The following is a 56,937-nucleotide window of genomic DNA, read 5'->3' as shown; positions in this document are numbered from 1 at the left end:
CATACCACAAATCTTAGCACAGGGCCAAATGACCTTAGCAACAACAAAGCGTAATTCCAACTGGAATTACGCTCGTCATTTTCAAGGGTTTAGTCAGGTAACCACCCGTGATTTTGCAGGTCAAAGTCTCGTTTCGGGAGCTTAGAAACATACGGATTCCCGGCCACGTAAAAACGATACGGCTTATCCGTCCAACTACCCCGGTCACTGACGCCGATTCGACCACTCGCCATGATTTGTTGCGGCGTCTTTCCGTGTTCTAAATCAATGTCTAAGTCCGTCTCCCCAAACTCGCGCTCGTTGAGTTGCTTATCCGTGATCCCGAGGGCTTCCATCAGTTTGCCCGGTCCGTTGGTTAGGTCATAACCATGCTTAGCGCGGTGCTGTTCCATTAACGCCCGTCCTGCGACTGGTTCTAACCCTCGGATCAAGATTCCCTCTGGGACCCCCTCCGCCTGCGCGGCGACGTCCAGACAGAGGCGGGAGTGGATCGAATAAATGTAAATGGTCCCCGGAACTCCATAGAGCGCCTCGTTTGCCGGCGTTCGTTTGCCTTGATAGGCATGGGCGGCTGAGTCCCGTTGACCCAAGTAGGCTTCTGCTTCCGTGATGTAGCCACTCATCAACCCGTGGGGCGAGTGGTACACCAATAGCTTGCCTAACAAGCGTTGCGTAATCTCATCCGTTGTTCCCGTTGCAAAAAACCGTCGCAGTCGTTCTGTCACCGTGTTTACCTACCTTCAAACTCCCCCTGTGGTCTTAATTACCGGACCACAATCACCGAAATCTTGGCCTTCTTCGCTAACTTAACACTGATGCTGTAAAAATGGTGTTCGCCATCCTTATCGGCCCCACACACTAACAAATCCGGTTTAAAGTTCGGAATGATCGTGTCGAGGATTTCATCATCAATGTCGCCACCTTCACTGGCAATCGCTGTCACATCGCTAACCCCAAAGTCCTCGGCCATGGTGACGTAGTGATCAATCACCTGGTTCAAGGCGGCCCGCTTCTCGTCTAATTTCTTCGGTGTCAGAGAATCATAAATGTTGATGTCATCACCCTCTAATACCGAACAAATCCCGAGTTCAGCGTGAAACGTCTTGGCCTGGGTCACTGCGTACCGTAACGCCGCTTCGTTCGCACTCGGATCGTCAGCGTCAATCGTCAGCAAGATCCGTTTAAACGTCAATGGTTCTACTTCAGTCATTTTCTTCACCTCCCTTCGCTAATATCATAGCATGAAACCACCGATTCGGCGTGTCAAATTGGAACCCCACGTAACCTGCCCATTATTCAGCATCGTCGTTATGAGCGTTTAGCTTCGCAATCATGTGCTGAGCCCGCACCCGGCGCATTTTTTCCTTCTTCTTTTCGACCCGCATGTCTTCCATTCCCTTCGCCTTAAGCACGATCCCTTCGTCAGTTTTGACCATGTGATAAATCGAAACCAGGATCATGATGCAGACAAACATCAGCGGGAATCCGGCAATGGCACAGAAGGTTTGAATGGTAGTAAAGCCACCCACAACCACGATTCCCACCGCAAAGAGGACAAAGACGACGACCCACGTCATCCGGTTGACCTGACTGGGATCCTGATTGTCCTTTAACTGCAAGCTCGTAAACGACGAAACGATGTAGGCTGACGAGGAGATTGTAGTTGCCAGAAAGATAAAGCACGACAAGCAGTAGACGGTAAACACAATTCCCTTTACGGGTAACGTCCCGAGGACCGCGGTAATTACCGCCGCCTGCCCATGGACATTCAAGATGTGCACCAGGTTCAAGGTCCCGGTTTTTTGCAACCACAGAGAGTAACCCCCGAGGATGGCGTAGAAACTCAAACAACCGGCCGAGCCATACATGAGCATCCCAAGTAAGACCTGGCGAATCGTCCGTCCTTTAGAAATGCGGGCGATAAACAGCCCCATCACCGGCATGTACGATAACCACCACCCCCAGTAAAAAATCGTTTCGGAGTTCGCAATGTCCGGAGTTCCATTGGGCACCGTGTTGGTACTCAACCGCACAAAATTACTGGTTAAGAGGCCCAGGCTGTTCGTTTCTGAACTTAAAATGTAAATCGTTGGTCCAACCAACAGGACGAACGCTAAGAAGATGATGGCCGTCCAGATGTGCATGTCACTTAAGCGATCAATCCCCCCGTTTAACCCGTGCCAGACGGTCCAGGCAAAGATGACAAACAGAATGGCAAACAGTCCTAGTTTAAGAGCCATGCTATCCGGCCAGCCGGTAAGCCCACTTAAAACGTTTGAGATGATTGGAATCTCCATCCCGACGGAGGACCCCACGCCCCCCATAATCCCAAAGACGACTAAAAAATCGACCAGTTGCCGTCCGACATACTGCCACTTAGCGTCACCCTGCAAAAAATTAATGGCCGTACTCAACCGTTGGACCTTGGTTTGCTTCACGAACAAAATATAGCCAATTGCAATGGCTGCCGGGGCAAACATCATCCAGGCCATCGGCCCCCAGTCAAACTGCCCTAGCATGTGGGCATAGTTATACGCCTCTTCTGAAAAGGGATGAATGCCAAAGGCGGGATGGGAGACGTAGCGAATCGGATCCACCATACTCAACATTAAAATACTGGCGTCAATTGCGGTGGCGAACACCATGCTTCCCCACTGCAAGCTACTGTACTGGGGTTTGGTGGTGGCTTCGCCCAGTTTAATCGAACCGTACTTACTAAAAATCAACCACAAAAAGAACACAAAGTTAATGATGTAGACCATCATGTAGGCCCACCCCATCTGCTTGGTAATCCAGGTCAATGCGGTGGCTAAATCGCCCTGCAGTGGATGCCCACCGGAAATTAAAATGACTGCCACCGCCACAAAAATGACCATGGTGGGAATAAATACGAACTTATCAATGTTGAAATGTTTAAAAATGGTGTTCCTCCAGAAAGCGTCCCGGCTTTTACTTCACAAAAAATACCGCTAGCGCGATCGAAAAGCGAACCCCATAGCGGTATCCATCATCTGAATGATTTTATTTGATTATAACACTTTTAACATTCAGTTAAATCATGATTATCGATTGTTTTGATCACCCGCGCTGGATTACCCGCGAGGACTACGTCATCACCAAACGATTTGGTGACTACGGCACCGGCGCCCACCACGACGTTTTGGCCGAGCGTGACGCCCGGAAGAATCGTGACGCCACCCCCTAGCCAGGCGTTGTCCCCGACGGTAATCGGCGCCCCAAGCTCCACATCGTGAATCCGGTCACGGGCGTTCAGGGGATGAATGTTTGTATACAAGCCGCAGTTCGGCCCGATGTAACAGTTTTTCCCCAATCGAATGGGACACGAATCTAGGAGGGTAAGGTGATAGTTCCCAAAAAAGTTATTCCCAATGTAGATATTAAATCCGTAGTCAAACTGGAGGTCGGTTTCCACAAAAAATTCCGGTCCCGTCGCTGCCAGTAACTCCTTTACCAGCGCATTCCGCTTTTCGTTATCCGGGGTATTGTTAATGGTTTGTAACTGCTTGCGGACCAGAATCCGCCGTTTAATTAGTTCCGGGTCAAACTGATTAAAGGCTGCTCCCGCCGTCATCTTAGCTCGTTCAGTTGTCATGTGCCCGCTCCCTTTCCATTTGGTCCATCGTTTGGTTCAAGCGCTCGTCAACGTACACGTTTCCCTGGTTCGTCGCATGGCCCTTGGTCCACGCCAGTTGCAGGTGCGTAAACTCCGTGAGTAAAGCGGCCAGTTGTTGCCACAACTCCTTGTTTTTCAGTTCTCCGGCTGCTCGCTTCCAACCACGTCGTTGCCAGCCCGCTAACCAGCCCTTTTGAATCGCATTCAAAACGTACCGGGAGTCCGAAACCACGCCCACCTGTTCGTGTTGAAAATCATGCGCTCGCAACCATTGTAACGCTTTTACTAGGGCGGTGATTTCCATCTTGTTGTTAGTCACTCCCCACTCACCGGCGGAGTCGGCGTGTTGCCGCCCCGCATAGTCAATTAGATAGGCCCAGGCCGCTGGATCGCTAGCCTGCACGTGCCCGCCGGCGACGTTGCCGTGATTCCGCGAACCGCCGTCCGTAAAGACAACGATGGTCGGGCGGGTGGAACTGGTTGTTGCTGCTGTCGTAGGATGGGAGGCCTCAGCATCATTTAGATACTGGTGTGCCGCTGCTTGGTCCGCAAAACCCCGGTACTGGGCCCCCGAAAATCCCTCAACTTGGGCTTTAGCGGTGGCCCAGGTGGAATAAATCCCCGGTTTGCGCCCTCGTTTTACGGCGTAATATTTTTTAGCGTTAGTCATCACGGGACTCCTTTGTGGTAATCTATAATTAATCAGTCTAAATCCTTTGCAGGACGTGCTTTTTATGTAAAAATAATAGTATAAGTAGGAGGAGAATAATAATGTCTGAGCTTAATATTGAACTAATCACGGCTGATCAAGCCATGAAAATGTTGCGCGATCGACACGCCAAACGCAATGAACGTTTTCCTCAATTAATTTCCGCCGGAAGCTTTATTTTACCTGATTACTATTTAACCAGAAAAAGAGAAGCTTTTAAAATTAGACGGCACACGTTTCTGAAAAAGAAATCCCGCTCCTACGTTGCCTTTGATTCTGAAAACGGGCAAACGCTCTGGTTACGGAATTTTAATAGCCTCTCAGAAGCAATGTTTTGGTTAAATACCGGGTTAAAACCGGCGGATACGGACTCAAATAATTCCTTTGCAAAGTGGAAGGAGAGTCACGCCGCAGAGATTAACGAGTTGAAAGACCAACTGCGGGCCATGTCAAAATTGAAGAAAAAAGAAATTGTGAAGGCTACGAAAGCCAAAAAAGAAAAGGGAGCTACGCGTTAGTGCGTAACTCCCTTTTTACTTACTTTTCAGCAGGTTTTTGTTTCAAGAACTTTTGTAAATCTGCTACTCTTTTTTGTTCTTTTTTGCGTTTTTTCTGGTCAATTGGTCGCCGACCTTGGACACCATTTGGATGACAAATTCTCATGATGAACACTCCTTTACTTTAGACTTACAAATAACAGCTCCTTGTATTATAATACACCCAACGTTAAAAAATCAAATTTCTTCAAGGAGGCGGAGCCTTTATGCTCAACGATTATCCCCAGGTCGTTACCATTGCCGGGAGTGATAGTGATGGTAGTGCCGGCATGCAAGCTGACCTGTTAACCTTTTTTGCCAAGCGCGTGTACGGAGCAACCGTCATCACGGCCTGTGTTGCCGGGAATTCCTTTGGGATTCACGCTGGAGTTAACATGAGCGCCGACTTCATTAGTCAGGAGTTCCACGACCTCGCGACTGATTTCCACATTCGGGCCGCTAAAACCGGAATGCTAGCGGACGCCACCATCATTAACACGGTGGCCGATAACTACGAAAAGTACGACTTTGGTCCCCTCGTGGTTGATCCGGTCATCATCACCAAGCACGGTGACCAATTGTTAGAGCAAGTTGCCTTTGAAACGCTGGTCAACCGCCTCTTACCGCTGGCCGAAGTGCTCACGCCCAATTTTTTTGAGGCCGTGAAATTAACTGGGCTCGATCCAGAGACCCCGGACTTTCAAGCCCAAGCAGCCCACCAGCTCCAACAGATGGGCGCTCGCAACGTAATGGTGAAGGGTCGTCATGATCAAGCTGACCAGACAACCGTTACCGACTACGTCCTTCTTGAAAATGGGACCAATTTTGAACTCACAGAGCCGTACTACGAAACTACCCATAAAAACGGGACGGGAGATACCCTCTCGGCCGCCATCACGGCTGAACTCGGGCTCGGGCACTCCGTTGAAACTGCCATTCGGAACGCGAAAACCTACGTGGACGCCTGCATTAAGAACGGGATTAACGTGGGGCACCAATTTGGTCCCATTAATCACTGGGCGACTCCTTAACCAGCCTAAAAATCCCACGCACGTGGAGCTACACTGCTCCCTTGCGTGGGATTTTTTATTTACCACTTCGCTGGACTCCAGATGCGTCCATCCAGTTCCGCTTCTGCTTGGTCAATTCGTTGGGCCTGTTCCGTCACGGCCGCCCTGGTCGCGGCCAGTAAAGCACTGGTCGTCACGGGTAGTGGTCCCGCGTCCTTTTCTAACTCAGTTAGGGTTTCTAATAACCATTGTTCGGTTTCCATTGCTACCCCTCCTCTGCTTGGCGAATCAATTTAATCTGGTCCTTAAGGTCGTCTAAATGCTCTTGATTGGCGCTTAGTTGGTCAATTACCAACGCTAAGCGTTGCTGTCGTTCTACTGGTTGCGTCGTCTGCCACCGTTTGAGTTGCTGAATTAACCAGTCTACACGTTGCTCAAAGGACAATGGTTGGGGGGCAGTTAGGTACTGCTGGTACTTGATCAATAATTCTGCCTGTTCCGCCTCTGACTGGTAGCCAAACTGGTCAATCACCAGCGGCTTTAAAAACTGCATCCCAGCCCGATGCGCAAGGGCACGGTAGGGCGTCAGAATCTCCGACAGGCTAAAGCCTTCGGTACCGCCCGCCTGGAACTCCTGGGCAGCCGAACCCAGCGAAGTGACGATTCCAAGCTGTTTGTCGGCTAAACAGCCCCGTTCACTGGCAAAGGTAAAGGCGCGGGTTAACACGTCGTCCTCCCACTGTTTCAGTAACGCCGGCGCGCTATACCAGTACAGGGGAAATTGAAAAATCACCCGCTCCGCCGCAATCAGCGCCTGTTGTTCCGTGGAAACGTCTAACGGCCACTGACTAGAGTCTAACCGCTTCCACGTTACGGTTTCAAACTCCGCCTGCGCCCGCTTTAAAAAGGCTTGAGTGCTCGAATCTTCGTATTCGGGATGGGCCACAATTACTAAGGTTTTCACTTTGCTTCCCTCCGTTTCGCTAGCCTTTATTGTACTTTTTTCACGTAAGCCGGTAAAGCACCCTGCTCGGCTCCCAAAAAAATGTGGAATAGTGGTTGACATTCCTGGTTGCCATGTTATACTTGTACCAATGTGTGATAGGTTTCGAGTTTTTAAGGTTTCTTGTTTTGTTTTATATAGAATGACTTCCTTATTAGATTCAAACTAGAGCAACATTAAATATATTTTTTTATGGAGGTTTCATATTATGAAGCAAGGTACTGTTAAATGGTTTAACGCTGACAAGGGTTACGGTTTTATTACAACTGACGATGGTGACGTATTCGTTCACTTCTCAGCTATCAACAAGGACGGTTTCAAAACCCTTGACGAAGGCGAAAAAGTTACTTTAGACGTTGAAGATGGCGACCGTGGCCCACAAGCTGCTAACGTTACTCCCGTTGAAGGCTAATTAACTTTTAAAAGCACTCACAATTGTGAGTGCTTTTTTTGTGGCTTCTTTTTCTCAGACCCAATTAAAAAAGCACCCGATTACGGGGTGCTTTTTTAATTAGTCTTTAAATGCATGTACTTCGATGCAAACAGAACCAGCTCTTCTACCGATTCCTGCATCCCATTCTTCGTCCACACCACGATCACTTCGGTTAATCCTCCAGAAATCATGGCCACTAAAAACTGAGAGGACTGTTCCCGGGTGATCAAAATTTGCTGCTCAATCAACGTTTTTACGTAGTTAGTCAGAGCATCTAAGAGGAGGTTGGTCAGGTTATTGTGCACCAGGGCCTCCATCATCAGTTGGTTTTCCTTAATGAGGGTAAAGAAGGTCGTCGCCACGTCGTAAAAGGCAAACCGTTTTTGGGCTACTAGCCGTTGGATGAAGTTTGCGTAAACCATCGCAAACTGCCCCTCAATCACCTCTTCCTTCGTATGGAAATTCCGGTAAAAGGTCATCCGGGAGACCTTAGCCTGCTTACAAAGTTCCTTCACGGTGATTTCCGCATAGGGTTTTTCGAGCATTAACTCTAACAGTCCCAAAATAATTTGCTGGCGGGTTTGTTCCCGCTTTTTTTCTCGTTTTGGATGCAAATTCCCTTCCTCCTCCGGCGATTACCGAACTGGACGTAAGTGGGTCGCGGCCTCAGCCGTGAGCTGGTGCAAGTGCCCATCTTGATCAACTAATTCTAACCCTAGTTGCTGGTCGAGACCCTGAATTAACCCCTGATACAGGTGGTGGTTCACGGTCACCTGGACCACTTGATTTCGCCACAACAAGTGTTGGTTATACAGGGCTTGTACCGTCTGAACCTTGGGCTGGCGCAGAAACGCCACGACTTGACGGTAGACCTCTGCAATCAACTGATCACGAGCGTGCAGGTCGGTCGTTAACGCCGTGGCTTGCACCGCCGCTAACGACCGGTGGGGCGCCAAATTCAATCCAATTCCAATCAGATAGTTTTCGGGCTGATTGCGTGAATTGTTTTTCACCTCGACCAAAATGCCCCCTACCTTGTGATCATGATAGTACAAATCATTAACCCACTTTAACTGGGTGGTCACGTGTAAGACCCGGGCAATGGCCTGGTGGGTAGCCGCCGCCACCCCCATGGTCAGTAATCCTGGTTGCGTTAAAAACGGGGGTAGTACGGGCGTGACAATGGTGACGTACATCCCCGTCTGGGGGGCCGTAAACGAATGGCCTCGTTGCCCGCGGCCCGCCGTCATCCGCTCCGCCACGATTAAATGAAACCCAGTCAGTTCGGTTTGTTCCGCGACGGTCATCGTTGAATCGACCTGGCTAAACAGGTGTAAGTGACTGACCGGTAACCCGGTTGTCGCTGCTAACAGTTGCTTGTCTAGTGTCATGATTTAAGTGTTAAACAGATGAACTCCCTTATCAACGTAAATCACGTCACCGGTGATTCCAGTTGCTAGGTCACTAACCAAGAAGGCTACCGTATTTCCGATTTCAGCCTTTGAGACACTCTTTCCGTCCGTGGTGAGGGCTTCTGATTCCTTCAAAAGTTCTCCGTGTCCTTTCACTCCCGTTACGGCTAAGGTCCGAACGGCCCCGGCCGAAACAGCGTTCACCCGAATCCCCTGGTCGCCCAGTTCAACGGCTAAGTAACGCATGGCTGACTCCAAGGAAGCCTTCGCGATCCCCATCATGTTGTAGTTCCGGATGGCGTAAGTGGAACCCATGTAAGTCATCGTCACGATACTCCCCGGATTGTTCATAATCTTTGAGGCGTAGCGGGTTACCGAGATTAAGGAGTAGGCACTCACATCCTGGGCGAGGTTGAAACCAGCTTCTTTGGTGTTGATCACGCCGTTTTGAAGCGTTTCTTTGTCAGCGTAAGCAATCGCGTGGATCACGCCGTCAATGTTGCCAAACTGATCGTGAATGGCAGAAAAAGTTTGTTCCACGTTCTGGTCTTCTGCGACATCACACTCAAACATCGGCGTCTCTGGATCCACAAAGCGGGCTAAGCTCTGCTTCATCCGTTCGTTTTGGTAGGTCAAGATTACTTGACCGCCGAGAGCAGCGACCGCTTGGGCACAACCCCATGCGATACTTTTTTTGTTTGCCACTCCCATGATGACAATCTTTTTACCTTCTAATAAGTTAGCAGCCATGGTTCTTGGTCATCCTTTCAATTTCTAATTTAAAAAACACAAAACTAACTAACAGGTACATCCCATTAGTTAGCCCCTAAATTAAAAGTTACGATACCGAGCGAACCGCTTTTGGAGCATTTCGGTCGTCGACATTGCACTAATCTCTTCTATTTTACCAAATAATTCGGTTTTTAACTGCTCGATTTGCGAATCAGTCCGAACTTCTGGAATAATCCGGTCGATAATCCCCTGTTGCAATAAGTCCTCTGGAGTGAGTTTCATAACTTCGGCGGCTTCTTGCACCCGGCTCGAATCTTTCCAAAGAATCGTGGCGTACCCTTCCGGTGATAAGACCGAATAAATACTTTCTTCAAACGCCCACACGGTATCTCCCACGGCAAGGGCGAGGGCGCCACCACTGCCCCCTTCGCCGACAATGATCGAAACGTAGGGAACCCGCAACTGCATCCCCTGCAGGATTAGCTGCGAAATCAGATATCCCTGGCCGTGGTATTCAGCTTCCACATCGGGATAGGCTCCAGGGGTATTTACCAACGTGATGATCGGACGGTGGAACTTTTCCGCCTGCTTCATTAGGCGGAGCGCCTTCCGATAGCCATCCGGTTCCGCGGACCCAAAGTGGACGTCAGCGGCACTCTTTTGGTCATCACCCTTGCGAATCCCCACAATTGTGACTGGGCGCCCCTGCATTTGACCAATCCCACCGTAAACGGCCGGATCATCACCGTAGGCACGATCGCCGTGTAACTCCAAAAAGTTATCCGTGAGGCCGGCGACGAGGTCCCGGATACTAATTTTATCCTGTGACCGAGCCTGTAACACCCGGTCAAAGGCCGTTGTCTTAGCCATGCCAACCACCACCTTCGTGAATCGCTAAAATTTGTCCAAGCGTTGTTACCATTTCGCGACGGGGCACGATTGCATCCAAGAAACCGTGTTTTAGTAACGTTTCTGCGCGTTGAAAGTCCTTCGGGGGAACCTGTTGAATCGTTCGTTCAATGACCCGCCGGCCCGCAAATCCAATTAAGGCATGCGGTTCTGACAGGAGGAGATCCCCTTCCATGGCAAAACTAGCGGTTACGCCCCCAGTCGTCGGATCACAGAGGTAACTAATGTAGACCAAGCCGGCCCGACTGTGTTCGGCGACTGCTTCTGAAACCTTCGCCATCTGCATCAAGGATTCAATTCCCTCCTGCATTCGGGCACCCCCCGAGGCGGTAAAAATCACCACTGGGAGGTGGTCCTTCGTTGCTAGTTCAAAGAGCCGGGCAAGCAACTCCCCGGTCGTGGTGCCGAGGCTTCCCATGATGAACCGCCAGTCCATCACTCCGATTGCCGCACGCTGCCCTGCAATCGTCCCCGTTCCGGTTAAGACCGCTTCGTTCAGCTTCGTCGTGGCGCGGGCTTGCTGTAACTTTTGTTGGTACTTTGGATCTTGAAACTTACTGGGCGCCTGCAACTGGTCGTTATACGGTTGAAAATCATCACACAGTAACGCGATTCGCGCTTGCGCCCCGAGGCGGAACCCGTAATGACAATTAGGACACTCCTTGAACCGATCCAAGTGTTTCTTATAAATCATTTCCCCACAAATGGGACACTTCGTCCACACGTCTGGAATTTGCTCCATGCGTTTTTGCAACTCCGCGGGACTTGGCTGCTTTGCGTTATTTTGCTCCATGTTGTTTCATCCAATCTTTCAAAAAGACATTTTCAATGTAGAGGTTGTTAAAGTCCCCCGTTTGAAAGTGCTGATCGTGCAGCAAATCAAGTAAAAACTGCCGGTTCGTCTCAACTCCGTCGATGCGAAATTCTTCTAACACACGAATTAATTTGCGCACCGCCTGGGCCTTCGTCGGCATGTGCACGATGATTTTTGCAATCATCGAATCGTAAAACGGGGAAATCACACTCCCAGCTTCGACGCCCGCGTCAATGCGCACTCCGTACGTCCCTACGGGGAAGTGAAGCGCCGTAATCTTTCCGGCACAGGGTTGAAAATTGCGTTCGGGCGCCTCGGCATTAATCCGACATTCAAGGGCATAGCCATGCACCCCACAGTCGGCCTGTTGAAACGGTAAATTCTCTCCGTCAGCGACTTGAATCATCGCTTTAATCAATTCTACGCCGGCCACTTCTTCGGTAATGGTATGTTCGACCTGCAGCCGGGTGTTCATTTCCATGAAGTAAAACTGGTGGTCACGATCCATCAGGAACTCAAAGGTACCCGTGTTTTCGTAATTAATCCCCTTCATGGCCTTCGTTACCACGGCCCCCATTGTTGCTCGTTCCTGTTCGCTGAGTTTTAAACAGGGCGATTCTTCAATGATTTTTTGGTGGTTGCGTTGCAAGGAACAATCCCGTTCGGGGAAATAGACCACATGCCCATGTTGATCGGCAATGGCCTGCATTTCGATGTGTTTGGCATCGGATAAATCTTTTTCTAAGTATAAGCGATCATCGCCATATGAAAGCTGACTTTCCCGCTTGGTTTCCGTAAAGGCTCGCTTCATTTCGTCCTGATTGTTCACCTGGCGAATCCCCTTGCCGCCACCACCAGCGGCGGCTTTGAGCATCACCGGATACCCAATGCGGTCCGCCACTTGTTGTGCCTGGTCCAGCGAATCCACAAAGCCATCGGAGCCCGGAATCGTCGGTACCCCGAGGTGTTGCATGGTTTCCTTAGCGTTCGCCTTGTTCCCCATCAACTCAATCACGTGGGCACTTGGTCCGATGAACTTGATCCCATAATCCTGGCACAACTCGGCAAACTCACTATTTTCAGCTAAAAATCCATATCCGGGAAAAATGGCATCTGATCCGGTTAACACGGCGGCATCAAGAACCGCTCCCATGTTCAAATAAGAATCCTGGGGAAGTCCGCTCCCAATGCAAACCGCTTGGTCCGCGAGTTCGACAAATAAACTGTCGCGGTCCGCGGTGGAATAGACCGCCACGGCCTGTAAATCAAGCTCATGGAGGGAGCGAATCGTCTGGACGGCAATCTCACCCCGGTTGGCAATTAAAACCTTTTTTATCATCTCGTCACCCTACGCTTCAATGGCAAACATCAAATCGGCCGCCACAATCACTTCGCCATCCCGCAGGACTTTGCCATGACCAACTCCCACGTTGCGTTTTAGCTTTGTGAGGTGCACCTTGAGCTGTAAAACGTCGCCTGGTCGCATTTCAGCATAAAATTCAGCCTGTTTAATGCCCCCAAAAAAGACGTTGTGACCACGATGCTCGGGCATCGACAAAATGGCCACGACGCCAGTTTGAGCTAGTGATTCAATGATGATGGGGTGCGGAAGGGTTAACGGATTCCCGTTTGAGAAGTACCACTCGTTAGTCGTGAGATTCTTTTGGGCTTCCGCTTTTTCCCCGGGCGTAACCGCCACGATTTTATCAATCATTTCAAAGGGATAACGTTGGGGGATAAAATCATTTACATTCAATTCCATCTTAATCCTCCTCAATCTCAAACAGCGGTTGGTCATATTCCACCATTTCACCATCCGTGAATAAACACTTCTTAATCGTTCCGGCTACGGGACTTTTCACTTCATTAATTAACTTCATGGCTTCAATGGCACAAATCGTTTCGCCCTTTTTGACGTGATCACCAACCGCTTTATACGGCAGTTTATCCGGACTCGGACCGACGTAAACAATTCCCACCATCGGCGCTTTGAGCCGGTACGGAGCATTAGCTGTCTGCGCATGCGGCGCCTGTTCCGGTGCAGCTGCTGGTTTTGTTGTGGGTGCCACTGGCTGCTGCGGAGTGGCTTGCTTACTAAAATAGACGTTCAGGCCGTCCCCATCAATTTTCAGTTCTTGAAGGCTTGATTGATCAAATTTGGCTAATAACCGTTCAATATCAGCTTCATTCATTAATCTTCTTCCCACTTTCTCATTGCAATTACGGCGTTATGACCCCCAAAACCAAACGAATTACTAATGGCCGTTTTAATGGGCGCTTGTTTGTTATCGTCGTTCACCAGGTCAATGTGAATTTCTGGATCTTGTTCGTACAGTCCTACGTTCACAGGCATTTGACCGCGTTGCAAGGCGCCCACTAGGATTGCTGCCTCTAGACCACCAGCAGCTCCCAGCGAGTGCCCAACCATTCCCTTGATGGAACTCGTTTTAACGTGATCGTTATCCTTAAATAACTTTTCAATGTCAGAACCTTCGGCCACATCATTCGCATGGGTTGCCGTTCCGTGGGCGTTAACGTAATCCAGTTCTTCTGGGGCAATCCCACCTTCGTTCAGGGCCTGTTTCATCGCCAGGATGGCACCTTTTCCGTCCGGATCTGGAGCGGTCAGGTGGTAAGCATCACTGGTAGTTCCGTAACCCACGATTTCGGCTAAAATGTGGGCGCCCCGTTGTTTAGCATGTTCGTAATCTTCTAGCACGAGGGAAGCAGCTCCTTCACCAAGCACAAACCCGTTCCGGTTCACGTCAAATGGCAGCGACGCCTTATCCGGATCCGTGGACGTTGAGAGGGCTGTAAGGGCGGCGAACCCGGCGATTCCCATCATACTTACCGCCGCTTCGGTTCCTCCGGCGATCATGATTTTGGCCTTCCCGTTTTTAACGTATTCAAACGCATCCCCCACGGCGTTGGTTCCTGATGCACAGGCCGTTACCACCGTTTGCGAGGTGTTTTGCGCATCAAAATACATGGAGACGTTTCCCGCCGCCATGTTGGAAATGGCCTTCGGCACGAACAGTGGTGATACCCGGCGTGGTCCTTTTTTAAAGGCTTTTTGGAGTTGTTCTTCAATGGTTTGAATCCCACCGATTCCAGTTCCATAGATTACGCCAAGGTCTTCTGGTTGGTAGTTTTCGTTTAACACCAACCCAGCTTGATCCATGGCTTCCTTCGCTGTATACAAGGCATACTGCGCGTAAGGATCCAACCGTTTGTAGTCTCTTTTACTCAAGCGGTTGCCTGGATCAAAGTCCTTAACCTCAGCGGCAACGGAGATCCCCGTTTCACTGGCATCAAACTTCGTGATGGGGCCAATTCCATTTTTAGACGCTAAAATGTTGTCCACAAATTCCGTGGCGGTATTTCCAACGGGGGAAACAACCCCCATCCCTGTTACTACTACTCGATTACTCACAAGTTTCCTCCTTTTAAAAATGCAGAACTACATCGTTAGCCCACCGTCAACGGTGATTACTTGACCAGTAATGTAGTCATTTTCAACCAAAAAGGCAACCGTTTCGGCAATGCTCTGCACTTCTCCAAACCGCTTGAGCGGAATTTCATTTTCAAACTGTTTTACAATTTTATCACTTAACTTGGCCGTCATGTCCGTGTTAATCATCCCGGGGGCCACCGCGTTACACCGAATTCCCCGTAACGCGCCTTCACGGGCCGTCGTCTTAGTCAAACCGACAATCCCAGCCTTACTAGCAGAATAGTTTGCTTGTCCCAAGTTCCCGTGGAGTCCGGCAATGCTTGACATGTTAATGATTACGCCAGCTCGTTGCTTTTGCATCACTTTCAACGCAAATTTGGACATGTTGAACGTTCCCACGAGATTCGTGCCTAAGACATCCTTAAAGGACGCTTCCGTCATCCGTGTCATTAATTTGTCCTGGGTTTGCCCCGCGTTATTAACTAAGACCGCTAACGAACCGTACTGGTCCACGACCGTTTGGATCATTCGTTCGGCATCTTCTGCCTGCGCAACGTCTCCAGTGACAATGCCGACTTCGGTAGAAAACTCAGCTTGCAACGCGCGAACGGCGTCAGCATCTAATTCTCGGTGGGAATTAATTACCACTTGGTACTGATCGTTGCTAGCTAGGTGCTTCGCAATCGCTAGGCCAATTCCCTTGGTTCCACCAGTAACGAGAGCGACTTGTTTGGTTGTCGTCATTTGCTAACCTCCGTGTTTAGTTCTGCTCGGACCTTGGCAAGGGTCGCCACGCTATCCACATGGTAGGTGGTGAGCTCTGGGACCGTCTTTTTCGCAAACCGCGTTAACGTGTCCCCCGGTCCAATTTCAATCAACGTGTCGACCGCCGTGTGGGCGTGTAAATACTCTAAATCGGCCTGAAAGTGGGTTGGACGAACTAGTTGTTGAGTCAACGTGGCTTTCAGCGTGGCAGCAGTAAACGGAACCTGAGTGGTGTTACTAATCACCGGCACCGTCCAGTCGTGCACGGGCACCGCCTGGAGCCGCTGTTGCAACTGGTCACTAGCCGGCTGCATCAGCGGGGTGTGGGACGCAACCGCAACTGGTAACTGCACCACTCGTTTTGCCCCGGCTGCTTGCAGCACCAGGGTGGCGTGGGCAATCCCAGCCGTTGTCCCCCCAATCACGGTTTGGCTCGCCGTATTATAGTTCGCTGGATACACATCCGGTAGATCAGCAACGACCTCCGTTACCGTCTCTGGGGCCAGTTTTAACACGGCCGCCATGGCTCCCGGATTCTGCGCCCCTGCTTCTTCCATATAGTGAGAGCGGTCGTGCACCAGCGCTAACGCGTCGGGATACTGAAACGCTCCACTCGCAACCAGGGCGCTGTATTCGCCTAAGCTGAGCCCCATCATGGCCTGGGGCGTAATTCCATCCGCGGCCAAAATTTGGCTAATTCCATAGCTCATGGCCAAAATTGCCACCTGGACGTTTTGGGGGTGATTTAGTTGTTCCGGATCGGTTAAGTCGATTCCCAGCGTGGTGTGAACCTGATCCAGCGCCGCACGGTACTGCGGCTCCTGCGTATACAAGTCCAACCCCATCTCCGGAAACTGACTCCCTTGTCCACTGAATAAATAACCTACGTTCGTCATAACAGCCTCAATCTAGTGCAATGATTAGTTTTTGTCGGTTACTTGCTTAGCAACGTAATCCACCAGTTGTTGCACGGTTTCAATGCCTTCGTCGCCATCAATTTCAATGTCATATTCGTCTTCTAAGGCATCCACAATTTCAAAGACGTCCAGACTATCGAGATCCAAGCCATCCTTAAAGTTGGTATCTAAGGTAATGTCTTCCACTTGAACATCATCAGTTTGATCAGCAACAATTTCTTTAATTTTAGCTAAAATTTGGTCTTTACTAGTTTCACTCATTGGTTTTCTCCTCTTAAATAAATCTTAATCTAGTATCTAATAATAACAGTTCCGACCGTCAGTCCGCCACCAAAACCGGTTAGTGCGACGTAGTCACCGCGTTGCAGCTTGTGTTGCGCAATCAACTCGGCGAGTAGCAGTGGTTCGCTGGCCGCCGCCGTATTCCCATATTCGGTAATGTTAATGGGAAACCGCTCCAAGGGTAGGTCCAACTGCTTGGCAACCCGTTTCACAATCCGGGCATTGGCCTGGTGCATCACAAAGTACTTAATGGCACTAAGCTCCACTCCGGCTTGATCGGCCGCTCGTTGAATGGAAGCAGGCGATTGGCGCGTAGCAAAGTTATACACTTCGTGGCCATCCATGGCAAAGTAGCGGTGATCCGTTGCGGGCTTCCCCGCCCCAAAGGGGGTTTGCTCCGCGAGCTGCCCCGCCGTCAGGGCCGAACCCAGCCTTCCCACCGTGCGTAAATCCGTTGCTAGCACCTGGGAGGGACTCCCGTCGTTTTTCACCAGGACGCCCGCTGCTCCATCCCCGAACAACACGGCCATGGTCCGATCTGACCAGTCCACTAACTTACTCAGTCGTTCCCCCCCAATTACGATTCCAGTCCCCCCGGGAAGCTTAGCCAAGAGGGAATTCATCACCTGGGTGGCATACACAAACCCCGAACAAGCAGCATTGACATCAAAGGCAACGGCGTTCGTTGCACCTAAGCCCCCCTGCACCTCTGCCGCCACTGCCGGGGTGAGGTAATCAGGAGACATCGTGGCGACGATGATGTAGTCCAGTTCGTCCACGGCGACCTCGGATTGGCTAACTAGCTGGCGGGCCACCTGCAGACACAGGGACGCGTTGGTCTCCTGCGTCGCAATGTGGCGTTGCTTAATCCCCGTTCGCCGCCGAATCCAGGCATCGGATGTATCCATAATTTGTGCTAAATCTTGATTAGTGACGACCCGGTCAGGAACCGCAAGGGCCGCCGCCTTAATCGCGTAACTTGCCATGTTAATCTCTTTCTTGCCGATCGACGATAAAGGTTAACTTCGTTTCACAGGCCTTTTCGTCGCCAACGTAGGCCACACAGGAAACGGACCCCGTCCGATCACGCACTTTATCCATCGTAACGTGGAAGGTTAAGACATCCCCTGGTTCAACCATCCGGCGGAACTTGGCGTTCTTAATGCTGCCGAGGTAGGCCGTTTTGTGTTCAAACTGCGGTGAACTCAGGATTAAAATCGAAGCGACCTGAGCCATTGACTCAATGATTAGGACTCCGGGCATCACCGGGTTCCCCGGAAAGTGCCCCTGAAAGTATTCTTCATTAATTGTGACGTTTTTGGTGGCCACAATCGATTCGCCCGGCGTCATTTCATCAACCCGATCAATGAAAAGGATCGGATACCGGTTCGGGATTAACTCCATAATTTCTTTTGCATTCATGATTGCCATTGTTCTTACTCCTCAATTCCTAAAATGTTGGTTGGCTACTCCACCTATTCTCAAGAAAACGGAACTGAGTTGCAATTAACTCTAAATTCCTTAATCGGATCGGAGGGCTCCAATCCCGCGCGCATGGCTGTTTGCACCCCTTGAGGACCCTAGTTACACATTAAATAATCAGTAACAGAACGTCAGTCAGTCCCAAGCAGACCCCATACATATAAAAAAGGACAAAGTAAGCCGGGGCTTTGTCCTTAGTATTTTAATTGAGCTAGCAAAAATAAGGCCAGTTGTTGGGCATTCAGGTTAAAGGTCCGGGGACGCCCCTTGCGCACCAATCGATGAACTTTCAGTAAGGTTTGTTCCCGGTTCCGCCAGTTTCCCAACGCCGTAAAATCCTGCTTCGTTAACTTCATTAGTCGCATGCGGGTCCTCCGTCTTTCTCTAACCCTCGTTAGTTACCGTTACCCCTAGTTACCTCGATTATAATATAAATTGGAAATGAGCGCACGGTTCGCCCGCAATTGTCCTTTTTTCACAATTAAATTGACCATCACCCCTTGCTTTGCGTTATGGTATAATTGGGACAATCAAAATTTTTTGAAAGGATTTAAATTAACTTATGAATAATGAAAATAGTGGTAGCGAAAGTACAACGACCGCTCCTCAACAAAACTTTTCCTTCTTTGGAAAAGTCATTAACATTTCTCTCCGGACGTTAATGTCCTTTATCGGGATTGCAATTTTGTCAATGGGGGCTGCGCTGTTAAAGTCATCGCCAATCCTCGGACTTGATCCCTTTACGGCCGTTAATACCGGGATGGCAACCATTCTGCACACCTCACTGGGGGTTTACCAACTATGTGCGAACTTCGTCATCTTCATCTTCGTGCTGTTGCTAGACCGCAAGAAGATCGGAATCGGAACCATCATGAACATGGTCCTCGTTGGATTTGAAATTCAGTGGTTCTCATCAATTTATCACCAACTGTTCCCCGGCCACGTTAACTTCCTCGTGCTGGTTGCCGACTTAATCCTCGGGTTACTGCTCTTTACTGCCGGAAGTTCGTTATACATGGCTCCTGACCTGGGGGTTGCACCATACGATGCAATTGCCCCGATCGCTTCGGCCCGGCTTCACTGTAAGTATAAAACGGCCCGGGTGGTTCAAGATATTTGTTTCTTGATTGCCGCCGTCCTCGTTCACGGACCAGTTGGATTTGCTTCCATCATCGTGGCCTTCTTCGCCGGTCCCCTAATTTCCTTCTGGGATCGGAGTATTAGTACCCCAACGATGGATTACATCGATGACCTGAGTGGGCACCCAACCGTTAAGAACTTGGCGAGTGGGGTTACTAAGGCTACCAAATCTGGTTACAACTCCCTATCGAAGGCTTATAACTCGACGCTGGACATGCAAATGCACCTCGCGGGTTACACTAACCGGGAATTGATCAAACAGATTCAAGAAACGGAACACAACATGCAAGCTTCCCAAAAGGCCTACAACGATTACCGGTCTCAATACCGGATGTTAATCGCCGAAATGGTAAAACGGGACAAGCGGGGCGACTTAAAGAACTCACCCGTTAACAACACCAGCTCTAAGAACAACCAAAACGCTGGTCAAAAATAAAGTACACAAAAAGGACGATGCCGCGGCATCGTCCTTTTTTAGTTCCGCTCATAATTCGTCATTTGTAACGGTTGCACCCACTGGTCAAACTGAGCCGCCGTCACTAATCCGGAATCAAGCGCCGCATCACGTAACCGTTCGTGCTTTGCTAGGGCTTGGTTCGCAATTTCAGCCGCCTGGTGGTACCCAATGTGCGGAGCTAAGGCCGTCACCGTCATTAAGGAATCGTCCACCAGTTGTTCCATGCGGGCTTGGTTAACCTGAATCCCCGCGACCATCTTATCCGTGAAGTTCGGGAGCAAGCCCGTGAGCAAGTCCACCGACTCTAAGAAACTCGCGATCATAACCGGTTTGTACACATTCATTTCAAAGTTACCCTGACTATTGGCCACCGTAAGCGTGGTATCGTTGCCCATAATCCGCGTGGCCGCCATTGTCATCGCTTCGGCCTGGGTTGGGTTCACCTTCCCGGGCATGATCGACGAGCCCGGCTCATTGGCGGGAATGGTCAGTTCCCCGTATCCGGCCCGGGGTCCGCTGGCTAAGAAGCGGATGTCATTGGCAATCTTCAACAAATCAGACGCGAGGGTCCGCACTACGCCGTGGGTCGTCAGTAAATCAGAATGGGCCGTCAAGCCGGCAAACTTATTCGTCACCTGATACGGAACGTTTCGAGCAGCGCTTAATTCCGCCACCATTTCCGTGTCAAAGTGCGGTGGCGTATTCAAACCCGTTCCGACCGCCGTTCCCCCGATGGGAAGCTGTAAGAGCCCCTGGGCAGCTTGACGGAGGGCTTCCGTATCGCGCTGGACCGTACTCAGCCAGCCCGAGATTTCCTGGCCAAAGGTCAACGGAGTAGCATCTTGGAGGTGGGTTCGCCCAATCTTAACCACCTGCCAGTACTTCGTTTCCAACCGTTTTAACGAAGCCATTAAATGTTCTAACTGGGGCAGTAATGCTTGCACCGCCTGGTAGGCAGCCATGTTCATCGCCGTTGGAAAGGTATCGTTAGAACTCTGCGACGCGTTCACATCGTCGTTCGGTTGCACCCGAAGCTCCGCTTGCTGGTCGGCTACCACGTGGGTTAGCACTTCGTTCACGTTCATGTTGGTCTGCGTTCCAGACCCCGTTTGGTAGACATGGAGGGGAAAGGATTGCATTAATTCCTGATCCGGTAACGCCAGCAAATAATCACTCGCAGTTTCAAGGGCCGTGGCCTTGTCCGAACTAATTTTTTGGGCTTTGGCATTGACCCGTGCCGCTGCCCGTTTGATTTCGATGAGGGCGCGAATCACCTGGACGGGCATTAACGGTCCGACCGGAAAATTGTGCCGACTGCGTTCTGTTTGCGCTCCCCACAGCGCCGTTTTCGGCACCGCAACGGGGCCAAGCGTATCAGATTCTGTTCGTGTTTCTGTCATCCAAGTAACCTCATTTCGTTAGTTCAAGCTGGGCGGTTCGTGATGCCCACCACTTAGCAAAAATTCCATTCACGTTAACACGTCAATGGAATCTAATTACAACTTATTCTTCTAATCCCACCCGTCGGTAGATGTCATCCACGTGGCGGAGGTGGTAGTGATAGTCAAACGCATCCTCAATGTCAGCCGGACTCAAGCGCGCCGTGATTTCTGGACTGGCTTCCACGAGTTGCTTAAACGAGGTTTGTTGCTCCCAGGACTGCGCCGTTAGCGGTTGCACCAAATCATAAGCCGCTTCCCGACTCAAACCGGTATTAATCAACTTCAACATCACCCGTTGACTGTAAATTAATCCGTGGGTGATGTTCATGTTAGCCTTCATCCGGTCGGGGAAGACATCCAGGTTTTTAAGGATGTTGTTAAACCGGTGCAACATGTAATCAAGCAACGTCGTACTTTCGGGCAAAATGATTCGTTCGGCGGAAGAGTGGGAAATATCACGTTCGTGCCACAGGGTCACGTTTTCGTAAGCCGGGGTGATTAAGCCCCGCATCGTACGGGCTAACCCACAAATGTTTTCTGAACCAATCGGATTCCGTTTATGCGGCATTGCCGACGAGCCCTTTTGACCGGCATTAAAGTGTTCCTCCACCTCGTGGATCTCAGAGCGTTGTAAGCTCCGGATTTCCGTGGCAAAGTTTTCTAAACTAGTGGCAATGAGAGCCAGCGTTGCTAAGTACTCAGCGTGTAAATCCCGTGGTAACACCTGACTAGCAATTTCTTGGGCACGTAATCCCAGTTTGTGACAAACATACTCTTCCACCGCTGGATCAATGTTCGCAAAGGTCCCCACGGCCCCCGAAATTTTTCCAGCTTCGACTCCAGCAGCGGAGTGGTTAAACCGGTCAATGTCACGCTTGAGTTCCGAATACCACCGAGCGAGTTTGAGTCCGAAGGTAGTAGGTTCTGCTTGAACTCCGTGGGTTCGGCCCATCATTACCGTATTTTTGTACTTCAGCGCCTGCGCTTTAATGGTGGCTAACAGGGTATTCAGATCCTCGCGTAACACGGCATCTGCCTCTTTTAACCGGAGTCCCTGCGCGGTATCCACCACGTCCGTACTGGTAACGCCGTAGTGAATCCAACGTTTTTCTGGTCCTAACGATTCCGACACGTCGCGGGTAAAGGCCACCACATCATGGTGCGTAATTGCTTCCAGGCGGGCAATTTCGTCTGGATCAAACTTGGCCTTTTGCTGAATCGCAGCGAGGTCCGCATCCGGAATTAAGCCTAGTTTGTTCCAGGCCTCGTCAATCGCAATCTCAACGTCTAACCACGATTGATACTGATTCTGCATGCTCCAAATTTGCTTCATTGGTGCCCGGGTATACCGCTCAATCATTGTTCCATCCTCCACTTTTAAATACCTCAATTCTAACGATTTCTAACCATTTGTCAATTTCCGTCCGGGGTGCTTACCAGTTGCCCCGACCCCTAAATTACCTGGTATACTAGTAATTAAAGACCAAGCAAAAGGAGCAAAAACAACATGCCAACCAGTAAAATCGTTAACTTCAGAGATCTCGGGGGCATCAACGTTCCCGGTGGAACCCTCCGCTCCGGCCGATTATTTCGGAGTGGTCAACTCGTTGATCTGACAGACTCGGACGTCGCTTTTTTAACTAAGGACTGTCACCTGCGCCACATCTTTGATTTTCGCAGTCACCAAGAAATTCAGGCTAGTCCCGATACCCAACTGCCGGGCGTTACCAACGAAAACCTGGACATCCTTGCCTCTGCCACCACTAGTAGTGCGTCACTGGAAGACATGCTCCTCCACGCTGACAACATTACCCAGTCAATGTTGCAGACTTACGAACAACTAGTGCTCAGTCCGTCCGCCCAACGAGGCTACCACACGTTTTTAACTCAGATTCTCAGCCTCAACGAGCCGGTTCTGTTTCACTGCTTTGCCGGCAAAGATCGCACTGGGTTTGGGGCCGCCTTGATTTTAAAGTTAGTCGGGGCCTCTGAGCAGCAAATTTATGCCGACTACCTCAAAACCAACGAACTGCGTAAGGACGCTAACGAAGCCATTTTAACGGCTCTCACGGGTAAACTTCCTGACCAGCAAATCGCCGTTCTTAAAGTCGCTTTAAACGTCGACCAAGCCTATTTGGCCCACGCCTTTGCAACGATTGACAATCACTACGGCTCCTTTGATCACTATCTCACCGACGCCCTGCACCTGGATCCAGATTTCAAGACGAAGTTTCAAGCCGCGTTGGTCCAGCCAGCTAACTAGTCCTGACGAGAGCCCCGCAGCTACACCTGCGCTACCAGTCGTGTAAATAAAAGCCGAACTTTAAGTACGTAAAAATCAGTTAAGTTCTTGATTTAACCGGTTAAGATTGGTAAACTTGCTACTGGTAAAAAAAATGAACGAGGTGCTTATATGTCAGTCACAGTAGTTGTTGGTAGTCAATGGGGCGATGAAGGTAAGGGTAAAATCGTCGATTATCTTAGTAAGGATTCCGATGCTATCGCTCGGTACCAAGGGGGCGATAACGCCGGTCACACGATTGTGTTCAACGGTCACAAGTTTAGCTTGCAATTGCTCCCCTCGGGGATTTTTTACGCCGATAAAATGGCGGTGATTGGAAACGGGGTCGTTTTAAACCCCCAATCGCTCTTTCAAGAAATTGACTATCTCACTGAAAACGGCGTTCCGACTGACAACCTGCGCATTTCTTCGCGGGCGCAGATCATTATGCCGTACCACATTCTGTTTGACGAATTAAGCGAAGCCCAACGAACGAATAAAATCGGAACCACCCACAAGGGGATTGGACCCGCCTACATGGATAAAATTGCCCGGGTCGGGATTCGGGTCGCCGATTTGATTGACCCAGTCACGCTCAAACGGGAACTGCAAGAAACGTTGCGGCAAAAAAACGAATTACTGACGAAGCTGTACGGGGTTGCACCGCTGGACTTCGACACGATCTATGCCGAATACCTAGCGTACGGGGCCCGCATGCAACCCTACGTGACCGATACCTCGGTGTTACTGAATCACGCCTTACAACAAGGAGAACAATTACTCTTTGAAGGTGCTCAGGGGATCATGTTAGACATTGATCACGGAACTTATCCCTACGTAACTTCTTCCAATCCGGTTGCCGGAGGCGCCGCCGTCGGTGCGGGACTTGGTCCAACCACGATCACTGATGTGATTGGGGTTTGCAAGGCTTACACTTCGCGGGTTGGTGAAGGTCCATTCCCAACCGAACTTTTAGATCAAATTGGGGATCACATTAGAGACACCGCCCATGAATACGGGACGGTCACAAAACGGCCCCGGCGGATTGGCTGGCTAGATACAGTTGCCCTGCGGCATGCAGCCCGGGTTTCTGGTTTAACTGCCCTCGCCATGAACTGTGTGGATGTCTTAGACGAACTAGACGTCATTAAGGTCTGCACGGGCTACCGGCTCAACGGGGAAATCATCGATTACTACCCCGCTAATCTTACTGAATTAGATAACTGCGAACCGGTCTACCAGGAATTGCCCGGCTGGAACGAAAGTACCACGGGCTGCACCACCTTTGATCAACTCCCAGCAAACGCCCAAAACTACATTACGACGGTTGAAAAACTCGTTCAGGTTCCCATCGAATGGTATTCGGTAGGCCCCGACCGGGAACAAACCCACCGGCGCTAATTAAACTACCAAAGCTGGTCTCAAATTCACGAATTTGAGACCGGCTTTTTTTAATCAGGTTCTTTATTAACTCGCTGGGCTTGGTTAGCCACCAGCTGGGGCCACTGCCACACGCACAGAAAAGCCCCCATGGTTACTACCACGGCCGCGCCACCAAATGTAATCCAAGCCACCTGCGGATTAAAGAGGTTGGCAATCCCCAAAAAGATCACATTGCCGAGCGGCGCCCCCAGCAACACGACGGTTGAAATTACCGACATGGTCGCCGTGAGATGCTGGGCATCGGTTAGGGTGAAGATCTCACTCTGCACCCGGGGATTAATTTTTCCAATTGGATAACTAGCAATCGCCATCGTCACTAGCATCACCAGCGGACTTTGCCACCAAACCATGTTAACCGCGAACAGCACTAAAAACGTCATGCTAACGGCCGTCAAACTTGGAAGTGAGAACCGTTGTAACCCGTCGTTGGTCCACAGCGCTGCAATGGTAATTGATAACGAACCAACGATACTAACGGCTGCGACCGTGGTCGCAAAGTTTCCCAGCCACAGAGTCCGCACGTTGGCCAATAAAACTGCGGTTAACCCCTCTAATGAAGCCCCCAACGAATTACAAGCCAGGGCCAGCAGTAACATGATGAATAACGGGTGGTTCGCATAGATCGTCCGAAAGGACTGCCCTAAACTAACCAGCATCCCCTCTTTTTGATTCTGATCAGCTTGAGTGCTCGCGGCTTTGCGATCCAAATGCCGAAATAACCGGCGGTCATGAACTAAAACCAGCCCCGCCAGCAAAAAGGACAGCGCGTTGATTACCGCAAACAGGGAAAAATTATTGTGGAGCAGGACAATCAAGCTAGCTCCCGCGGCTTGAAACACCATCGAGATGATGTTCCGCATCCCAGCGGAAAATCCGAGTGCGGACTGGCGTTCGGTTTGACCGTGCAGGATCATTTTTTCATAGTGCATGATGAGATTAATGGTATAGTCTGCCAGTAAATCAGAAATAACGTTAAGCGCCACTAACCCCGCAAACAGCCCCATGGTGCCAGGCTCCTGCAATAAACCCGCAATTCCCAGGTATAAACAACCCTGGATTCCGCGTAAGCCAATCACATAGCGAAACCGATGCCTAGGATTCGTGTGGTCTGCCCAGTACCCGTTAAAAATCATGAAAAAAGTGGGAACCAGATTAGCAAACGAAACAATGGAGACGGCCAGCGTTTTAAACGGTAACGTTTGCGCATACACCAGAAAGACCAAGTTAAACAACGTCGAACCAATCGCACTCAAAAAGCTCGAATTGGCTAAGGCCCGGAAGGTGGAGTTTTTCCAATACACGTTCATGACAGCTTCTCCTTGTGGGTTGTTCTGACTGGACCATCTGGACACGGTTCCAGGTCCTTCCAACCAGTGGATTACTAACCGAGATTACTTGTTATCATACCATTAATTACGCTGCCCACCACCTAATAATTAATGTTATTTAAAGTTAATTGCCACTCACGTTAATCCCCGGATCCTTCCTACAAAAAAACAGCACGGAATGAATTCATTCCGTGCTGTTTAACTGGTCCGAACCTCCACTGGTCTTATTCCTCTTTTTGGGCCACCGTGCCCAGGTAATCTTCGTGAATCGCGAGGAAATTGATCGTAAACTTCTGTCCGTGTTGCTCGGCGACGTCCATCCGAGGGACGTTGACAATCACCGTCCGGGGTTTTCCCGGCAAGCCGGCCCCGGTTTCCTTCAGAACTGCTTCCTTCACGGTCCACAGCCGTAACATGGTCAGCGACTGGCGCGCCGGTGGCAGCTGTTCTAAGTAAGCTAACTCTGCGACCGTAAACGCCCGCTTTAACCGGTTTAAGTGGATGGGCTTCACCTTTTCCACATCAACCCCCAACGGCCGGTCAGAAATAGCCACCAGGACCAAATCCGCTGAATGCGAAACGTTAAAAGCCGTCGTTCGCTTCGCAAACAACGGCTTTCCATTCGCAATCGTCGTAAATTCCGCATCCGCTAACAAGGCGTCGTCCGGCAACTCCATCAGCTTGGCCAATAAAATGCGCGCAACGACGTCTTTTTGCCGGCGTTGGTTATCCTCGATGTGAAACTGACGATAATACGGTTGATATTGTAAGTCGGTGAGCCGTCCGGTTTTGAATTTCAACACACGAACCGCCTCCTACCAGCTTATTTTTGTTCGTCTAGTTGCTTAGCTACGTAATCAACTAAATCTTGAACCGTTTCCATGCCTTCGTCGCCATCAATTTCGATGTCGTACTTGTCTTCTAAGGCATCCACGATTTCAAAGATATCCAAACTATCTAAGTCCAAGTTATCTTTGAAGTTAGCGTCTAACGTGATTTTTTCGGGATCAATATCCGTTTGATCCACCACGATATCCTTGATTTCTGCTAAAATTTGATCTTTATTTGCTTGTTCAGCCATCTTCACCACTCCATTAGTTCATCTAAGATTAATTGAAACAGTTTCATTCTACCATATTCCACGGCATTTCCCGGAAAAATTATTCGGCTGCATCCGTCACTGCGTCTTGATCACGTAGTTTCAAGAAAAATTGAACGTGCGCCATTGAACACCATAGCCCGTAGAACAGGTACACAGCAATAAAAAGAACGACTGCAATGATGACTAGGATGGCAGCAACCACTAACCGTAAGCCCGGATTACCAATGACTCCGAGAATGACGAAGATCAACGCAGCGATAATCCCAACTACTAAGGCAATGACTAAAGCAATGAGCACTTGCATTAGGATCAAGCCTAATAATTGCCACCGGTGCCCCTTCATCATCTTCCAGTTAGTGACAAAGGCCGCAAAGAAGCTCATGTCATCCTGTTCTTTAGCCACGAAGTACGTAAAGAACACGTACCGGAGCCCTAACATTACGTAGGCAATCACGACCACTCCGATTACGGCGACTACAAATGCTAGTACGCCAAAAAAGACACTTTGATTAGCTGCGATTGCAAACCCAATTACGACCATGAGGAAGAACAGGCTTAACAGCGTCATGATGGCAGCAAACACCACGTAAATCCCGAGCATTACTAGCCACGTTAAGCCGTGAAACACCACAAAGGCATTTTTAAACTTAAAGTGACCGGATTGTAAGCTCACGATCAACCCTAATTCAAAGGATAGCATTAACAGGAAAGAAATCACTTCCACAATTAACGTTACTAGAAAGGAACCACCAAAATCAACTGGGGTAGCGGTTAGAAGCCCGTTCATCGTGTCCACGTTCGTCACAGAATTAAAACTACTGACCGCTGACGATAAGCCGCCACCGATAAACGAAACTAACAGAGCCGGTAACACCATTGCCAGCAAGGTCCAGAAGTTGTGCTTCACCGTGGTGTAAGCCTTACTCAGTACATCTGAAATCATAGAAACCTCCATAAATTTTAATTATTCTTAGTATAGCAAAGTTTAAGAAATGATTAAATAAAAAAAGGACCCGACTAAAGTCGAGTCCCTTGTTAATCGTGGTTTAGTGATCCCATTCATCAACGGCATCTACAATTCCGGCTGGGTTACCATTCCAACTGAAAGCCCCATACCAGAGTGAACGTTGATCAACGTCTAAACTATTGATTAAAGCCACGTCCGCATCACTCAATTCGAAGTCATACAGGTCGGCATTTTGCTTGATGTATTCTTCGTGAGTAGACTTTGGAATCGTGATTAATTCGCGTTGTAATTCCCACCGCAAGATTACTTGGGCGGTTGATTTGTTGTATTTAGCAGCAATTTCCTTAACGGCTGGGTTGTTCAATGCTTCCCCATGTCCGAGTGGAGACCAAGCTTCAATCCAGATGTGGTGCCGATCACAGTAGTCCTTAATGTCTTTTTCTTGTTCTACTGGATTAAATTCCATCTGGTTCAAAACAGGCTTAACCGAAGCGTGTTCCATTAAGTCTGACAACCGGTCGAGGTTAAAGTTTGAAACCCCAATCGAACGAACCTTACCCTCGTGGTACAGTTTTTCCATGGCTTTCCAAGTTTCATTGTACTTGCCGTTCACTGGCCAGTGAATCAACAGTAAATCAACGTAACTAGTTTGAAGCCGTTCTAATTGGCCTTCAAAGGCTTTCAGGGTGCTTTCGTAACCCTGGTCACCATTAAAGATCTTGGTGGTCAAAAAGACGTCTTCCCGGCTTAAACCATTGTCAGCAAGACCCTGCTTGAGTCCTTCACCAACTCCGGCTTCGTTCCCGTATTGCTTGGCCGTATCAATAGCCCGGTAGCCATTTGCCAAGGCCCACTTTACTGATTGAGTAGCAGTTTGGTTATCACTCTTCCAAACTCCTAATCCCAGTAAGGGCATTTCAATTCCGTTGTTTAGGGTAATGGTTGAATCTAAGTTTAATTTCATTATCAGCACCTCCACTTTCATTATAGGCGGGTCCGAATTAAATTTCACTTATTTGGTTTCTGCAACTGTAACTGCACGGTCACCTGTTGGGTTTGTTGGTTCACTTCATCCAGCAGATACTGAAACAGCATCACAATCCACGAAAAGGCGAGCGCAGAAGCAAAAATTTCAAACGCCGTCAACGAGAAATAGTGGACCACGCGAAACAGAATGCTCACGATAATTATCAAACTCCCCATCAGGTACGAATTCCAAACGAACCGCTTGGGAATCCCGGGCCATAGCCACTTGATCCCTCCAATTAAAATAATGATGGTCCCCGCCATGGCCCAGGCAAACCGATCATGCCAGTAGTGCATCCAGGGAATCTGCCGGTTATTCGCAATTACTCCGACCCCCAGGGCTTCAAGTGCCAATAACGTTAACAAGCTCCGCAAGATGAAGGTTGGTAGCTTCGGCCGATGGAGGGGTTTAATTGAAACAAACAAATAATCCACGAGGGCCAGCATCAAAAGTGCAGAGAAGATGAAGGTTAGATTAAACTGCCAGCTATCAATGGCCTTGGCCGTCCCTAAAAAACTAATGTTATGTTTCCACCACTGCTTATTCCCGTTGGCCAGCATTGAAATTAAGAGACCGCCGATGATCGTGAGAATTAACAAGTCTACCAGCACGGTCGGCGTAATGTTATCCGCCACGTTAATCATAATCGTGTTAATGATCAGTCCAAACATCAACAGGATCAACGCGGCCGTGTACTGGTCAAAGGCCGCCCCGTAAAACACCCGGGCAAAAATCCAAAAGATCCCCAGTAATGACCCCAGTAAGATTAGCGAGACGGCGATGACAATGGTGGGCAAATTCCGCCAGTAAATGTTGCGATAGACCGAATTAACCGAATCATTGCGCGTTTTTACGAAAAAAATGGTAAACAAGAGGGAGCCCATCATCGTGCCTAATACAATCGTCCCCGTCGCAATCGAAAAACTCCCGGTCAAAGGAATTAACTTTTGTCCCTTTTCCGCACAGTAGGCAAAGAATAACAGTGCCATTACCACGGCCGGAATGATGTTCCACCAGTACGAAACGTCCCACAATGAGGCCCGTTTAACGTCCTGCTTTTCTAACTGCATCCCGTTTTTATCAAGTTGCAACGCAAACTTCTCACCAGCAGTTGCCTTTAGTTCCTGCACCACCTGAGTGGGGATTTCAACGTAATATTTGGGGCTTTTCATGCCATACCTTTCTTAAATGCGGTCATAACGTCAGTTTAAATTATACCTTACCTGCGCCCTAACTAAAAATCACGGATTATCAAGTAGATAATCCGTGATTTTTATTCATGAAGTTGCTTAGTAAATTCGACCAAAGTAAACGTTGCCTGAGAAGTAGGCCAGCAGGTCATTGTAGATTACCCCATTGTTTTGAGCATCTAACATCCGACCATTCCCAAGGTAGATTCCGTTGTGGTAAATCCCACCATCATCAAAGAACACTAAGTCCCCGGCTTGGGCCTGACTCTTACTAATTGGTTGCGTAGCACCATATTGAGCAGCGGCTGTCCGTGGTAACGTCTTCCCTGCTTGTTGGTAAGCATAATAGATTAAACCAGAACAATCAAAGCCAGTTTGTGGCGTAGCTCCACCGTAAGCATATGGCCGCCCCGCTTGGGCACTTGCAATTTGGAGTGCTCGTTGACTCAGGTTCGAAGTCACTTCCAAGTTAACGTTTGGAACTTGGGCAAAATCCAACTGAGCCACCCAGCGGTCCTGACCAGCGTAGTTCGTGTAGTGTAACCACTTGTAACCGTCAACATCCCGAGTCCGGTCGTAGTAAATCGTGTCGCCGTTTTGCAGTTGTCCGGTGACCCCAGCACTCAAGCTCGCGTCGTTGCGGACGTTTTGCCAACCGTTAATTGTGTAACTACCACTCACCGTTGCTTCGTTGCTTGGGGCTGGAGCAGGGGTGCTTTGCCCCCCATTGTTCAAGTCTGCAACCCAGCGATCTTGACCGGCATAGTTCGTGTAGTGTAACCACTTGTAACCATCGGCTTCCCGAGTTTCGTCATAGTAAATCGTATCACCATTTTGGAGTTGACCAGTGACCCCGGCACTCAAACTTGATCCGGTACGGACGTTTTGCCAACCGTTCACTGTGTAAGCGCCTGTTTCACGGTTACTCGTTTGGTTCCCTTGATCTGGGGCTGGAGCGGGGGTACTTTGACCACCATTGTTCAAATCTGCAACCCAGCGATCTTGACCAGCATAGTTCGTGTAGTGTAACCACTTGTAACCGTCAGCATCCCGGGTGCCATCGTAGTAAATGGTATCCCCGTTTTGCAACTGACCAGTGACTCCGGCACCTAAACTAGCTCCGTTACGAACGTTTTGCCAACCATTGACCGTGTAAACTCCAACTTCGTTGTTCGTTGCTTGGTCATTGTGGTTTTGGTCAGGAGCCGGCGTGGTTTGCCCCCCGTTGTTCAGGTTTGCTAACCACCGGTCTTGGCCCGCGTAATTCTTGTAGTGTAACCACTGGTAGCCATCGGCATCCCGAGTGCCATCGTAGTAAATGGTGTCGCCATCTTGCAGTTGACCGGTAATCCCGGCACTCAAACTAGCCCCGTTACGAACGTTTTGCCAACCACTAACGGTGTAAACACCGGAAGTTTGGTTGGTTGAACCTTGATCAGGAGTTGGCGTTGGTGCCGGCACATCGGCATTAGCACCGATTTGGGCTGCATAGCGGTAAGCCCCATTACTATCCTTAAACCGCATCCACGTGTAACCATCGTTATCAGCTAGCCCATCGTAGGTAATTTGTTGACCGGTGTACTTAGCCCCGGTCACACTAGCTGACAGGCTGGGCGCCGTCCGCACGTTTACGTCCGAACTAAAGGTCCACGTTCCGTTGGCTTGTACCACGTTCGTAGAATTATTATCTGAGTTATTAGGAACACCCGGGTTATCCAAGTTTTGGTCAAACCGACTCAAGTTGTTGGATTGGATGACGCTAATCAACGTGTTGGCGTAAGTTGGTGAAGTTGCATACCCATCGTTTTGGAGCATCCAAGCAGTTTGGGCGTAATCCCGGTTCCCTAATAAGTTGGCGTACCGTGAGTTTTGGTATAAGAAGGCCCCGTGGTCTTGAATACTTTCCGCAAAACTTGGGTAAGCCCGGAACTTATCATAGATGGTAATGTAGCGACCGTTGACCCATTCTTGGGTTTGCACAGTCACTGATTGACCATTGTAGGAACCTTTAATTCCGAATAAGTTATTCCCAGGTGCTGCTTGCCCCCAGGCACTTTCAACAATGGCTTGGGCAATCGAAATACTTGGTAAAACACCGTACTTCTTCCAAGTTTCAATGGCTCCAGCAGACAGAGATTCAATGAATTGTTGGTGACTCGTCGTCGCACTGGCTAACTGAGCCACCCAGCGGTCTTTGTTTTCATAGTTGTAATAGTGTAACCACGTGTAACCGTCGGCTTGAACTTTTCCATCGTAGTTAATGCTGTCACCACTTTGGAGTTGACCCGTAATTCCAGCGGACAAACTAGCACCATCCCGGACGTTTTGCGTCCCTGAAGCGGTGTACGTTCCCGTTTGTGGCGTCATGTTAGCCGTTGCCAAGTTCAGGTTAGCAGGAGTTTGCACTGCTAACCGCACCGTTGGAGTAGCACTCTTCACTTCAGAAGTTGGAGTGGTAGGTGCTTGGTGCTCATCTGCAGCAGTGGTCGTTTTGTTAGCATCCGTAGTCTTAGTAGCCGTCTGGTCAGTCGTACTTTGGTCAGTTGCTACCTTGGTGTCTGAAGCATCCTGCTTAGTGGCATCGGTTTGCTTGGTTGCAGTTGTGTCCGCCTGAGCAGAATCAGGAGTCGCATCCGTCTTTTGACTGGCTACGGCATCTGTACTCGTTTTAGAATCCGTGGCTGCTTGATCCTTAACCTTCGTGGTGTCATCAGTAGTGGTCTTTGCATCCGCACTTGGCTGACTAGTAGCATCCGCCGGAGCAGCTTGCTTAGTAGTCGTTGCATCCGCATCAGTTTTACTACTGGTAGCAGCTGGTTGGTCAGCCGTGGTGTCCGTTTGCGTCTTGTCAGAAGTGGCCTTAGTGTCTGCCGTGGTTTGGTCCGACTGCGTCTGGGTAGTTTGATCAGATGCTTTTGCTTCTCCTTGATCAGTTTGCGGAGTTGTAGCCGTCTGATCAGCTGGTGCATCAGTGGCAGTAGTTGACTGGTCACTGGCAGCTGACGATGCTGGCGCATCAGCATTCGTTACTGGGGCCTTTTCCGCGTTGGCAACTGGAGTAGCCGTCTGATCAGCAGTGGCGCTCGTTGTTTGGTCAGCTGGAACACTTGCTTGGACCGTTGTTTGTACTTCAGCGTGAACTTGATGCGTAACCGCAAACATTGAAGTTGAGGCAAAGGTCAAGCCCATGGCAATCTTTAGCCAACCGTGCTTAGACTTCGTCAGCTTTGCTCTAGTTTTTGTTTCTCCCGTTGCTAGAGCCATTCTGTTATGGGCTTTCGTGTATCTCTCCATGCTATAGGTCCTTTCGTATATCAAATCGTTAATTGTAGGTTTATTTTTTGGTTAGGTTGTAGCCTACATTCTAGCATAAAAAAGGATTCGCCTGTATTACGAATCCTTTACAAAAGTTAAGTGAATTTAGGAGGTAACTAGCCCTGGATCCAATTCCAAGGATCATGATGCCACTGATTGAAGCGCTGATATTGCTCTGGAGTGATGACTTGTTGGGCTCGCAACTGTTGAATCAGTTGGGCATAGGTCAGCAGGGGCGTAAAGGGCACCCCAGCCGCTTTAAAGTTCTCTTCCGCGTCGGGAAAGCCGTAAGAAAAGATTGAAACTACTCCCGCAACGTGATCACCAGCTCGTTGCACTGCTTGCGCCGCTTGCAACACACTGCCACCAGTTGAAATCAAATCATCAATTAACACGACCTGATCCTGCTTAGTCAGCCGGCCTTCAATCTGCTTCCCCGTCCCGTGATCTTTTGGTTTGGAACGGACGTAGACCATCGGTAAGTTCAACGCATTCGCCACCAAGGCGGCGTGGGGAATTCCAGCCGTTGCCACCCCACCAATCACCGTTACGTTCGGATACTGAGTTTGAATCAACTTTGCTAACGCCGTGGCTAAGTTCGTGCGCAATTCTGGATACGAAATCGTTAAGCGCAGGTCCGTATAGATGGGGGACTGAATCCCACTGGCAAACTGAAAGGGTTGTTTGGCATTGAGTTGCACAATTCCATCGGCGACCATCTGTGTCAAAATTTGTGTTTCAAGTTTTTCCATCATTTATCTGCTCCTTTTAGGCGTTCCAAGCGGTTTGATACTGTGCGTATGCCGACACCGGCGTCTTACTCTGATTGATGGGTCGACCAACCACAATTGCCGTGGCCCCGGCTTGCCGGGCAGTTTGGGGCGTTGCAACCCGTTGCTGGTCTCCGGCCGCATCACTAGCTAACCGAATCCCCGGCACCACGTATTCAAACTCGGGACCGACAGCGGCAACTAGTGCTGGTAATTCAAGCGCCGAGGTAATCACCCCATCACAGTCCGACTGCTGGGCAAGCTTTGCAAGGGCCACCACCTGCTCCGTCATGGTCAGTCGACAGTTTTGTTCGTCCCGTAGTCCAACTGGCGAAATCGAGGTTAGCTCCGTCACCCCTAACAAATGGGGAACCGCGACGTGAGCGCGCTTAGCACCAGCAACTAAGCCCCGCTGAGCTGCTTGTAACATGGCCGAGCCCCCGAGGGTATGCACCGTCACGTACTGCACCCCGAGTTCCCCGAGTTGGGTCAGCGCCCGTTCGACGGTATTAGGAATGTCAAACAGTTTTAGGTCTAGAAAAATGGCACAGCCCCTGGCTTGAATTTCTTTGACAATCGCAGGACCGTAACGGTCAAACAGCTCCATGCCAATTTTAACCGTCAGGTGGGCTGGATCGGGAAACTGCGCTAAGAAAGCCTGCACTGCTTCCTTAGTTTGAAAATCTAAGGCAATCATTAGTGGGTGCGTCGCTTGTGAATCTGTCATTGGTACCTCCCGGGGTTCGGGTTCAAAAGAAGCCAAAAAAAGACCTTCTCTACGGTCGAGAAGGCCCACTAATCGCTGGTTAATTAACTTGTGCTTTAATCTGGCTTCTCTGAACCATTTAATTAATTTCTCGCATTATAATATAAAAACGAAGATTGTACAAACGAAGTCTTTATGGCACACTGATTAAAGCAACAAATAAACGGGGTCCGTGAACCCCCATTTGGAGGAATCAACATGGCAAAAGCATCTAAACAGCAGGTCCCGATAACGGCCAACCAAAAACTAGTTCTGTTTTCCGCTAGTTCTGGGTTTGGGCTCGAAAACATGGACGTGCTGTTTCTTTCGTTTACCCTCAGTTCCATCATTACCACCCTGCACGTCTCCCCCGGCGCGGCCGGCTTGATTGGAACCATTACCAACTGGGGGATGCTCATCGGTGCCATTCTCTTTGGAATGCTAGGCGATCGGTACGGTCGCGTTCGGGTGTTTACCCACACCATCTTTGTTTTTGCGCTTGCCACCGCGCTCATGAGCATTGCTACGAACATCTACTGGATTTACCTATTTCGCTTGCTAGCTGGAATTGGGGCTGGTGGTGAATATGGCATTGGAATCACCCTCATTGCGGAGGCCTTTCCTAACCGCAACCTCGGGAAATTGTCGTCCATTGCCGCAATCGGTGGTCAACTGGGAGCCGTAGCCGCGGCCATCCTGGCAGCCTTAGTGATTCCTAGCCTCGGGTGGCACGCCCTTTACCTGTTTGGCCTGCTCCCCATCGCCCTCGTTTTCCTCGTCCGCCGTCACTTAAAAGAATCACCCACGTTTGTCGCAGCGCGACAACGAGAAAAACTGCCACCGTTTGCAGCCATTCGCCGGTACATGTTTGCAAACGCCCGGGTGGCCTGGACGACGATTGGACTCATGATTATGACCACGGTTCAGATTGCCGGCTACTTTGGCCTCATGAACTGGTTGCCCACCATCGTTCAAAAACAAAGCCATTTAAACGTGGCCGGGTCCTCGCTGTGGATGCTTGCCACCATCGGCGGAATGAGCGTCGGCATGTTAACCTTCGGGACCATCCTGGATTGGCTTGGACCTCGATTAGCCTTTGGAATCTTTTTACTGGCCTCAGCGGTTCTAGTATATAGCATTGCCCTCGCGCACTCGACCGGCCTCTTACTGGTGATCGGGGCCGTCGTTGGATTCTTTTCCAACGGAATGTACGGTGGTTATGGAGCCGTCGTTAGTCAACTGTATCCTACGTCCGTTCGTTCGAGTGCTAACAACATCATCGTCGGCGTGGGTCGTGCCGTGGGCGGCATGTCATCCCTCGTCATTGGCTTGTTAATGGAGCACTTCAACTTACTTATCGTTATGTTGTTCCTCTCGATCCTCTACCTGATTAGTTTTATCACGATGTTGACCCTACCGGGCTTTCACCGTTCCGCTCAATAACCTAAAAAAATCCTGCTAACCAGTAAGTTAGCAGGATTTTTTACATGTTTACTTATTTGCTGGGTTAATCACCTGGCCTAAAGGCTTAACTGAGGGCCAGCTTCCCGGTACTGATGGCAATAACGGCAGCAACGGCTGCGAGCGTAATCAGAATCATCAGTCCAATTTCCAGGCGGGTAAGCCGCCGGTGTTGTTCGTGCGCTGCGCGAATGTAGAACACAAAGCCTAACACGTACGCAATGGTACACAACCACACGTACTGCAGCCCGGCAAAGGAAATGCCGACGAGTTCAAAGGCAAGAGCCAAAATCCCTGGCAAGATTAAGCCAAACGAATGCCGGTGCCACCCGACCTTGATTTGGTAAGCCGCAACTAGGGAATAACACACCACAATCGCAGCCGTACAGAGGGAAATCGCAAAGTTATAAGCTTGACTAGAAAACAAGAGGGAGATCAAAAACAACTGCAGCAAAATTTGGGTCATCCACAGGGAGTGCGACGGTGATTGGCGTCGGTTTAAATGTCCAAACCACCGGGGCAACAACCCCTTCTCGGCCATCTGCGTGGTTGCTTCTACGGGTAGCATCGTCCAGGAGAGCCAGGCCCCTGTGATCGTGATAATCAATGAAATGCTAACTAACGCTCCCCCAACGGGGCCAATCATATCTTGCACAACGTAGGTGAGCGCCGGATTACTGACGTGCGCTAGCTGCGCTTGGGTCAGATAACCATAGGGCAACATCGAAATAACCACGTTGATGGTTAAGAGCGCCAGAAACCCGATAATGGTGGCCTTACTAGCATCCGACCGCTTTTGGGCCCGGTCCGTCATCATGGTGGCTCCTTCGATCCCGACAAACACCCACATCATCGTAATGATACAGCCCTTCATCTGGGCAAAGATGCCCTTCGGCGTTGCCTGGTAGTACTGAAAATTACTCGTGAAGTTAGCCCAGAAGTGGGCGGTGAACACGTTGGCTTTAAATAAAACAATCCCAAGCAAAATGAACGCTACTAGGGGGATTAGTTTTAACACCGTGATAATAACGTTAATCGAGGCGGCCAACTCAATCCCGTTAATCACCAGTAAGGTTAACAGCCAGGAAATGACCGAGGCGGTCAGAACGGCAATCGGGGAGTTCCCACTGCGAAAACTCGGCAGAAAATACCCCACCGCAGACATCATCATCGTCGCAAAGGCGACACTACCGACCCAGGAGGATAACCAGTATCCCCACCCGGATAAAAAGCCGGCGAAGTTGCCAAAGCCAGTTTGGGCGTATTCCACCATCCCGTTTAGCTCCGGATGAGTTTCACTAAGGGACTTAAAACTCAACGTGAGTCCTAAAATCCCAATTCCGGTAATCAACCAGGCCACGAGCGCCGGTCCTGGAGTAGATACCATTGCCAGTTGTTCGCTAGCATTATAAATTCCCGCGCCAATGGAGGCACTGATGACCAGCATGATTAAGCCCATTAGGGAAACTCCGTGCTGCTTGCTCTTCAAACTATTCGCTTCCTTCCGCGTGCTAAAAATTCAGAATACCATTTATTATACCGAACTCAGCCGGAATTTTAAATGAACGTTAGTAACTTACATTAAATTCAATTGTTACCAATCCAGCTGATAAATGGTCCCTCCGGTTACCCGTCAATTAATCCGGATTGGCACCCAAATTAAAACCCGCTTTCCTACCGAAAAGCGGGTTTTAATTAACTATCAAGCAGGTGATTATTTCGTTGCGTATACTGCAACAGGTAAATGGCAATAATGACCATGATGGCACCAATTACTTCTGCCAAGCTCAGTGACTCCTTAAAGAAGATGACACTTAAAATGAACGTGGAAACCGGTTGGAGGGCATCCATCAAACTAATGTTTTCAGATGAAGTAAAGCGGGATGCGTAAATCAAAGTTGAGAACGTTAACAACGTCCCAAAGAAGATAATCCCTAACACTCCCAGGATTGCCCCCGTGCTCAACGGTGGGACGTCCCGCCACACTGGGTGGTTCAAGTTAAAGGCCAAACTGGCAATCAACGTTCCCCAACCCATTACCACGATCGGTGGGTTGGTTTTTCCAAGCGGCCGGGGAAGCACCACGTACAAAGCGGCCGTGACCCCCGTTACCAACCCCCATAGAAACGAATCTAAGGGAATGGATAATTGACTCAAATCACCCTTGGTAATCGAGAGCACCACTCCCACAATGGCAATCACGAAAATAACTAAATCCATCTTCACCGGTTTGCGGTGTTCAAAGATGAAAGCCCCAATGACAATGAACAGTGGCGCTAGATATTGCAAAATCGTGGTCGCAGCTGCGTTCCCGGTTTGAATACTAACGTAAAAGCTCCCCATGTTGGCTGCTAATCCAAATAACCCGTAGCAAACTAGAATCGCAATTGACTTCCAACTTTTAAAAATATCAAAGATGCGTCCGCGATAAATGATGGCACTTGCCAGAATTAGAATGAGGCCCGCTCCCGTCGTCCGGGCCGATAAAAACCAGGACGCTGGGATGGATTCATTTTGCGACACAAACTGGGTGATCACCCCAGCAATCCCCCACGAAACAGAAGCCAGACCGGCTAACAAAATTCCCTTCGTGTTGTTATTTAACTTTCGATACCATGCAAACATGTGCTCTCCCCTTAGATTAAGTGTTGTTGCGCTCCCTGTGCTTGGGCTTCAGCAATGACTTCAGCGGGCGCACAGTCTGTTAAAAAACGCGCCATCGGCTGATACCGATGACGTTTTTTAAAAGATACATCAAACGCCGCCACAATTGCAACCCGCATTTGTTGTTCCGTCAAAAAAAGTTGCCCCGGACCCTGATAATGACCCTTGGTATGCTTTCCAATTCGCCACTCGTGCAGTTTAAAGTGCTGGTTGTGATCCCGCTTAATGGCATACTGCCCGTTCGCAGTTTGCACCACCGGTACCCCTACCAGCCGTAATACTCGATATTGTGCTCCCATCAGCTACTCCGTCCGGGCAGCGGCTTGGTCTGCCTTGCGCCGGTAACTTTGCAGAATGTAAATGGCAATGATCACCAAGACGGACCCGACAATTTCCATGAAACTAATTTGCGTGTGCAAGAAGATAATGCTCAGGGCAAAAGTCATGACTGGTTGAACGGCATCGACCAGGCTGACATCTTCGGAACTGGCAAAGTGCATACTGTACAAGAGGCAGGCAAACGGCAAGACCGTTCCAAAGACCACGATGGCAGCAATTCCCACTACACTCCCAGTGGTTAGGTGCGGAACGTTTTCCCACACGGGTTGGTGGAGGTTAAAGAAGAACCCCGCAATTAAGGTCCCCCAACCTAACACCGTCAGTGGCGAGTTTTGCGCCATCAACGGCCGTGGGATGACCACGTAACACGCGGCCGTGATCCCCGAAATTACCCCCCAAAAGAGGGAAACTGGTGGGATTGACAGCTGACTAAGATCACCCTTGGTAATCGAGAGGACAACTCCCACTAGGGCAATCACAAACACCAGCACGTCAATCTTACTAGGGATCCGGTGTTTAAACACTAGTCCCCCTAACAAAATAAAGAGGGGGGCGAGGTACTGCAAAATGGTGGCCGAAGCCGCGTTCCCCGTCTGCACACTCAGAAAGAATGAGAGTAAGTTGGCTCCCAATCCAAAGATTGCATAGCCGAAGATGAGCAGGATTGAATGAACATCCCGAAAGACCCCGAAGATTTTGCCCCGGTATAAAATGGCACTAATAAAGAGCAAGATTACCCCGGAAAAGAGGGTCCGGACGGATAAAAACCACGCCGCCGGAATGTTGGCATTCTGGGACACAAACTGCAGAATCGTCCCCGAAATTCCCCAAAAGGCCGAGGCTAAGGTCGCCCAAAAAATTCCTTTTGTAATGTTTTTATGTTGCACTACCGGTTGTTTTTCCATGATTATTCCCCTTCAACCTTAATTTTTCCAATAGGTCTATCATACGCTTTTTTCCGTCCAGTTGTCCCCCAGTTAACCAAAAAACAAGCCCCGCATTGGCGTGACTTGTTTAGACCTTATTCTGTTTCCTGGGGTTTAGCTTGTGGTTGCTCCGGGTAGGTCAATTTAACGGCTGCTGCCATTACAACTGGCAAAATAATTACTAGGATGACAAGCCCGATGATAACCGCAATCGCCACTTGAATCAGCGTTAAGACTCCCGATGGAATCAGAGCGGCAAAAGTTCCCCCTAAAATCAGGGCGGCAGAGAGCACAACCACTCCAATAAACTTCGAAGCGGCCACAATGCGGTGCGCTGGACTCTCTGTTGGTGCAATGGTTTGATACTTGCGCATCAAGAAGATACTGTAATCCACTCCGAGCGCAATGATCATGATGAACGCAAAGAACGGCGTGTTCCAGGTTAACATGGTTTGCCCCAGAATGAGGCTACTAATCCAGTGGGTCAACGTTAGCGCCCCAAAGTATGCTAACAGTAACGTTCCTTCGATGTACAGTGGCTGTAAGATGGAGCGTGTTACAAAGATTAGTGCGATTAAGATTCCACCCAGCATGATTACGGACGTCCGGAAGAAGTCGCCTGAGGCAATCGTTTGGGTATCAGAAATCAAAGCACTCTGCCCGTTCACAGCAACCTTGGCGTGGGCTAAGTTACTGCCCTTTAGATTTTGTTGAACTTGGTCCTGAATGTCATTAACCGTCTTCATGGCCTTGGCACTCGACGGGTTTTGTTTCAAGACCACCATAATCTTGGTGGTCTTTTCGTTTTCAGAGAGGTAGTTCTGCGTGGCTTGCTTAAATTCACTACTCTGCCGGACCTGTTCTGGGATAAAGAAGGTTTGTCCGGCGGCAGAACCCTGAACTGATGTTAAGTAGCCGTTAGCTTGGCCTAAGCCACCTGAGAGCTGGCCGAGTCCCTGCTGGGCTTGTTGAGCTTGGACCTGTAGGGCTTGTAGCTGTTGGCCGAGGGCTTGGGCATTGTTCCCAATTTGTTGCGTATCACTTGCAATGCCATTTAATTGGCCTGCAACGTTACTTTGCCCGGCCTGCGCCTGTTGCAAGGCGCCCGCAATTACCTGGAGCTGAGCTTGGTTCAAAGGAGAACCTAACGCAGTCGCGCGTTGTTGCATGGCCGCTACGGCTTGCTCTCCCGTCGGTTGGTTACCTGCGCTCGCCTGAATGGTCTGTAGCTTTTGCCCAATTGCCTGTGCCGATTCGCCAATTGCTCGTAGTTGGTCTCCATTAAATCTCTGAGCGTTCCCACCGTTTTGCAATTGTTGGACCCCTTGGTCGGCCTGGTTCATCTTTCCAGTCAGCGTTTGTAACTGATCCTTTAGGTATAGTTGTTTAATTGGTTGGCCACCTGGTTGGGTAACCGAGGCCACCGTCGCAACGTCCTTGCGGCTTCGCAACTGGTTCGTAACCTCATCAATCTTCATTAAATCGGCTTGATTATTCAACGAATGCTTGGATTGAATGTACACGGTTGATGGTTCCGCCGTTCCCTTGGAGAAGTGTTTTTCCACCACATTCAACCCTTGTTTTGACGGAACCTGATTACTGAGTTCGACCGCACTGTCATAACTCAAATTACCATGGCCAAAGGAAATCAGGGGCAGCAGAATTGCTAACACGATTACGATTGCCGGAACTGCAAACTGAACGGCTTTACTGGAAAGCCAGCCCCAGAGTCGGCTGTTTTGGCTTTGTTCTGCCAAGTTTTTGTTAGGCCAGTACATCTTCGGCCCCAAAATGGCCATAAAGAAGGGATTCAACGTTAGTAGCACAAGGAGCAGTACCACCACTCCAACGGCCACGGCAAAACCGGATTTGTAAATGGAAAAGTTAGCTAATCCGAGCGCGGCAAACCCGATTAAGACCGACACCCCGCTGTCAAGAATCGTCCGTCCAGCTTGTTTTCGGGCATCCACGGTCGCTTGAATCCGCTCCATGCCGTTGGCAAGGTTTTCCTTAAACTGATCGTACAGCAGGATGTTGTAATCCGTTCCAATCCCAAACAGTACCACCACCATGAATACCTGGGTAAAGTTCGAGAGCGGGAAGTTAAAGAAGCGCACGAGGTTCATCACTACGCTCAAAGAAACAATGAACGAAACTCCCACCGTTAGTAACGAAATCAGCGGCACAATTGGTGAGCGGAAGACTAGAATCAACACGATTAAAATAAAGATGGTGGCGATGATTTCGGTCTTCTTAATGCCAGACACCATTGATAACCGCATGTCGTCGTTTAAAACGTCCGCACCGGTAACGTAGGAATGCACCCCGCTAACCTTGGAACCGGTTTGTAATTTCTGGTTCATCGTTTCCACGGAGTCTCGTTTTGAGACGTTCAGTTGCACGATTTCTGTCGTTCGATCCTTTGACAGCAACTGCTGCTTAGCGGCAGGCGTGTTAGTAATTGAGGTCACGCCCTTAATCCCATAGTGCTGGGCGTGATTTTCTAACTTTTGCACCTGGTGGTCAATTCGTTGTTGCTGGGCCTTGGTCAGTGGCTTTTCACCATTGTTATAGACCAACACCACCTGGCGGGTATTACTAATGTGATGCCCCCAGTGTTTTTGCATGTTATCAGCTACCTGGCTTTGCATGGTGGCTGGAATCTTAGTCTGTCCCTTTTGGGCCTCAAGGTTCCCAATGTTAGGCAAAAAGAGGACGGCAGCGACCACGGCGACTAGCCAGAGAACGGCTACCCCACTGTATTTCTTGATAAATTTATTCATCTTTGGTTCCTCCTTTTTCCTTTGTTTTCCTTAATAATTGTGCAGGGGCCGTGCGTTGGAGTTGGGTAATGATCTGCGCCACTTCCGCGGGTTGTTCTGGCTGGGGTTTCTTAATCCAGTACAAGATCACGCCCATAATTTCATCAATGATAAATTCTCTGACATAGTCAGCCGGTAAATCACTCCGACTCTGAAATTGATCCCCCAGCTGCACCATGGCGGTATCTAAATCGGCAAACACCACCTGCTTAATCCGATTCAAAAAGTACGGATCTCCCTGCTCACTAAGTAAGGCGGCAATGAGGCGCTGGTTCTCATAAAAATTATTTAACGTTTCCGTAATGAAGGGCGCCGGTTCGGCAGTCGAACTAATCAACCACTTCATCGCATCCGGCATGATGTGGGCTAAATCCGCCTGCAACCGTTTCAATAAATCCGTTTCCACCTGCTCAACCAGGTCCGCTTTATCGGTGTAATGGGTATAAAACGTCCCCCGACCGATCCCCGCGGCCCGGGTCAAATCAGTGACGTTCAAATTCGGTAGTCCCTTTTCGTTAATTAGCTGAATCAGAGCCGTTTGAATATCAGCCACCGTGCTGGTTTTTCGCGTTTGCTTTGCCATCGACGCCCCTCCCTACTTTTTCAATCAAATTCTATTGTACTCATTTTGCTTATTAAGTCAACACGGTGTTCAATTAATCGCAAAAAAAAGAAGCCTCCTGCTTATGAAGAATGCTTCTTGGTTGGGACTGCCAAAATGAAAACCGTACTTAGAATTAACAAGCCTCCGATCACTTCGGCCCCATTAAAACTGGTATTAAAGCACACGACCGTTCCCAGCGTGGCTGATAGGGGCTCAAATGTATCTAACAGTCCCGCCGTGGTCGGTGAAATGTAGTGCAAACTGGAAATAAAGCAAATAAACGCCAGCATCGTGCCGAAAATCACGATGAAGCCGACGCCCAGCACCACCCCGACGTTGAGGTGGGGTGGATTGACCCAGACGGGGTGAATCAGGCTAAAAATCACGCCCCCGATGAGCATCGCCCAGCCGACTACGACCAGGGTGTTGTTGTGCTGAATCAAGCGGACCGGTAGCATCGTTTGTAATGCTCCCGCCAGAGCAACGGTCAGACCAAGCCCAAAGGCCGTGGGACTAATCGCCAGCTGGGTTAGATCTCCCTTGGTAACCAATAACCACGTTCCAATTAAAGCCACGAGCACCGCACTGGCCTCAGGTCGACTCGGCAACTGGTGGTAAATCAGGGCCGTTAAGATCACAATCATCACGGTCCCCAAGCTTTGCATGATTGTCGCGGTCGCCGGATTACTGGCTCGCACGGTTAACAGGAAAAAATACTGCACCCCGGTTAATCCTAAGAGCGCATACAAAACTAAGGTTAGCCAATTGTGGCGGTTCCAAATCTTTAGAATTGGTTGCCGCTGCCCGAACCGGACAAAGAGCAGAATCAAAACGCCCGAAACGAGCATTTTCACGCCCATGAGCCACTCCGTGGAAAAGCTATGATCCTGATACAAGAACTGAGAAACGGGACCCTGGATCCCCCACATTAAGGCTCCTGCAATTGCGAGGATTACCCCCAGGTAGGTTTGGGATTGCTGCATTCGTGCTTTCATTAGGACCGGTCTTCGTAACCGTGTGGATGGGTTTGTTTCCACGTCCAGGCGGTTTTAATAATCTCTTCCACATCATCATATTGCGGCTTCCAGCCCAGCACCTCACGAGCTTTGTGACTATCCGCGATGAGCGTATCTGGATCACCACCCCGCCGGGGAGCAATTTCTGCTGGGATTGTTTGGCCAGTTACCCGCCGGGCCGCCTCTAAAATCTCGCGGTTCGAAAAACCGGTCGAGGAACCAAGGTTAAAGACCTCGCTCGGATTTCCTTGTTTCAGGTATTCCATGGCTAAAATGTGGGCATCCGCTAAATCTAAGATGTGAATGTAATCCCGGACGTTCGTGCCATCCGGGGTGTCGTAATCATCACCAAAAATCTTCAACTTTTCCTGTTGCCCCGCAGCTACCTTCAAAACAATCGGAATTAAATGGGTTTCTGGTTGGTGATCTTCTCCAATTGAACCATCCGCCTTGGCGCCCGCGGCGTTAAAGTAGCGCAGCGCTACGGAGTGAATTCCGTCGGCTTGTTCCACCCACTTCATGATGTGTTCCATCATTAACTTGCTTTCTCCGTATGGATTAATCGGATCCTTGCGATCAGCTTCGTGAATCGGAATCCGTTCGGGATTGCCGTAGGTTGCCGCCGTCGATGAAAAGACCACGTACTTGACCCCCGCGCGTTGCATGGCTTCTAAAAGCACAATCATCCCGATTACATTGTTATCAAAATACTTCAACGGTTTTTGCATTGATTCTGGAACTAACGAGAATGCATCCATGTGAATCACAGCCTCGATGTCTTCTTGCGCAAATAAATTGTCTAAAAAGTGGGCGTCTCGGGTGTCTCCTTCATAAAAACGGGCTTGCGGGTGAATTGCAGCCCGGTGCCCCGTTGACAAGTTGTCAGCGACCACCACGTCATAACCCTCATTGATCAGGCGATCAACCATGTGTGAGCCAATGTAGCCAGCTCCTCCAGCAACTAAAACTGCCATCGTATCTTACTCCTTTATTAAATCGTGATATTGGTCGGATCGTTGAAAAAACCGTTGTGAATAGGAACAAACCGGTTTAATCCAATCGTGGTGCTCGCGGGCGTACTCAGCCACTGCCACCATCAATTGACTAGCAATCCCCTGCCCCCGCAAACTGGGAGCGACAAAGGTATGGTTAACCGCTAACACATCGTCAGTGACGGTGAACGTCACCTCAGCCACTAACTGACCGGTCGCGTCGTTTTGATAGAAACGACCAGGTTCAAATAAAAACGGCATTGTTTCCTCCCCCTTCGATTCGTTTACCATATTATAGCATATCTAGTTTAGTCCCCGGGCTAGCGCTCCGTCCTTGAAACGACGGCTCTCATTGACTATTAACGGCTGAATAACTATAATTTGGGTTGAATTAATGCTCATCAAAAGGCTTTATTTAGGAGATTACTCAATGAACAAAACTGAAATTAACCAACGTTATTCCGAGTGGTTGCATGCCAGTGACCTGCCAGCTGAATTACGTACCGAACTAACCCAGCTCGCTGGTAACGAAGCCGCCATTGCCGATGCCTTTGGTACCTCCTTGTCGTTTGGAACGGCCGGAATGCGCGGGGTCCTAGGAGCGGGAACCAACCGGATGAACATCTATACGGTGCGCCAAGCCACCGAAGGCTTAGCTAAATTAATGGAAACCCTCCCTGCCACCGAGCGGGAACGCGGCGTGGTCATTAGTTTTGATCCCCGCTACAACTCCCAGTTATTTGCTCACGAAGCAGCTCGCGTCCTAGGGGCCCACGGGATTAAAACCTTTGTCTTTGACGAAATCCGGCCCACTCCAGAATTATCCTTTGCAGTTCGCCATTTACATACGTACGCCGGAATTATGATTACGGCCAGCCACAATCCTAAACAATACAATGGTTACAAAATTTACGGAGCTGACGGCGGCCAGATGCCTCCCCGCGAATCAGATTTAATGACGTCGTACGTGCGCCAGGTGACCGATTTGTTTACAATTCCCGTGGCCGAAGAACCAGAACTACGGCAAAAAGGCTTACTCAGCATTGTGGGTGAAGACGTTGACGTTGCTTACCTAGACCAAATCAAAACCGTCAACGTGAACCATAAATTAATTCAAACGGAAGGCAAAGACCTCAAATTCGTTTATACTCCCCTCCATGGAACCGGGAAAATCATTGCCCGCCGCGCGCTTTCGGATGCCGGGTTTCAAAATTACGACGTGGTGGTCGCTCAAACCATTGCGGATCCCGAATTTCCCACCACGCCGTTCCCCAATCCCGAATTTTCCCAAACGTTTGACCTAGCAATCGAACTGGGCCAGCGGGAAAACGCTGACGTCCTCATCGCTACCGATCCAGACGCCGACCGACTAGGAGCAGCGGTGCGCCAACCGGACGGTACCTACCAACTCATGACCGGGAATCAAATTGCCAGTGTCCTCTTAAACTACATCCTGCAAGCCCGACAAGCAGCTCATGACCTGCCAGCGGATGGAATGGTGGTTAAATCGATCGTTTCCACCGAATTGGCTACTGACATTGCCAACCACTACGGCGTTACGATGAAAAACGTTTTGACCGGGTTTAAATTCATTGCCGAACAGATTCAAGCCGCTGAAACTAACCACGATCACACCTTCCTGTTTGGATTCGAAGAAAGCTTTGGCTACCTAATTAAACCGTTTGTCAGAGATAAGGATGCCATCCAATCAACGATGTTACTGGCAGAAGTAGCGGCCTTCTACAAACAACAGGGAATGACGCTGTACGACGGGTTACAATCCCTGTATCAGGAGTACGGTTACTTTGAAGAAGAGACCATCTCCAAGGAGTTTGCCGGCTTAGATGGTCAAGCAACCATGAAAAACTTAATGACCGACTTCAGAGAGCACCCGCTGACCACCTTTAACGGCATCGACGTGGTGGCTAGAGAAGACTTTCAAACCTCCCTTCGCACTGATAAAGATGGGAAGCAAACGCCAATTGATCTACCCCAATCCAACGTTTTGAAGTATTGGTTTGCAGACGGCACGTGGTTAGCCATTCGCCCGTCCGGAACTGAACCAAAGATTAAGTTTTACGTCGGGGTCAAAGCTGATTCCCAAGCTGCTGCTTCCAGCCGCTTAGCCAGCTATGTGACCGCGATCCACCAAGAATTACTCCACGAAGCGACAGAATAACCACCGTTAAAACCACCTTACCAGCCGGCGCTGGGAGGTGGTTTTTAGTTTGGCTTGCAGTGGCGGACGGGCACCCCAAATCCGAACAACCCCGGTGCGTGCACCTTCTCCGCCTGGCAATCCCGAAATAATCCGGTTTTTTTGGGGGTTCCTTGTTTACAATTACTATTGTTACTTATAAAATAAACAAGTTAGAACCAAATCTGCCAACGGAAAGGGAGTGTAGCCATGACTTTTGAAGAGTTAAAGGAATATGGTCAGCTATTCTACCGCGAAAATTACAAACTAGATCGCAATCTAGAAACCAAAGTGTTTAAGATTAATAACATTAAAGCCTACCAACGCGAACCCAATGACGCGGGCGGAACCACCGATTGGACCGACAATCTGATTTTGCTGTATAACCTGTTGCACCAACTTCTCGGGAGCAAATTTAGTTTCCAATTAAACTTTAAGAAACGAACCATGTCGATTTACTTCGCCATCAAAAAACCGGTGACAGTGGCGGCCTTACAAAAGCAACTTCCCTTAGTTGATGTCGTCAGTGTGGAAACCGATGAGGTCTCTTCAATTGCCACCATTGACATTAGCAAGTTTCAAGCTAATTATGGTCACGCTACCCAGCTCTTTGAACAGGATCCGTACGCGGACTTAGACCTCAGTGACTTGGCGAGGCTGGATGCCGAAGAAAGCAGCAAGCAATCCAAGGGTGATCAGCACTCTGATTCAAGTGAAGAAACCAGTCCAAACGACGACCTAAGTCTAAACGTCGAAACCCTCGATACCGATCAGGATGCCCTCACCGAGCTCACTAACCTAACCGGTCTGGAAGAAGCTAAACACCAAATCACCGACATGGTGGCCATCGCTAAGATGAATCAACTCCGCAAGGAGCAGGGCTTAAAAGTTCCCGCTGGCTTAAGTAACCACATGATTTTCACCGGAAATCCCGGAACGGGAAAAACCACCGTGGCCAAGTTATTCGCTACCATCCTCTACCAAAACCACATTATCCCGGCCAATAAGCTCGTCCTAACCGATCGTTCCGATCTTGTTGGTCATTACACTGGGACCACCGCCGACCGAACCAAAAAGGTAATTCAAGCGGCCCTTGGAGGCGTGTTGTTTATTGACGAAGCTTACCAACTCTCCAATCCGGACAGTCCCACTGATTTTGGTCACGAAGCGATCGACCAACTAATCATCGGAATGGAGAACCATCGTTCCGATTTAATCGTGATTCTAGCGGGCTATACGAAGCAAATGGAAACCTTTTTGAATGATAACCCTGGGCTACGATCGCGAATTCCCAACCGGGTCCACTTTGAAGACTACACCACGGGCGAATTAACTCAGATCATTCTGAACATGATTAAGCAAGAACAAGTGGTAAACCTGAAGGACCCGAGTTATTTCACTGAGGTGGTCACCGCGTTTATTAACCAACACCATCCGAGTGGAAACGCCCGGTGGGGCCGAAATGTTTACCAGGCCATGCTCCAAGCGCAAGCCCGCCGGGTCGCCTTTCAAGCCCATCCGACCAAAAAAACGTTACAAACGATCACCAATGACGACGTTGATACGGCGCTCATGACCACCCCCACTAACTAGAATCATCTATATTTATTAAAAACAATGATACAATAACGATAGTTATCAAATTAAATAACAAAGGAGCTTTAATATGAAAATTGGAATTTTAGGAGCAGGTCACATGGGAACCGCCATCATTCGTGGGTTAACCAATCGATACCAATCCAACGATATATTCGTCAAGGGACACCATGTCAACGACACTTTAAAAAGCTTACAGCAAGAGCTTGGGTTCCAAATTCTGACCAATAATGATTTCAGTGGTTTAGACGTCTTATTCGTAACCACCCCAGCATCGGCTACGTTAACAAGCTTAAAGGACACTCAAATTGACGAACAGACGTTGCTCATTTCTGCTGCTCAAGGGATTACACCTGAACAGATTAAAACAATATTTCCTAAAAATTCGGTTGTTTGTATCGTACCAAATATTCCGGTTGCTGTTAATGCTGGTTGCATTGCCATGACAAAGGCCAGTGCTGCTACTCCAGAAGACCAACAAACTGCCAACCAAATCTTGAAGAACCTTGGAACGGTTATAGCAGTTCCGGCTGATAATGTTGGCATCGTTGGAACTGTTGCTGGTTGTGGACCAGCGTTTGTGGACATCTTCATGAGTGCTCTCGCTGACGCGGCTGTGCAAAATGGCCTTGATCGCCAGACCGCGACTAAAGTGGCGGCTAGCATGGTCTATGGAAGCGGTAAGTTAGCCCTGCAAACGGGCACCGCTCCCGACGCGCTGAAAGATCAGGTCACTTCCCCTGGTGGTTCAACCATTAAAGGGGTCGTGGGCCTCGATGAAAAGGGCTTTCGGGCTGCTATCAACTATGCCGTTAATCAAGCCAACGGAACTAATTAACACTACCAAAGACGCTCAGCGTCTTTTTTCTTTGAAAGGGAGGTTTTGCCATGTCAAATACCAATAATTCAACCATTTCACTAAAGACCAACTTAGCCATTCTAGCGACGGCGTTTCTTTCGTTTGCCGGGGTTTTAATCGAAACCTCTATGAACGTCACGTTTCCAGAACTGGCACGCGAAATGCACGTTTCCCTGAATCTCATCCAGTGGATTACCACGGGGTACCTCCTCGTGGTTACCATGACGATGTCAACCACCGCCTTTTTACTGAAACGGTATCCAGTGAAACGGATTTTCATCGCTGCCAGCACCCTGTTTATTCTCGGTGATGTGTTGTCACTGTTCGCCCCCGATTTTCCCATTTTACTGCTCGGCCGTTTAATTCAAGCCGGTTCAACGGGGTTGGCAATGCCAATGATGTATCAGGTCATCTTCGCTCTGATCCCCAAACGGCGCATCGGGACCTACGTTGGAATTGCCTCGATGGTGATTTCCCTCGCTCCAGCACTCGGACCAACGTACGGAGGCGCCCTGTCCTCGCTTCTTTCCTGGCGCTATATCTTTATCGTCATTTTGCCGTTTGTCATCCTCACCCTGTTGCTCGGGACCCGGACCCTCACTTTACAGCCCCAGGGCGTAACCAAACGCTTCGATTTTCTTGCCCTCGGGTTATTAGCAATCACCCTCTTTGCCTTTGTGTGGGCCACTAACCAACTGGGAAGTGCCCACGGCCAATTGCTGCCATGGTTGCTCCCCTGCCTGATTGGAATTGTGAGTCTCGCACTCTTTGTATGGACCAACAATCACGGAAACACCCAGTTACTTTCCCTCCATCCCCTTAAAATTCCGAGCATCTCCATGAACGCCATCGTTTACATGATGTTGATGTTCGTCAACATTGGGATTTCCTTTGTGATTCCCATCTACGCTGAGGTCGTTTTTCACGTCACCCCACTCGTTGCTGGGTTGATTTTGCTTCCCGGATCGATTATCGGAGGCGCTATTTCCCCAGTGGCCGGCTTCGCTTACGACCGCTACGGCGCCTTTAAACCCATTCTCACGGGTATGATTCTCTTCACAACGGCAACCTTTTTATTCAGTATCTCGAGCTCCTGGGCAACCCCCGTGTACTTTATGCTCCTCTTTACCCTGCTCCGAATCGGGATGAATATGGCGTTTGCAAACCTCCTTTCCAACGCGCAAGCGCTGGCTCCGGTGACCCAATCAGCTGACGTTAACTCGTTGTTCAACATGCTGCAACAGTACGCTGGGTCAGTGGGAACCAGTCTCTTGGCTTCTGGGTTAGCGCTGTACCAGAATCAAGCTCATGGAGCTGCTGCTCAAATCACGGCAACCATCCAGGGTGGCCATTTGGACTACACGCTGTTATTCGTGATTGCCGTTCTAATTACCATTTTGGCCTTTACTAACTGGCACCTCCAGCGAAAGTCGGCTCACCATGCCTAACAACACTGCCACGGCTAAACTAGCTCCTAACCAGCACCATTTGACCCCGGAGCAACAGGACTTGGTGGACCGCATTCTCACCTTCACCACGCACCATCTAAGCGGGGAAAAACCAGCGATTTTCACCATTAACGGCGACTGTGGAACGGGGAAAAGTGTGATTCTCAGCCAGTTATTCTATAACCTCCAACAAGCGGCGCACGAGCCACAAAATGACCTAGCCGGAACCCAGAACTACTTTTTGGTGAATCATCCAGAGGTGTTAAAGGTTTATCAGGAACTGGCTGGTTCTGAACCCCACGTCCTTAAGAAGGATTTTCTCCGGCCAACTTCTTTTATCAACCAGTTACACAAACAGCACCGCCGAGCAGACGTGGTCGTTATTGACGAAGCCCACCTCCTGCTCTCCCAACCGGACCACTACAATAATTTTTACGGCACCAATCAGCTAGCAGAAATTCTGAAACTCAGTCGGGTCGTCATTTGTGTCTTTGACTTTCATCAAGTGGTTCAAACCAAGAACTACTGGGACGAAGCTCGCTTAAATCAAATTGTTGCTCCCTATCCCCACGAAACTTATCACTTAACCCACCAGTTTCGGATGCACGCTACGCCAGCCCTAATTAACTGGATGGATGCCGTTAGTCAAGGAGAATTACTCCCCCTGCCTGCGGATGCCCGCACAGACTATGACTTTCGGGTTTATGGGGATGCCGAATCCCTGCGGAAGGCCATCGTAGCCCGGAATCGTCAGGTAGGGCTCTCGCGCGTAGTTGCCACTACCGGTTATCCCTCGACGCTGGACGGCGGGCAACACTATATCAACGAAACGGGTGGCTTTCACATGCCGTGGGATCAGTACAACTACACCAAAACTCCCTGGTCGGAAATCCCGGAGACCATTAATGAAGTGGGTTCGATTTACACCTGTCAGGGCTTTGATTTAAACTACGTCGGGTTAATCCTCAGTCCGCTACTTTATCTTGATCCGACTGACCAGCGCATAAAAGTCGATTTAAGTAAACAAACCAACCGTGAGATGCTGAAACGGCGGGCGGATGTAACTGATCCTGCAGTTTTTAACCACATGAAACAGCAGATCATCCTAAACACCGTCAACGTCCTTTTAAAACGAGGCATTCGGGGCGTCTATCTCTACGCCCATGATCCGGCCTTACGGTCCGCCCTGCTGCGTGACTATCAGCGCCTCCTCCAATCATCAAATCCATAAACTAAAAAAGCTGTCCGAGTAATCATCGGACAGCTTTTTTAGCTGCTTTAACTTTAGCTTATTTCGTGCGCCGGTTTCTAGTAACCGTCACAATCAGCAGTAAAACGCCACTTAGCACCAACATTCCAAGCCGTTGGAGCCAACTCGTTGCTTTTGTTCCAGTGGCTGGTAACACCGCGGGGCTGGGCGTTGGCTTAGGGGCCCCACTCGAAACAACGGTCGTCGGTTGGGAAGTTTGCTGACCTGGTGAATGGGGCATCCCTTTCGGCGTCGCGGTCAGCGGCTGCGGTTGGAACGGAGTGACCGGTTGCATTGGGACCACGGGCACGTTTGGTTGCACCGGTTGCACTGGAAGCCCGGGAGTTTTTGGTTGGTGGGGTTGCACTGGCGTAGCTGGAACCCGCGGAGAACCCGGTTGAGGTGGGACCACGGACGGAGTTGGTTTTACCGGTGGAACTGGAGCAACGGGGGGAACCGGAGCAATCGGCGCCTGAGGTTTGGTCAAATGGGATTGCTTCGTATTCGTCGTTGAGATTTCCCAACAACCATATTCCGGATTATTCGTGGCCGCATACGTAACGTCAAACACACTCCCACTAAATTGGATTAACCCCGCGCCAAAGTAGTTATATGGAGACGTGGTTTTATCCCAATTATATTGGTCATAGTATTGTTTAATCCATGTTTCACAACCACTCGCATCCCCAGTCCGATCATACTGATCTAAAGCCTGTTGCAACTGATCCATCACGGTACTTGGCAGATAGTTCCACGTTAACGCCCCCTTTAGAACTGAGGGCCATGGTAACCCTGAATTAAAGGTGGGCGTCAGCGTTTGTTGCTTAGCTTTCACCGAGGACCCGGCGATCGTAATCGCAGTGCCCCCGGAATTAACGGTCGCGGTTTCTGGTTCGGAACCATCGCTCGCAAAGTTATTTAGCGATTCAATCTCTGCATATGCGGTTCCGGGAACAAAGTTAATCGGTTGCCCGTTAGCATCAAAATACGTCATTTGCATTCTGATTGATTTATTTTTAACCCCAGACTGCAAGCCTCCGTTTCCAAAAACAAAGCCCTGTGTGGGATCAAAGTAAACGTCTAACGTTTGCAACCCCTCTGAAGGAGCGTAGAAGGTTTCCATGGCGCCCACCACCGGAATTCGAACCCCCGTTTCTGCATTTAAATAGGAGCCGTTTAAGTTCGAAAACTTAATCGTCGCAATCAGATCATGATAACCGTTAACATCATGCAGTTGCCCGCTTGTCCACACCATCTGGAAGTGGGGAGTGGGTTGATGGTTCGTGTTGGAATTAGGGATTTCTTCGTTCACCACTTTGATGGAAACTTCATTGCCCTGGTAAATAATTTTGCCCTGTGCTGCTGGAGAGTGGCCCATGACAAAGTTATTTACCAACGTCGTCGGATCTACTTCACCGTGCTGCTTAGCATAATCAACTTTGGTATCGTAGTTCTGTAAATCACGTTGGTACTCCACCTGCTGCGCTTGGTAGCGCCGTTCTGCTTCCTGATAAGCACGTTCCTTGGCTTGGTAAGCTTGTAAATCACGTTGATACTGCTCTGCTTGTGCTTGATAATCCTGCTCAGAAGGAGCTGCACTCCGCGTTTGTACTAGATAATTTTGCAGTGGCTGCACGGAATCGGTCGTGGAAACGGGTTGTGAATCCGGTGCTGACGTCTTTTCAGCAGTACCAGTCGAAAGCGATCTCGCCGGTGGTTCCTCAGTCGACTGGGCTGGAGCGTGAGTCTGAACCGGTGTCGTTTCCGGAATAACCGCTTTCGGTTGATCAGTTGCGGATGCGTTCGTTGGTTGGGGCGCAGTCGACGCGGGCTGAACAGCTTGGTGCACTTCTGAAGTCGAAGCCGCTGGCTGTGTCAACTGCTCTACTTCCTTTGGTTGCGCTGGTTGGGCGTTGGCTTGCGTTGAAGCGTCTAGCTGAGCTTGTTTAGTGCCCACCGTGGTCGCATCAGTGGCGGCATAAATTCGATTACTCACTAACGGGACGGCTCCCGCAAGGGTCACCGTGGTTAGGGCAGTAAAAAGCCACGTTTTGCTGGTTTGATTAATTTGGTTGTGTCCTTTTTTCTGCATGTACGTTCGCTCCCTAATTCGAAAAATCAACTTCTAAAACATTTGAATCATACCAAACTAAGGTAAAATCCTAAATCAGAAATCAAGCGCCATGGCCTAAAATCGTTACCCTACCGTGCTAATAAATTCATTGAAATTTAAAAATTATCAAATTAGCCATTTAATTGGAAATGCTCCACTAAATGTTACAAAACTTGGTCTTGTGTCACATTTAAAGTCCAATAATGATCCAAACTAAAAAGTTCCCAGGCAAACCTGGGAACTTTTCTTTGTCTCATTAATAATTAATCACGGTGAATTACTTACACATCGCGATCCAATTTATTATAATACTCAACTTCAATCGTCTCTGGATGGATTAAAAGCTTGGTAATACTCCCATTTTTAGCCGCTTGTCCATCATCAAGTTCCGGAGCATACCGGTCTACAATCGACCGAATCGTCATCCCGTGTGACACAATCAGGATGTTTTGCCCTACCGTCGTATTTTCGCGAATCCGGTTAAAACCACGGTCTAACCGGTCCCAGAATTGCTGGTTGTTTTCGGCATTGTTATACAAGTCGGCCTTTGCAATCAAATCCCGGGCCCGTTCCAGCCCATAGTGATCTAAAACCCCTGCTTCGTTCGTGATATCAACCTGCTCGCCGACAAACTGCCACATCTGGTCGAGGTTTTCTCCCTCAAAGTAGCCGTGGAATTGTTCACGCAGTTCCGGATACTGGTAGGTGATGATGTCCATCCCCCGGGGGTTTTGCTGTAAAATCTCCCGTCCCGTTGCAACCGCACGCCCCGAATCACTGGTAAAGGCGGCGTCAAAGGCCACCTTGGCTAACCGCGCGCCCGCATCTTGGGCATCCTTAATCCCCTTAGACGTAAGGGGAGAGTCAATCCAGCCTTGCACCTTGTTGTACAGGTTTAAATAGGTTTGTCCGTGTCTAACTAAATATGCTGTTACTACCATTTTTTATTTCTCCTAACCGTCCGTGGCGTTTTCCACATCCAACTAGCCAATAACACTCCTAGAAGCCCTAATCCGGAAATAATTAACCCGACCTTAAACCCCGGAGTTTGGTAATGAAACGCTAAGCGATGGTGTCCGGGCGTTAATGTAACTTGTGACAGTCCGTTTAGCGCCTTCTTCATTTTAACAGGTTTCCCATCGGCTGTAATCGTCCAACCCTGGTCGTATGGAATGCTAATCAGGACTACCGGTCGGTCCTTGGTCGTGCGAACTTGAGCGGTAAACCGGTCCCCGTGTAGTGCCAACTGCCGCGGATTATCAACCTGAAGCCGGTATGGTTTGGTTGCCTGTTCAAATCGTTGCACTGGTTCTGGTTGGTAACTAGCAAAGGTCGTCCGCCAATCCTGGGCG

58 protein-coding genes (1 of these 58 only partly in view) are annotated in these 56,937 nt (G+C 49.5%); 12 read left to right on the top strand and 46 right to left on the bottom strand.

From position 1 onward, the window contains the following. Window positions 1-89: 89 nt before the first annotated feature. From M3M35_RS05685 to M3M35_RS05665, 5 genes are all read right to left on the bottom strand, one after another. Window positions 90-725 carry a DNA-3-methyladenine glycosylase gene (locus tag M3M35_RS05685; RefSeq protein ID WP_252749699.1) on the bottom strand — a complete coding sequence of 212 codons (636 nt, stop codon included), beginning with the start codon at window positions 723-725 and terminating at the stop codon, window positions 90-92. 38 nt (window positions 726-763) lie between these two features. Next, window positions 764-1,210, bottom strand: a complete 447-nt coding sequence (locus M3M35_RS05680; protein WP_252749698.1) for a universal stress protein — start codon at window positions 1,208-1,210, stop codon at window positions 764-766. Window positions 1,211-1,292: 82 nt separating this feature from the next. Continuing rightward, window positions 1,293-2,876, bottom strand: a complete 1,584-nt coding sequence (locus M3M35_RS05675) for a BCCT family transporter (RefSeq protein WP_252749697.1) — start codon at window positions 2,874-2,876, stop codon at window positions 1,293-1,295. Between the two features lie 164 nt (window positions 2,877-3,040). Beyond that, window positions 3,041-3,613 carry a sugar O-acetyltransferase gene (locus M3M35_RS05670; RefSeq protein WP_252749696.1) on the bottom strand — a complete coding sequence of 191 codons (573 nt, stop codon included), beginning with the start codon at window positions 3,611-3,613 and terminating at the stop codon, window positions 3,041-3,043. Next, entirely contained in the window at window positions 3,603-4,304 is a 702-nt protein-coding gene (locus M3M35_RS05665; protein ID WP_252749695.1) for a ribonuclease H family protein, read from the bottom strand. Before M3M35_RS05665 ends, M3M35_RS05670 begins: the two co-directional genes overlap by 11 nt. 101 nt (window positions 4,305-4,405) lie before the next feature. Here M3M35_RS05665 and M3M35_RS05660 point away from each other — a divergent pair, with 101 nt between their 5' ends. Then, window positions 4,406-4,861, top strand: coding sequence for a hypothetical protein (locus M3M35_RS05660; RefSeq protein ID WP_252749694.1), 456 nt, complete (start codon window positions 4,406-4,408; stop codon window positions 4,859-4,861). A 19-nt stretch (window positions 4,862-4,880) separates the two neighbouring features. On the opposite strand, the gene M3M35_RS07365 is transcribed toward M3M35_RS05660, so the two are convergent. Further along, on the bottom strand, window positions 4,881-5,006 hold the full coding sequence (locus M3M35_RS07365) for a hypothetical protein (RefSeq protein WP_274706348.1): 126 nt from the start codon (window positions 5,004-5,006) through the stop codon (window positions 4,881-4,883). 100 nt (window positions 5,007-5,106) lie between these two features. On the opposite strand from M3M35_RS07365, the gene thiD reads away from it, so the two are divergent. Next, window positions 5,107-5,910 (top strand): bifunctional hydroxymethylpyrimidine kinase/phosphomethylpyrimidine kinase, encoded by an 804-nt coding sequence (gene thiD / locus M3M35_RS05655; RefSeq protein ID WP_252749693.1) that lies wholly within the window; start codon window positions 5,107-5,109, stop codon window positions 5,908-5,910. A gap of 59 nt (window positions 5,911-5,969) precedes the next feature. Here thiD and M3M35_RS05650 read toward each other — a convergent pair whose 3' ends face one another. Together M3M35_RS05650 and M3M35_RS05645 are read right to left on the bottom strand one after the other, a co-directional pair. After that, complete coding sequence (locus tag M3M35_RS05650; RefSeq protein WP_252749692.1) at window positions 5,970-6,152, bottom strand: hypothetical protein; 183 nt, start codon at window positions 6,150-6,152, stop codon at window positions 5,970-5,972. A 2-nt stretch (window positions 6,153-6,154) separates the two neighbouring features. After that, on the bottom strand, window positions 6,155-6,853 hold the full coding sequence (locus M3M35_RS05645) for an NAD(P)H-dependent oxidoreductase (protein ID WP_252749691.1): 699 nt from the start codon (window positions 6,851-6,853) through the stop codon (window positions 6,155-6,157). Window positions 6,854-7,100: 247 nt separating this feature from the next. On the opposite strand from M3M35_RS05645, the gene M3M35_RS05640 reads away from it, so the two are divergent. After that, entirely contained in the window at window positions 7,101-7,304 is a 204-nt protein-coding gene (locus tag M3M35_RS05640) for a cold-shock protein (protein ID WP_041817938.1), read from the top strand. Between the two features lie 95 nt (window positions 7,305-7,399). On the opposite strand, the gene M3M35_RS05635 is transcribed toward M3M35_RS05640, so the two are convergent. The 15 genes from M3M35_RS05635 to M3M35_RS05565 all read right to left on the bottom strand — a co-directional run bounded on the left by M3M35_RS05635 (window position 7,400) and on the right by M3M35_RS05565 (window position 18,457). Beyond that, window positions 7,400-7,939: a TetR/AcrR family transcriptional regulator gene (locus tag M3M35_RS05635; RefSeq protein ID WP_252749690.1), complete on the bottom strand. Its 540-nt coding sequence runs from the start codon at window positions 7,937-7,939 to the stop codon at window positions 7,400-7,402. 21 nt (window positions 7,940-7,960) lie between these two features. Further along, window positions 7,961-8,716 carry a biotin--[acetyl-CoA-carboxylase] ligase gene (locus M3M35_RS05630; RefSeq protein ID WP_252749689.1) on the bottom strand — a complete coding sequence of 252 codons (756 nt, stop codon included), beginning with the start codon at window positions 8,714-8,716 and terminating at the stop codon, window positions 7,961-7,963. 3 nt (window positions 8,717-8,719) lie between these two features. Then, window positions 8,720-9,487: an enoyl-ACP reductase FabI gene (fabI, locus tag M3M35_RS05625; protein ID WP_252749688.1), complete on the bottom strand. Its 768-nt coding sequence runs from the start codon at window positions 9,485-9,487 to the stop codon at window positions 8,720-8,722. Between the two features lie 81 nt (window positions 9,488-9,568). Then, on the bottom strand, window positions 9,569-10,339 hold the full coding sequence (gene accA / locus M3M35_RS05620) for an acetyl-CoA carboxylase carboxyltransferase subunit alpha (protein ID WP_252749687.1): 771 nt from the start codon (window positions 10,337-10,339) through the stop codon (window positions 9,569-9,571). Continuing rightward, window positions 10,332-11,171, bottom strand: coding sequence for an acetyl-CoA carboxylase carboxyltransferase subunit beta (locus tag M3M35_RS05615; RefSeq protein ID WP_252749686.1), 840 nt, complete (start codon window positions 11,169-11,171; stop codon window positions 10,332-10,334). The genes accA and M3M35_RS05615 overlap by 8 nt, the downstream gene beginning before the upstream one ends. Next, complete coding sequence (locus M3M35_RS05610; protein WP_252749685.1) at window positions 11,158-12,531, bottom strand: acetyl-CoA carboxylase biotin carboxylase subunit; 1,374 nt, start codon at window positions 12,529-12,531, stop codon at window positions 11,158-11,160. Before M3M35_RS05610 ends, M3M35_RS05615 begins: the two co-directional genes overlap by 14 nt. Window positions 12,532-12,540: 9 nt before the next feature. Continuing rightward, window positions 12,541-12,954, bottom strand: a complete 414-nt coding sequence (locus tag M3M35_RS05605) for a 3-hydroxyacyl-ACP dehydratase FabZ family protein (protein ID WP_252749684.1) — start codon at window positions 12,952-12,954, stop codon at window positions 12,541-12,543. 1 nt (window position 12,955) lies between these two features. After that, entirely contained in the window at window positions 12,956-13,384 is a 429-nt protein-coding gene (locus tag M3M35_RS05600; protein ID WP_252749683.1) for an acetyl-CoA carboxylase biotin carboxyl carrier protein, read from the bottom strand. Next, window positions 13,384-14,625, bottom strand: coding sequence for a beta-ketoacyl-ACP synthase II (gene fabF / locus M3M35_RS05595; protein ID WP_274706347.1), 1,242 nt, complete (start codon window positions 14,623-14,625; stop codon window positions 13,384-13,386). Before fabF ends, M3M35_RS05600 begins: the two co-directional genes overlap by 1 nt. Before the next feature lie 27 nt (window positions 14,626-14,652). Further along, window positions 14,653-15,390, bottom strand: a complete 738-nt coding sequence (locus tag M3M35_RS05590) for a 3-oxoacyl-ACP reductase family protein (protein WP_252749682.1) — start codon at window positions 15,388-15,390, stop codon at window positions 14,653-14,655. Next, window positions 15,387-16,307 (bottom strand): ACP S-malonyltransferase, encoded by a 921-nt coding sequence (locus tag M3M35_RS05585; RefSeq protein WP_252749681.1) that lies wholly within the window; start codon window positions 16,305-16,307, stop codon window positions 15,387-15,389. The genes M3M35_RS05590 and M3M35_RS05585 overlap by 4 nt, the downstream gene beginning before the upstream one ends. Before the next feature lie 24 nt (window positions 16,308-16,331). Continuing rightward, window positions 16,332-16,589: an acyl carrier protein gene (locus M3M35_RS05580; RefSeq protein WP_252749680.1), complete on the bottom strand. Its 258-nt coding sequence runs from the start codon at window positions 16,587-16,589 to the stop codon at window positions 16,332-16,334. A gap of 29 nt (window positions 16,590-16,618) precedes the next feature. After that, window positions 16,619-17,596, bottom strand: a complete 978-nt coding sequence (locus tag M3M35_RS05575; RefSeq protein WP_252749679.1) for a beta-ketoacyl-ACP synthase III — start codon at window positions 17,594-17,596, stop codon at window positions 16,619-16,621. Window position 17,597: 1 nt separating this feature from the next. Further along, window positions 17,598-18,041 (bottom strand): 3-hydroxyacyl-ACP dehydratase FabZ, encoded by a 444-nt coding sequence (gene fabZ / locus M3M35_RS05570; RefSeq protein ID WP_252749678.1) that lies wholly within the window; start codon window positions 18,039-18,041, stop codon window positions 17,598-17,600. A gap of 245 nt (window positions 18,042-18,286) precedes the next feature. Beyond that, window positions 18,287-18,457, bottom strand: a complete 171-nt coding sequence (locus M3M35_RS05565; protein WP_252749677.1) for a hypothetical protein — start codon at window positions 18,455-18,457, stop codon at window positions 18,287-18,289. 197 nt (window positions 18,458-18,654) lie between these two features. Between M3M35_RS05565 and M3M35_RS05560 the strand changes: the two genes are divergently transcribed. Beyond that, window positions 18,655-19,668, top strand: coding sequence for a YczE/YyaS/YitT family protein (locus M3M35_RS05560; protein ID WP_252749676.1), 1,014 nt, complete (start codon window positions 18,655-18,657; stop codon window positions 19,666-19,668). 38 nt (window positions 19,669-19,706) lie between these two features. On the opposite strand, the gene M3M35_RS05555 is transcribed toward M3M35_RS05560, so the two are convergent. Together M3M35_RS05555 and purB are read right to left on the bottom strand one after the other, a co-directional pair. Next, window positions 19,707-21,089, bottom strand: a complete 1,383-nt coding sequence (locus tag M3M35_RS05555; protein WP_252749675.1) for a class II fumarate hydratase — start codon at window positions 21,087-21,089, stop codon at window positions 19,707-19,709. 103 nt (window positions 21,090-21,192) lie between these two features. Beyond that, window positions 21,193-22,491: an adenylosuccinate lyase gene (gene purB, locus M3M35_RS05550; RefSeq protein ID WP_252749674.1), complete on the bottom strand. Its 1,299-nt coding sequence runs from the start codon at window positions 22,489-22,491 to the stop codon at window positions 21,193-21,195. Between the two features lie 147 nt (window positions 22,492-22,638). On the opposite strand from purB, the gene M3M35_RS05545 reads away from it, so the two are divergent. Continuing rightward, window positions 22,639-23,394 carry a tyrosine-protein phosphatase gene (locus M3M35_RS05545; protein ID WP_252749673.1) on the top strand — a complete coding sequence of 252 codons (756 nt, stop codon included), beginning with the start codon at window positions 22,639-22,641 and terminating at the stop codon, window positions 23,392-23,394. Between the two features lie 150 nt (window positions 23,395-23,544). After that, the gene (locus M3M35_RS05540) at window positions 23,545-24,813 is read left to right on the top strand and encodes an adenylosuccinate synthase (RefSeq protein WP_252749672.1); all 1,269 of its coding nucleotides are present in this window, start codon (window positions 23,545-23,547) and stop codon (window positions 24,811-24,813) included. Between the two features lie 50 nt (window positions 24,814-24,863). Here the strand turns inward: M3M35_RS05540 and M3M35_RS05535 are convergent, their stop codons facing one another. From M3M35_RS05535 to pyrF, 9 genes are all read right to left on the bottom strand, one after another. Beyond that, on the bottom strand, window positions 24,864-26,162 hold the full coding sequence (locus tag M3M35_RS05535; protein WP_252749671.1) for an MFS transporter: 1,299 nt from the start codon (window positions 26,160-26,162) through the stop codon (window positions 24,864-24,866). Between the two features lie 245 nt (window positions 26,163-26,407). Continuing rightward, window positions 26,408-26,986, bottom strand: coding sequence for a 4'-phosphopantetheinyl transferase family protein (locus M3M35_RS05530; RefSeq protein WP_252749670.1), 579 nt, complete (start codon window positions 26,984-26,986; stop codon window positions 26,408-26,410). A 20-nt stretch (window positions 26,987-27,006) separates the two neighbouring features. Further along, a complete protein-coding gene (locus M3M35_RS05525; protein WP_252749669.1) occupies window positions 27,007-27,264 on the bottom strand; it encodes an acyl carrier protein in 258 nt (85 codons plus the stop codon). A 79-nt stretch (window positions 27,265-27,343) separates the two neighbouring features. Continuing rightward, on the bottom strand, window positions 27,344-28,228 hold the full coding sequence (locus M3M35_RS05520) for a DUF975 family protein (RefSeq protein WP_252749668.1): 885 nt from the start codon (window positions 28,226-28,228) through the stop codon (window positions 27,344-27,346). A gap of 103 nt (window positions 28,229-28,331) precedes the next feature. Then, window positions 28,332-29,216 carry an aldo/keto reductase gene (locus tag M3M35_RS05515; protein WP_252749667.1) on the bottom strand — a complete coding sequence of 295 codons (885 nt, stop codon included), beginning with the start codon at window positions 29,214-29,216 and terminating at the stop codon, window positions 28,332-28,334. Window positions 29,217-29,260: 44 nt separating this feature from the next. Continuing rightward, window positions 29,261-30,451, bottom strand: coding sequence for a DUF998 domain-containing protein (locus M3M35_RS05510; protein WP_252749666.1), 1,191 nt, complete (start codon window positions 30,449-30,451; stop codon window positions 29,261-29,263). Between the two features lie 117 nt (window positions 30,452-30,568). Further along, entirely contained in the window at window positions 30,569-33,733 is a 3,165-nt protein-coding gene (locus tag M3M35_RS05505; protein ID WP_252749665.1) for an SH3 domain-containing protein, read from the bottom strand. 167 nt (window positions 33,734-33,900) lie between these two features. Further along, window positions 33,901-34,536 (bottom strand): orotate phosphoribosyltransferase, encoded by a 636-nt coding sequence (pyrE, locus tag M3M35_RS05500; protein WP_252750704.1) that lies wholly within the window; start codon window positions 34,534-34,536, stop codon window positions 33,901-33,903. Between the two features lie 16 nt (window positions 34,537-34,552). Then, window positions 34,553-35,281 carry an orotidine-5'-phosphate decarboxylase gene (gene pyrF / locus M3M35_RS05495; RefSeq protein ID WP_252749664.1) on the bottom strand — a complete coding sequence of 243 codons (729 nt, stop codon included), beginning with the start codon at window positions 35,279-35,281 and terminating at the stop codon, window positions 34,553-34,555. A gap of 237 nt (window positions 35,282-35,518) precedes the next feature. Between pyrF and M3M35_RS05490 the strand changes: the two genes are divergently transcribed. Continuing rightward, on the top strand, window positions 35,519-36,742 hold the full coding sequence (locus tag M3M35_RS05490) for an MFS transporter (protein ID WP_252749663.1): 1,224 nt from the start codon (window positions 35,519-35,521) through the stop codon (window positions 36,740-36,742). Between the two features lie 85 nt (window positions 36,743-36,827). Here the strand turns inward: M3M35_RS05490 and M3M35_RS05485 are convergent, their stop codons facing one another. The 9 genes from M3M35_RS05485 to M3M35_RS05445 form a co-directional block, all read right to left on the bottom strand. Continuing rightward, a complete protein-coding gene (locus tag M3M35_RS05485; RefSeq protein ID WP_252749662.1) occupies window positions 36,828-38,249 on the bottom strand; it encodes a basic amino acid/polyamine antiporter in 1,422 nt (473 codons plus the stop codon). A gap of 206 nt (window positions 38,250-38,455) precedes the next feature. Next, the gene (locus M3M35_RS05480) at window positions 38,456-39,385 is read right to left on the bottom strand and encodes a DMT family transporter (protein WP_252749661.1); all 930 of its coding nucleotides are present in this window, start codon (window positions 39,383-39,385) and stop codon (window positions 38,456-38,458) included. 11 nt (window positions 39,386-39,396) lie between these two features. Further along, entirely contained in the window at window positions 39,397-39,723 is a 327-nt protein-coding gene (locus M3M35_RS05475; RefSeq protein WP_252749660.1) for a DUF7671 family protein, read from the bottom strand. Between the two features lie 3 nt (window positions 39,724-39,726). Next, window positions 39,727-40,668: a DMT family transporter gene (locus tag M3M35_RS05470; RefSeq protein WP_252749659.1), complete on the bottom strand. Its 942-nt coding sequence runs from the start codon at window positions 40,666-40,668 to the stop codon at window positions 39,727-39,729. A 116-nt stretch (window positions 40,669-40,784) separates the two neighbouring features. Further along, complete coding sequence (locus tag M3M35_RS05465) at window positions 40,785-43,472, bottom strand: MMPL family transporter (RefSeq protein WP_252749658.1); 2,688 nt, start codon at window positions 43,470-43,472, stop codon at window positions 40,785-40,787. Next, window positions 43,465-44,094 carry a TetR/AcrR family transcriptional regulator gene (locus M3M35_RS05460; RefSeq protein WP_252749657.1) on the bottom strand — a complete coding sequence of 210 codons (630 nt, stop codon included), beginning with the start codon at window positions 44,092-44,094 and terminating at the stop codon, window positions 43,465-43,467. Before M3M35_RS05460 ends, M3M35_RS05465 begins: the two co-directional genes overlap by 8 nt. A 101-nt stretch (window positions 44,095-44,195) precedes the next feature. Continuing rightward, complete coding sequence (locus tag M3M35_RS05455) at window positions 44,196-45,110, bottom strand: DMT family transporter (protein ID WP_252749656.1); 915 nt, start codon at window positions 45,108-45,110, stop codon at window positions 44,196-44,198. Then, complete coding sequence (gene galE, locus M3M35_RS05450) at window positions 45,110-46,105, bottom strand: UDP-glucose 4-epimerase GalE (protein ID WP_252749655.1); 996 nt, start codon at window positions 46,103-46,105, stop codon at window positions 45,110-45,112. The genes M3M35_RS05455 and galE overlap by 1 nt, the downstream gene beginning before the upstream one ends. 6 nt (window positions 46,106-46,111) lie before the next feature. Then, on the bottom strand, window positions 46,112-46,384 hold the full coding sequence (locus M3M35_RS05445) for a GNAT family N-acetyltransferase (protein WP_252749654.1): 273 nt from the start codon (window positions 46,382-46,384) through the stop codon (window positions 46,112-46,114). Between the two features lie 169 nt (window positions 46,385-46,553). On the opposite strand from M3M35_RS05445, the gene M3M35_RS05440 reads away from it, so the two are divergent. From M3M35_RS05440 to M3M35_RS05420, 5 genes are all read left to right on the top strand, one after another. Continuing rightward, entirely contained in the window at window positions 46,554-48,302 is a 1,749-nt protein-coding gene (locus tag M3M35_RS05440) for a phospho-sugar mutase (RefSeq protein WP_252749653.1), read from the top strand. 228 nt (window positions 48,303-48,530) lie between these two features. Next, on the top strand, window positions 48,531-49,913 hold the full coding sequence (locus M3M35_RS05435) for an AAA family ATPase (protein ID WP_252749652.1): 1,383 nt from the start codon (window positions 48,531-48,533) through the stop codon (window positions 49,911-49,913). Window positions 49,914-49,986: 73 nt separating this feature from the next. After that, entirely contained in the window at window positions 49,987-50,754 is a 768-nt protein-coding gene (gene proC / locus M3M35_RS05430; protein WP_252749651.1) for a pyrroline-5-carboxylate reductase, read from the top strand. Between the two features lie 50 nt (window positions 50,755-50,804). Continuing rightward, entirely contained in the window at window positions 50,805-52,223 is a 1,419-nt protein-coding gene (locus tag M3M35_RS05425; RefSeq protein WP_252749650.1) for an MFS transporter, read from the top strand. Beyond that, window positions 52,216-53,454, top strand: a complete 1,239-nt coding sequence (locus M3M35_RS05420) for a DUF2075 domain-containing protein (RefSeq protein ID WP_252749649.1) — start codon at window positions 52,216-52,218, stop codon at window positions 53,452-53,454. Before M3M35_RS05425 ends, M3M35_RS05420 begins: the two co-directional genes overlap by 8 nt. 58 nt (window positions 53,455-53,512) lie before the next feature. Here the strand turns inward: M3M35_RS05420 and M3M35_RS05415 are convergent, their stop codons facing one another. From M3M35_RS05415 to M3M35_RS05405, 3 genes are all read right to left on the bottom strand, one after another. Next, entirely contained in the window at window positions 53,513-55,564 is a 2,052-nt protein-coding gene (locus M3M35_RS05415; protein WP_252749648.1) for a GbpC/Spa domain-containing protein, read from the bottom strand. Window positions 55,565-55,866: 302 nt separating this feature from the next. Beyond that, window positions 55,867-56,526, bottom strand: a complete 660-nt coding sequence (locus M3M35_RS05410; protein WP_252749647.1) for a histidine phosphatase family protein — start codon at window positions 56,524-56,526, stop codon at window positions 55,867-55,869. After that, window positions 56,520-56,937 carry the end of a YfhO family protein gene (locus tag M3M35_RS05405; RefSeq protein ID WP_252749646.1) on the bottom strand. 2,180 nt of this gene lie beyond the right edge of the window, so the window shows 418 of its 2,598 coding nt (coding positions 2,181-2,598); its start codon lies off the right edge, out of view — the gene reads right to left on this strand; its stop codon occupies window positions 56,520-56,522. The genes M3M35_RS05410 and M3M35_RS05405 overlap by 7 nt, the downstream gene beginning before the upstream one ends.

The organism is Fructilactobacillus myrtifloralis, assembly GCF_024029335.1.
Taxonomy (GTDB): domain Bacteria; phylum Bacillota; class Bacilli; order Lactobacillales; family Lactobacillaceae; genus Fructilactobacillus; species Fructilactobacillus myrtifloralis.
Note: the sequence above shows the minus strand (reverse complement) of the source record. Positions and strands in the feature narration are given on the sequence as shown.

What these genes read in the sequence shown, in the direction of transcription:
- M3M35_RS05415 (WP_252749648.1), bottom strand. Translation starts at nt 55,564, where the DNA reads ATGCAGAAAAAAGGACACAACCAAATTAATCAAACCAGCAAAACGTGG.
- M3M35_RS05535 (WP_252749671.1), bottom strand. Translation starts at nt 26,162, where the DNA reads ATGAACGTGTATTGGAAAAACTCCACCTTCCGGGCCTTAGCCAATTCG.
- M3M35_RS05465 (WP_252749658.1), bottom strand. Translation starts at nt 43,472, where the DNA reads ATGAATAAATTTATCAAGAAATACAGTGGGGTAGCCGTTCTCTGGCTA.
- accA (WP_252749687.1), bottom strand. Translation starts at nt 10,339, where the DNA reads ATGGCTAAGACAACGGCCTTTGACCGGGTGTTACAGGCTCGGTCACAG.
- M3M35_RS05470 (WP_252749659.1), bottom strand. Translation starts at nt 40,668, where the DNA reads ATGGAAAAACAACCGGTAGTGCAACATAAAAACATTACAAAAGGAATT.
- M3M35_RS05555 (WP_252749675.1), bottom strand. Translation starts at nt 21,089, where the DNA reads ATGACAGAAACACGAACAGAATCTGATACGCTTGGCCCCGTTGCGGTG.
- M3M35_RS05670 (WP_252749696.1), bottom strand. Translation starts at nt 3,613, where the DNA reads ATGACAACTGAACGAGCTAAGATGACGGCGGGAGCAGCCTTTAATCAG.
- M3M35_RS05675 (WP_252749697.1), bottom strand. Translation starts at nt 2,876, where the DNA reads ATGGTCATTTTTGTGGCGGTGGCAGTCATTTTAATTTCCGGTGGGCAT.
- M3M35_RS05630 (WP_252749689.1), bottom strand. Translation starts at nt 8,716, where the DNA reads ATGACACTAGACAAGCAACTGTTAGCAGCGACAACCGGGTTACCGGTC.
- M3M35_RS05640 (WP_041817938.1), top strand. Translation starts at nt 7,101, where the DNA reads ATGAAGCAAGGTACTGTTAAATGGTTTAACGCTGACAAGGGTTACGGT.
- fabI (WP_252749688.1), bottom strand. Translation starts at nt 9,487, where the DNA reads ATGGCTGCTAACTTATTAGAAGGTAAAAAGATTGTCATCATGGGAGTG.
- M3M35_RS05605 (WP_252749684.1), bottom strand. Translation starts at nt 12,954, where the DNA reads ATGGAATTGAATGTAAATGATTTTATCCCCCAACGTTATCCCTTTGAA.
- M3M35_RS05680 (WP_252749698.1), bottom strand. Translation starts at nt 1,210, where the DNA reads ATGACTGAAGTAGAACCATTGACGTTTAAACGGATCTTGCTGACGATT.
- M3M35_RS05455 (WP_252749656.1), bottom strand. Translation starts at nt 45,110, where the DNA reads ATGAAAGCACGAATGCAGCAATCCCAAACCTACCTGGGGGTAATCCTC.
- galE (WP_252749655.1), bottom strand. Translation starts at nt 46,105, where the DNA reads ATGGCAGTTTTAGTTGCTGGAGGAGCTGGCTACATTGGCTCACACATG.
- M3M35_RS05475 (WP_252749660.1), bottom strand. Translation starts at nt 39,723, where the DNA reads ATGGGAGCACAATATCGAGTATTACGGCTGGTAGGGGTACCGGTGGTG.
- M3M35_RS05490 (WP_252749663.1), top strand. Translation starts at nt 35,519, where the DNA reads ATGGCAAAAGCATCTAAACAGCAGGTCCCGATAACGGCCAACCAAAAA.
- M3M35_RS05610 (WP_252749685.1), bottom strand. Translation starts at nt 12,531, where the DNA reads ATGATAAAAAAGGTTTTAATTGCCAACCGGGGTGAGATTGCCGTCCAG.
- M3M35_RS05515 (WP_252749667.1), bottom strand. Translation starts at nt 29,216, where the DNA reads ATGAAATTAAACTTAGATTCAACCATTACCCTAAACAACGGAATTGAA.
- M3M35_RS05615 (WP_252749686.1), bottom strand. Translation starts at nt 11,171, where the DNA reads ATGGAGCAAAATAACGCAAAGCAGCCAAGTCCCGCGGAGTTGCAAAAA.
- M3M35_RS05585 (WP_252749681.1), bottom strand. Translation starts at nt 16,307, where the DNA reads ATGACGAACGTAGGTTATTTATTCAGTGGACAAGGGAGTCAGTTTCCG.
- proC (WP_252749651.1), top strand. Translation starts at nt 49,987, where the DNA reads ATGAAAATTGGAATTTTAGGAGCAGGTCACATGGGAACCGCCATCATT.
- pyrF (WP_252749664.1), bottom strand. Translation starts at nt 35,281, where the DNA reads ATGACAGATTCACAAGCGACGCACCCACTAATGATTGCCTTAGATTTT.
- M3M35_RS05435 (WP_252749652.1), top strand. Translation starts at nt 48,531, where the DNA reads ATGACTTTTGAAGAGTTAAAGGAATATGGTCAGCTATTCTACCGCGAA.
- M3M35_RS05565 (WP_252749677.1), bottom strand. Translation starts at nt 18,457, where the DNA reads ATGCGACTAATGAAGTTAACGAAGCAGGATTTTACGGCGTTGGGAAAC.
- M3M35_RS05580 (WP_252749680.1), bottom strand. Translation starts at nt 16,589, where the DNA reads ATGAGTGAAACTAGTAAAGACCAAATTTTAGCTAAAATTAAAGAAATT.
- M3M35_RS05440 (WP_252749653.1), top strand. Translation starts at nt 46,554, where the DNA reads ATGAACAAAACTGAAATTAACCAACGTTATTCCGAGTGGTTGCATGCC.
- M3M35_RS05520 (WP_252749668.1), bottom strand. Translation starts at nt 28,228, where the DNA reads ATGATTTCAGATGTACTGAGTAAGGCTTACACCACGGTGAAGCACAAC.
- M3M35_RS05545 (WP_252749673.1), top strand. Translation starts at nt 22,639, where the DNA reads ATGCCAACCAGTAAAATCGTTAACTTCAGAGATCTCGGGGGCATCAAC.
- M3M35_RS05460 (WP_252749657.1), bottom strand. Translation starts at nt 44,094, where the DNA reads ATGGCAAAGCAAACGCGAAAAACCAGCACGGTGGCTGATATTCAAACG.
- M3M35_RS05425 (WP_252749650.1), top strand. Translation starts at nt 50,805, where the DNA reads ATGTCAAATACCAATAATTCAACCATTTCACTAAAGACCAACTTAGCC.
- M3M35_RS07365 (WP_274706348.1), bottom strand. Translation starts at nt 5,006, where the DNA reads ATGAGAATTTGTCATCCAAATGGTGTCCAAGGTCGGCGACCAATTGAC.
- M3M35_RS05650 (WP_252749692.1), bottom strand. Translation starts at nt 6,152, where the DNA reads ATGGAAACCGAACAATGGTTATTAGAAACCCTAACTGAGTTAGAAAAG.
- M3M35_RS05510 (WP_252749666.1), bottom strand. Translation starts at nt 30,451, where the DNA reads ATGAAAAGCCCCAAATATTACGTTGAAATCCCCACTCAGGTGGTGCAG.
- M3M35_RS05575 (WP_252749679.1), bottom strand. Translation starts at nt 17,596, where the DNA reads ATGGCAAGTTACGCGATTAAGGCGGCGGCCCTTGCGGTTCCTGACCGG.
- M3M35_RS05505 (WP_252749665.1), bottom strand. Translation starts at nt 33,733, where the DNA reads ATGGCTCTAGCAACGGGAGAAACAAAAACTAGAGCAAAGCTGACGAAG.
- M3M35_RS05445 (WP_252749654.1), bottom strand. Translation starts at nt 46,384, where the DNA reads ATGCCGTTTTTATTTGAACCTGGTCGTTTCTATCAAAACGACGCGACC.
- M3M35_RS05525 (WP_252749669.1), bottom strand. Translation starts at nt 27,264, where the DNA reads ATGGCTGAACAAGCAAATAAAGATCAAATTTTAGCAGAAATCAAGGAT.
- fabZ (WP_252749678.1), bottom strand. Translation starts at nt 18,041, where the DNA reads ATGGCAATCATGAATGCAAAAGAAATTATGGAGTTAATCCCGAACCGG.
- purB (WP_252749674.1), bottom strand. Translation starts at nt 22,491, where the DNA reads ATGATTGAGCGGTATACCCGGGCACCAATGAAGCAAATTTGGAGCATG.
- M3M35_RS05560 (WP_252749676.1), top strand. Translation starts at nt 18,655, where the DNA reads ATGAATAATGAAAATAGTGGTAGCGAAAGTACAACGACCGCTCCTCAA.
- M3M35_RS05590 (WP_252749682.1), bottom strand. Translation starts at nt 15,390, where the DNA reads ATGACGACAACCAAACAAGTCGCTCTCGTTACTGGTGGAACCAAGGGA.
- M3M35_RS05410 (WP_252749647.1), bottom strand. Translation starts at nt 56,526, where the DNA reads ATGGTAGTAACAGCATATTTAGTTAGACACGGACAAACCTATTTAAAC.
- M3M35_RS05660 (WP_252749694.1), top strand. Translation starts at nt 4,406, where the DNA reads ATGTCTGAGCTTAATATTGAACTAATCACGGCTGATCAAGCCATGAAA.
- M3M35_RS05420 (WP_252749649.1), top strand. Translation starts at nt 52,216, where the DNA reads ATGCCTAACAACACTGCCACGGCTAAACTAGCTCCTAACCAGCACCAT.
- M3M35_RS05540 (WP_252749672.1), top strand. Translation starts at nt 23,545, where the DNA reads ATGTCAGTCACAGTAGTTGTTGGTAGTCAATGGGGCGATGAAGGTAAG.
- pyrE (WP_252750704.1), bottom strand. Translation starts at nt 34,536, where the DNA reads ATGGAAAAACTTGAAACACAAATTTTGACACAGATGGTCGCCGATGGA.
- M3M35_RS05665 (WP_252749695.1), bottom strand. Translation starts at nt 4,304, where the DNA reads ATGACTAACGCTAAAAAATATTACGCCGTAAAACGAGGGCGCAAACCG.
- M3M35_RS05600 (WP_252749683.1), bottom strand. Translation starts at nt 13,384, where the DNA reads ATGAATGAAGCTGATATTGAACGGTTATTAGCCAAATTTGATCAATCA.
- M3M35_RS05480 (WP_252749661.1), bottom strand. Translation starts at nt 39,385, where the DNA reads ATGTTTGCATGGTATCGAAAGTTAAATAACAACACGAAGGGAATTTTG.
- thiD (WP_252749693.1), top strand. Translation starts at nt 5,107, where the DNA reads ATGCTCAACGATTATCCCCAGGTCGTTACCATTGCCGGGAGTGATAGT.